This is a genomic window from Halobacillus dabanensis (genome assembly GCF_900114165.1).
Lineage (GTDB): Bacteria > Bacillota > Bacilli > Bacillales > Halobacillaceae > Halobacillus > Halobacillus dabanensis.
Map to the genome: position 1 here is coordinate 1 of NZ_FOSB01000016.1, position 56,346 is coordinate 56,346.

A 56,346-nucleotide genomic window follows, 5' to 3' on the forward strand; every position below is an offset into this window, starting at 1 on the left:
GATAGCGAGAAGCCATCTTTCAACTTTCCTTCATGCGAAGAAAAGTATTACCCGGCATTAGCCCCGGTTTCCCGGGGTTATTCCGGTCTTACAGGCAGGTTGCCCACGTGTTACTCACCCGTCCGCCGCTCGTTCCACGAGCTTCACCTCAGATGAGGATCCACTCGCTTCCCGCGCTCGACTTGCATGTATTAGGCACGCCGCCAGCGTTCGTCCTGAGCCAGGATCAAACTCTCCATAAAAGTTAAGTTTGACTTGCTCATTTGCACACCGAATGTGCTTGTTTTGATTCACTTCTATAATAGAAGGAATTTCTTGACGTACTGGTTGGTTCGTTCAGTTTTCAAAGATCAAATGTTTTGTTTGCCGCTTTGTTAGCGACTTAATTAATTTATCACTTTCCATCGTTTTTGTCAACAACTTCTTGTGATTAATTTTGATGCCGTCTTGGCGACAAATAATAATTTATCATGTCTGCCATTCAGTGTCAACAACTTTTTTAATAAGTTTCAGTTGACGACTGCTCTTTTCTGTTTTCCCGACAACGTTTAATAATATAGCATAGGACAAAAAGATATTGCAATGCTTTTTTTGAAATTCCTTAAAAATTATTTGAGAGAAGGAGAAAAAAGCCCTGATGAACCATAGGGCTTTTCTCATTTAAGTTAGTTTTGTTTCTTCTTACGAGGCATATATTGTAGGCATTCTTCTCTTGTCGCGAATCTACGGAAAATTTGAAATAAAACTTCATACCGATCTTCCATTGCCCTCTTGAGCCCCTGATCGATTCGGTGATCTCCTAGGTCAAATGTGATTTCTTCCATTTCTCGCTTTAATAAGTATTCGATCTCTCTACGTTCTTGTTCATCAATGATTAAACCATGCATCTATATGGACCTCCCTGTTGAACAACTCTCTTTATTTTTACCCTAATTTCTGTGTTTTTAGCATAGGTTGTCCTTTTTTTCATATGTATAGAACATATTGGAAGGAAGGTGAGTCGGGCAATGAGTTTCTATACTTGGAAGACCGAGCGTTTAAAACGATATGGAGTCGTTGTCGTCCTGGCATTATTTTGCGCTCTTTTACTTTGGGTCGGCCAGTGGAGTCAGCTCCCCGTATTCTCAAACAATGGAGAACCACGCGCTTTGACACAAGGGAGTGAAAAACATTCGCAAGTCGCTCTCACTTTTAATATAAGCTGGGGAACGGACAAGGTTCATGATATCTTAAAGCAATTAGAAGCGCATAATGCTCAGGCGACTTTCTTTGTAAGTGGGGAATGGGCGGAACGTCACCCGGATATTATAACTAAAATTCATGAAGGGAAGCATGAAATCGGAATGATGGGTTATAAATACGAGAGTTATCTCGAACAAGAGCCTCAGCAAGTGCGGGCAGATATGAACCAGGCGAAAGAAATATTTGAAAAGTTAGGACACGAAAACATAAAATGGATCAGGCCACCTCATGGTCATATGGATAAAGAGGTGTTGAAAATGATTGAAGACCAGGGGATGCAGGCTGTTCAATGGAGTCTCAATACAAGGGATTGGGAAAACCCCGGAACGAATACCATTATAGATGCAGTTTTGAACGAAGGTTCCAAAGGGGATATCATCCTTATGCATGCTTCTGACTCAGTCAAACAGACACCAAAAGCTTTAGAAGTCATTCTTCCCGGCCTTAAGCAAAAGGGGCTGAAATTTGTCAGCATCACGGAACTTGTCAGTGGTGGAGAATCAGAAACTACACAAGTCGACTAAATAAAGATTCCAGAAAATCCGTCCATATTCATCCATAAGAAAGCCGCTGCCAAGCAGCGGCTTTCTTATGTTATACGTTTTTTGTTGATGTATTCGTCAAACGATGCAATAGAAGCAATTGATAAGCATTACATATAAAGAGAGGGATGACCATCAACCATATATAATCACTATCTTGCGCCCTTAATGCTGGGACCCATTCAATTGCTGTTACAACGACCATGAAAAATAAGGCAGGGACAAACGCCCCCTTATTGGTTTCTTTCGCTTTTACATATGCAACAATCACGGAAAGAACGAACAATCCTAGTGTTGTCCAAAAAAACGGCCAAACAGAGCCATCATCAGCTGCTTGATACCTAAAATACACAAGATCGAATAAGGCAAAGGCGATCAGAAACACTTGAACTGGAACCCACAAGGAACGAAAAAGCCCTTTTCCGAATTGATTAAGAGTAAGATAAGCAAAAAAACCCATCTGACTGAGGATACTGAATATAAATCCTAACCCTGAGAAAAATAACAATAATCCGAAGAGCTCGAATAACTGAAAAGGTTGCAGCACTTCAGCATATGAGTCATATTTGATAACAAAACTGATGATCAACGTGATGAGGCCGCCGATCAATAAGGTCGTTAAAAACAACCTTACCCATTTACGACTATTCACAAAAGTTTCCCCCTATTAAACAAAAGACTATTCCATCGTATTTTACCATGAAGCGGCCCTTTTTTCCTCTAGTCGTATAAAATTTGTCGAAACGCAGATATTAATACTAAGGAGAACATAAGAAAGGGGACATGCGATAATGTCCAAACTCCGCTTATTGTGTCCCGTCCTTATCCTTGTTTTCCTAGCCGCTTGTAATGGAGCAACAGGAGCAAGTGAACAGGCGGATTATGATACAACAAAGAAAATGGTCGTTGACATTCTGAAGTCAGATGATGGAAAGAAAGCCATGACTGAAGTCCTTTCTGATGAAAAAATGCAACAATCGATGGCACTTGAGTCAGAAGTTGTTTCACAGGCTGTTCAAAAGACGCTTGTATCAGAAGAAGGAAAAGCATTTTGGAGCAAACTGTTTTCCGATCCTAAATTCGTCCAAGAGTTCAGCAAAGTCCTTGAAGAGCAACAAAAGAAATTGATGAAAGGGCTCATGAAGGATGCTGAGTATCAGAAGTTGATGATCGAATTATATAAAAACCCGGAAATGATGGATCAAATGGTAACCGTCATGGAGGGCCAAAAGTTTAGAGCACACTTAGAAAAGACCATTGAAGAAACATTGAATAGTCCCGTTTTCCAAGCCAAGATGAGCGAAACACTGCTTAAAGCCGCGGAAAAGATGCAAAGCGGTGGCGGAGGGTCTGAATCCTCCGGCGGCCAAAGCGAGCAAGGCAGTGGTGGAGAAAGTGGCGGCGGTGGCGGTGGCGGCGGAAATGGCCAAGGCGGATAAAAAGTTGCAATATCAGGCCTGTCCATGGAAGCCTCGAATTGTCAGAGCAAAACGGTTTGAAGAATGAGGGTACCTTGCCTCTTCTCAATGCCAATCGTTGGTAAGGTAATTGGTCGGGGCGGGGCGAGCCGAATGCCGCCATCCGTAGAGGTTTATTCATTGAAATTCTCTCTCCTTCCCTCAAAAAAATCACGCACTCCCTTAAAAGGAGTGCGTGATTTTTCAATACTTATCAATAACCTTAGCAGCCATGTTTCGATAAACCTTTCCTATTGGGTGATCACTCTGATAAACAGATGGAGCAAAGACATCTTCCTCCTCATATGGTTGCTGAAGCGGGATATGTCCTAATACTCCTGTTTTCAGTGTTTCTGCGAGTTTCACTCCACCGCCACGTCCAAAGATGAATTCTTTGTTTCCCGTTTCTTTACTTTCAAAATAAGCCATGTTTTCCACAACACCGAGAATCTCATGCTCTGTCTTCAATGCCATCTGTCCTGCCCGGGCAGCAACAAATGCAGCGGTCGGGTGTGGTGTAGTAACTATAATCTCTTTAGAAGATGGAAGCATGGAGTGGACATCCAGTGCTACATCCCCAGTTCCTGGCGGCAGGTCAAGAAGAAGATAATCTAAGTCTCCCCACTCCACCTCTTTAAAGAAACTTGTCAGCATTTTTCCAAGCATAGGTCCACGCCATATGATTGGAGAGTTATCTTCAACAAAGAAGCCCATAGACACTACTTTGACACCGAAACGCTCAACGGGGATAATTTTCTCCCCACGTACGACCGGTCGCTCTTCGACTCCCATCATATCTGGAACACTAAACCCATAAATATCAGCATCAATGATTCCTACCTTTTTACCAAGGCGGGTAAGAGCGACAGCCAGGTTAACGGTAACGGTAGATTTCCCTACACCGCCTTTGCCACTAGCAATCGAGATGAACTTGGTTCCTGTGTTCCCGCCAAGCAAAGAAGCTTCTGCCCCTTCCGCTTCTGGCTGGAATTGCTGTATGACCTCATCAGGAAGCTGATCGAATCGTAAGCCGACTGTTGCAGCTCCTCCACTTTTCAGTGCATTGACGATTTTTTGCTGTAATTCCATCTGCTCAGCAGTATTCGTCTTACCAATGAGAATCTTCACACTGACATGATTCTTCTCTTCTTTAATTTTTATTTCTTCCACTCCACCGGTTTCTTCCAACGTTTTATGTAAAAACGGATCTTCGATTGAATGAAGGATTCCTAGTACTTTCTCTTCTGTCAACAAGCGGTTCACCATCCTTAAAAAATGTTTCATTACAGCTAGTATAACATATATGAAACGCTTTCTAAGGGATTTGCTTGAATCAATCCTCAGAAGAAATTTCCCTCTCCGTTACATAGCGAAGTACACCCTGGTAAATGGAGGCTGACATCTTCCTTTGATAATCATCAGTTTTTAATAATTCCCGTTCTCTTGGGTTAGACAAAAACCCTGCCTCCACCAAGACACCAGGAGTTTTTGCATGCTTGAGGATATAAATATTAGAAAGTCCGAATGTATCCCGCTTCGTTCCCCCAACGTTTTCTTTGATTTCAGACTGTATGAATTTGGCTAAATTTTTACTTTCTGAATTCTTAGGATAGTAAAAGGTTTGGGCCCCGCTCCATTTCTCGGATGGAATCGCATTTAAATGAAGGCTGATATATAGATCCGCTTCTTTTTCCTGGATATACTGGACACGGTTGCGGACATCTTCTGCCTGTCTTCTCCTTGCTTTTTCGGCCTCGTCCGAAGCAAGATCGTTATCATCATCACGAGTTAAATAAACGAGGGCACCTGCTTGTTGCAAATAATCTCGTAAATACTCAGCCATCTGCAATGTAATATCTTTTTCTTCCGTCCCATCTTTACCTGATGCACCAGCATCCGGTCCTCCGTGTCCAGGATCAAGCACAATCACCTTGCCTGAAAGAGGGGATGACCACACCGTCCATGCGTCTTTCACTTCCTGAATTGGGTAAGAGACTACACAGACGAGCACAATGATACCTACAAGCCACAAAAATGTTTTCATTCTCCGGATTAACATGCCTCACACTCCCTTATACTCCTCCCATAATCACTATATGGAGTGGAGTGGACAAATATGTGAGACCTATTGTGCTGTTCTTAAGAATTAACTAAAAAGAGAGGACCTTAAGGGAAAAGTATCTTTCCCTGTCAGCCCTCTTTGCTTAAACTTATTCTAATGGAGTGTAGTCACTTTCGATACAGTACATAAATTTGCACCTGAGATACTTTTTCTAACAGTAGGGGTTTAGTAAGCCGCCACATAAGAAGTACTGGATTAAGGCCCCACCCTTTTTATACCTATTCACCGAGCACGGCTGTATCCATAACTTTATAAAAGCAATCGAATATTATTTTCTGATGGATCCAACGTGTAAATGATTCCTGCCTCTTCCCAAACACGGGACCCCATAGTTCGAATTCGTTGTACCGCTTCCTTCCTTGAATAGCTATCCGGAAAGTGAATGTCGTACCATTTTAAACCTGCTTCGCTTTCCTCAGGAGGAGGTGCACCCGCCCCTTTCCACGTATTGAGTCCGATATGGTGGTGATATCCTTCTGAAGAAATGAACAATGCTTGATTACCTAACCGACTGACAATTTCCAAACCGAGACCATCACAATAAAACTGTTTCGCTGCCTCAAGATCTGAAACATGGAGATGAATATGTCCCATGACCGTTCTTTCCGGCAAACCAACCCACCCGCTATTGGTTTCAAATCGAAATAATTCCTCAAAATCTAATGGATCGACAGCCATTTTAACCTCGCCATCTCTCCATTCCCACATAGATGAAGGACGATCAATATAAACCTCAATCCCGTTCCCATCAGGGTCTGAGAAGTAAACCGCTTCACTGACAAGGTGATCAGATGAACCTAATGGGATCCCCATCTTGATCAAACGTTTAACCAAGTCAGCAAGGTCTGTTTTCTCAGGGAGCAATAGAGCGAAATGATAAAGTCCAGTCGTTCTACGAGAAGAGGAAATGATCTCTCCCCCTTCTTCTAGAACTAATAACGGTCTTGAGTCCCCTGCACTGAGAGAGACGCTACCTGATGATTTCTTCCAGACCTGAAAACCGATGACATTGGTATAGAAATCAAGCGATACATCCATGTCCACCACTTTTAATGTGACCTGATTGACATGGATGTTTTCTTTCTCATGAAATATCATTGCTCCTCACCTCGTTATATCCTTTATTAATAGTATAGGGGACCAAGGAGAAGCCGCAAATCAAAACGCCTCCAAGGTTTTATCACGTAAGAAAGTTTACTCAATTGGGTTACACTCCGTACTATGAGTAATTCTTAATCAGTTATAAACGAAAAAAAGACTCCCAACCGAATCGGTTGGGAGTCTTTTTGATAATCCAAAGATTAACGCTTGGAGAATTGTGGAGCGCGACGAGCACCTTTAAGACCGTATTTCTTACGCTCTTTCATACGTGCGTCACGAGTCAATAGACCTGCGCGCTTCAATGGTGTACGGTATTCAGGATCCGCTTGTAACAAAGCACGAGCGATTCCGTGACGGATTGCACCAGCTTGTCCTGTGAATCCACCGCCATCTACGTTTACATATACATCATAGTTACCTTCTGTTTCTGTAACAGCTAGAGGCTGTTTCAGAATCATACGAAGAGTTTCATATGGGAAAAAGTCTTCAGCATCACGTTTGTTTACTACTACACGACCAGTTCCTGGTACAAGACGTACACGAGCAGTTGAGCTCTTACGACGACCAGTACCTGAGTATTGTACTTGTGCCACTAGATTACCTCCTTTAATTATCCGCGAAGTTCATAAACTTCTGGTTTTTGTGCTTCATGCTTGTGTTCCGCTCCAGCGTACACATGAAGTTTCTTGCCCATCTTACGTCCAAGACTTCCTTTTGGAAGCATACCTTTTACAGCAAGTTCCAGCATTTGCTCAGGGTATTTCGTACGCATTTCGTTAGCTGTACGGGATTTCAAACCACCAACGTGGTTGGAGTGACGATAATAGATCTTATCGTTGATTTTGTTCCCTGTAAGTTGGATCTCACCAGCGTTGATGATGATAACGTGATCACCTGTATCAACATGTGGCGTGTATGTTGGTTTATTTTTACCGCGAAGGATCGCAGCAACTTCGCTCGCTAAACGGCCAAGTGTTTGCCCTGCAGCATCCACAACATACCATTTACGTTCAACGTTGTTTTCATTTGCCATGAAAGTTGTGCGCATATCGGTTTCCCTCCTGAATTGTTTGATTTTCACATAGACGTCAAAACTGCTTTATCATTTATCTCAAATACGATTAGTTTTCCGGGGCTAACCGTGGTACAGAAATAAAATGCCATAGAATATAATATAACACTCCACAACCATATGTCAAGGGCATGCACACCTGGATTCGTTGTTTTTTAAAAAAGCTCTATTCCAAATCCATGGATTTTTGAATCACGGCTCCGACATTCTTAATAGAATACCTCCCATAAGAACAAACCTTGAGGAGGAGCTGTCTTTCCAGCTGCCCCCCGGTCTTTTGCCTCTATGATTGCCAATATATCTTCAGGCGTACGTTCATTACGCCCGACCTCCAGAAGGGTCCCTACCAAAATTCGCACCATATTATAAAGAAAGCCTGAGCCACGGAATGTGAAAATCACTTCATCCAATTGTTTCTTCACATCCGCTTCATAAATGGTACGAACTTTACTTCCTTTAATATCTGTCTTCGGAGAACAAAAAGAAGTAAAATCATTTTCTCCTTTTAAATAATGACAGGCTTTTACCATTGCATCCATATCAAGTGACGCTTTTACGTGATGGGTATAATGCCTGCGGAATAAATCCGGCTCCTTGTGGTTTCTTACAAAATAGCGATACTCTTTCCCTATGGTATCATAGCGAGCATGGAAATCTTCAGCTACTTGTTCGACCGACTTAATATGGATATCGTCTGGCAAAATGGAAGTGAGGGCACGCTTCCAATTGTCCGGAGGAATGGAAAGCGGTGTATCAAAATGAATTACCTGCCCCATTGCATGCACTCGAGCATCCGTTCGACCAGAAGCCGTCACTTTCACCGGTTCGCCTTTGTGTACTTTTTTTAGCGCCTTCTCTAACTCAGCTTGAATGGTATTGCCATTAGGTTGAACTTGGTATCCTACATAATTCGTGCCATCATAACGGACGACCATACGATATCTGCTCATTTCATTATCCTCCACATTAGCTTCTTGTCATGAATAAGGCGATCACTAATAGAACAAACACACCGTATACGAGCACATCTATTTTTGTAAGTTGCAGCTCCCTTAGTTTGGTTCTACCTTCCCCTCCTTGGTACCCACGTGCTTCCATCGCCATAGCAAGCTCCTCAGCCCGTTTGAAGGCACTCACGAACAAAGGGACCAATAGAGGGACTACAGCCCTCACACGGTCTTTAAATGAGCCTGTGCGAAAGTCTACTCCTCTTGAAGCTTGTGCTTTAGAAATCTTTTCCGTTTCCTGCATTAAAGTAGGAATGAAGCGGAGGGAAATGGACATCATTAGAGCCAATTCATGGACAGGGAACCTCAATTTTTTCAATGGACCTAATAACTCTTCAATCGCATCTGTGATTTCAATAGGAGTCGTCGTCAATGTTAAAAGGGAGGTTACGAGAATCAAGAGGAAAAACCTTAAAGAAATCGCTCCCCCTTGGATTAAACCTTCTCTATACACATCCCATCCAAATAAAGAAAAAGCGACATCGCCTTCCCTTGTGACAAACAGATGGAGCAAGAAGGTGAACAGAATCAAAAACCAGACCGGCTTGAGACCTTTCATGATGTATCGGAAAGGCACTTTGGAGAGCAAAGCACTTCCAATAGCGAAAAGAGTCAATACACCATAACTCATAACAGAGTTAGCAAAAAACACGATCACAACATAGAAAAAGATAATAGCGATTTTCGAGCGAGGGTCCAGGCGGTGGATCACGGAATCTGCTGGTATATATTGACCAATTATCATAGAACTACTCATGATCGCTGTCCCCTCTCACTTTAAGGGTTAATTCTTTTGCTAACTCGGCTATGTCCTGCCCTCTATATTCGATCTCCACTCCATATTCCTTCTTCGCTCTCCTTAAAAAGTCCATCACTTCAGGAACATCAAGTTGAACTTTCTCAAGCGCATCGTGTTGCTTGAAAATCTCTAAGGGTGTCCCTTCCCTATATATTTCTCCTTGGTTCAGGATGATGATATGATCCGCATATGCAAGCGCATCTTCCATGCTGTGAGTGACCAATATCGTCGTCAAACCTTTCTCCTTGTGAAGGTCTTTGAACATATCCATGATATCCTTTTGCCCTCTAGGATCAAGACCAGCGGTCGGCTCGTCTAAGACAAGGACCTCTGGGTTCATGGCAAGGACTCCAGATATCGCTACCCTGCGCATTTGACCACCACTCAAATCAAATGGGGAACGTTCAAGCAATTCATCTGGCAGCTTAGTCGCCTGGACTGCTTCTTTAATCCTTCGATCGATTTCCATTTTTTCAACACCAAAATTATGGGGCCCAAAAGCAATGTCTTTGGCTACGGTTTCCTCAAACAATTGGTGCTCTGGATATTGGAATACTACCCCGACCTGCTCCCTCAGGCCTCTCAGGTTTTTGGTTTTCTCCCCTGCCTGAAGCTTATATTTCCCGATTTGAATACTTCCTTCTGTCGGTTGCAGCAACCCGTTCAATTGTTGGATTAGCGTGGATTTCCCGGATCCCGTATGTCCAATCACAGCTACATAGGACCCTGATTTAATAGAAAAAGTAATATCATTCAGAGCTCTATGCTCAAACGGGCTATTCGGTTGGTAAATGTAACTTACATGTTCGAACGAGATGTCCATAAATCCTCCAATAACTCCTGGTGATTGAGTGGCTCACGTGCAAGGCTCACACCTTCTGCTTTCAAGTGGTCTGCCATTTTGCTTACAAACGGAGTATCCAAGCCAATTTCAGTCAAATGATCTTTACTAGAGAATACTTCTCTCGGTGATCCCTCCATCCATACCTCACCACTATTCATGACAAGAACCCTTGAGGCTTGTGTCACTTCTTGAAGGTCGTGAGTAATGGTGATTAGAGAAAGGTCTCTTTCTTGCTGTACCTCCCGGACGGTTTGCATAATCTCTTTTCTTCCTTTGGGGTCCAGCATAGCTGTCGCCTCATCTAAAATGATGAACTTAGGGGATACAGCTAAAACGCTGGCAATAGCAATACGTTGCTTTTGACCTCCTGATAAACGGTGGGGTTCGTATCGTTCAAAATCTTCCATCCGAACAGCTTTTAAACTTTCTTTAATGCGTTCCACCATCAGATCGCGCGGCATCCCGTGGTTTTCCATTCCAAATGCAACATCATCACGTACCGTTGTGCCAACAAATTGGTTATCTGGGTTTTGAAATACCATCCCTACTTCTTTTCGGATATCCCATACAGACTCTTGGGATACTTTCATGCCATCCACGAATATTTCCCCCTCTTGAGGAAATAAAAGCCCATTCATCAATTTAGCAATGGTCGACTTACCTGAACCATTATGACCAATGATGGCAACCCATTCATTGGGACCGATCGTGAAGCTCACATTTTTTAAAACCCAGGGCATATCCTCCTGATACCGAAAAGATACGTTGCGAAACTCGACTTGTCTCTCTCCCATCTGTGTTCCTCCTCTGCTCAACTGACTATTTCCTGGGAAATGCGACATCATATCCGATCAACCAATCGACATATGACAACAGCATTCATTATTTGGATATAAAAAAAGGGCTGGATGTAACCTCACGATGAGATTCAGTCCTGCCCTTTTACCCCGATGGTATTCATTAAACTAGTTCAATGATCGCAATTTTAGCTCCATCGCCTTTACGCTCGCCTAGCTTAAGTACACGAGTGTAGCCGCCTTGACGGTCTTCATAACGTGGGCCAATGTCAGAGAATAGCTTTTGCAAAGCTGTTTGTTCTCCTTCTTCATCAGCTTGAGCGTTATAAAGGAATGATTCAGCTTGACGACGGGCATGTAGATCGCCGCGTTTTCCTAGTGTAATCATTTTCTCTACAACAGGGCGAAGCTCTTTTGCTTTAGCTTCTGTTGTTTCTAAACGTTCATGAATGATCAGGTCAGTCGCTAAGTTACGAAGTAGCGCCATACGCTGATCTGTAGTACGTCCTAGTTTTCTAGCCATTGATAATCCCTCCCTTTTCTGGATCTCTTAGATGTGTTCTATCAAATCAATCTTCTTTTCTTAGACCTAAGCCCAATTCATCCAACTTGTGCTTCACTTCTTCAAGTGACTTGCGACCAAGGTTTCGAACCTTCATCATGTCTTCTTCAGACTTATTCGCAAGCTCTTGCACTGTGTTGATGCCAGCGCGCTTCAAGCAGTTGTAAGAACGGACAGAAAGGTCAAGTTCTTCGATTGTCATTTCCAGAACTTTTTCTTTTTGGTCCTCTTCTTTTTCAACCATGATTTCAGCCTTTTGGGCTTCATCTGTAAGGCCTACAAAGATGTTGAGGTGTTCCATATAGATTTTAGCCCCAAGAGAGATCGCTTCTTCTGGACGAATACTTCCGTCCGTCCATACATCCAACGTCAACTTATCGAAGTTAGATGTTTGACCGATTCTAGTGTTCTCTACTTGATACGTCACACGGGATACTGGCGTAAAGATAGAGTCAACTGGAATAACGCCGATTGGTAGATCCTCATGGTTATTTCCTTCTGCCGGACGATATCCTCGACCGCGTTCTGCTGTAATACGAGCACGGAAGCTGGAATTACTATCAAGTGTTGCAATATGAAGGTCTGGATTCAGAACTTCTACATCACTATCGTGCGTAATGTCAGCTGCTGTAACGTTACCTTCACCCTGTACATCGATCTCCAAAGTCTTCTCTTCGTCCGAATAAACTTTCAAAGCTAGTTTCTTTAGGTTCAGAATGACAGTTGTTACATCCTCGACGACACCTTCAATAGTAGAAAACTCATGAAGGACTCCATCAATTTGAACTGATGTGACAGCAGAGCCGGGAAGTGAGGATAACAGGATACGACGCAAGGAGTTCCCTAGAGTTGTACCATACCCACGTTCTAGCGGTTCTACGACGAACTTACCAAAAGTAGACTCATCGCTGATCTCGACCGTTTCAATCTTTGGCTTTTCAATTTCGATCATTTACACTAAACACTCCTTCAAAACGTCGAAACCCCGGTTAGACGATAGGTCTAACCGAAATTCCTCAGGTAGGCAGTCCCGATAAAAAGACAACTGCATATTTTCTCTGTCTATTGCGGTGCTGATTAAAAGCTATCATAACCCATTATAGACAGGGTGACAAATTCTATTCAGAACTATTATACGCGACGACGTTTTGGTGGGCGGCAACCATTGTGTGGTACTGGAGTTACGTCACGGATTGCCGTAATATCAAGACCTGCTGCTTGTAGAGAACGGATTGCTGCTTCACGACCAGCACCAGGGCCTTTTACTGTTACTTCTAGAGTTTTCATGCCGTTATCCATCGCATCTTTCGCTGCAGCTTCAGAAGCCATTTGAGCAGCGAATGGAGTGGACTTACGGGAACCTTTGAAACCAAGAGAACCAGCACTACTCCATGAGATTACGTTACCTTGGACATCGGTGATCGTTACGATTGTGTTGTTGAAAGTAGAACGGATGTGCGCGACACCTGTCTCTATATTCTTTTTCACGCGACGTTTACGACTACGAGTGTTTCCTTTACGTGCCATATAGTTAGCTTACCTCCTTTGTGTTGCTATTTATTTACGCTTGTTAGCCACTGTACGACGTGGGCCTTTACGTGTGCGAGAGTTGTTCTTCGTCTTCTGTCCACGAAGTGGAAGTCCGCGACGGTGACGGATACCGCGGTAAGAACCGATCTCAATCAAACGTTTGATGTTTAGAGAGTTCTCACGACGAAGATCACCTTCCGTGTTGTGTTGTTCAACAGCTTGACGGATCTTAGCTAGTTCATCTTCTGTAAGATCACGAACACGAGTATTTTCAGAGACACCAGCTTCAGCTAGGACGTCTTTGGCAAGGGATTTACCGATACCATAGACATAAGTTAGTGATACGACAACGCGCTTATCACGTGGAATATCTACACCTGCAATACGTGCCATAAGTTACGTGCACCTCCTTCAGTTTTAACCTTGTTTTTGTTTATGCTTAGGGTTTTCACAGATAACCATGACTTTACCTTTACGTTTGATGACTTTGCACTTTTCGCAAATTGGTTTTACAGAAGGCCTTACCTTCATCATCCATACCTCCTTTAATATCGGAGTTTTATTTATAACGGTACGTAATACGTCCTTTAGTTAAGTCATAAGGGGAAAGTTCTACCGTTACCTTGTCTCCAGGTAAGATTCGAATGAAGTGCATACGAATTTTACCAGAAACGTGTGCTAAAACGGAGTGACCGTTCTCGAGTTCAACCTTGAACTGCGCGTTCGGTAAGGTTTCAACGACGGTCCCTTCTACTTCAATTACATCGTCTTTCGCCATCGAGTTGATCTCCCTTCTTCAAATCAGTCACTGCTTCATTGACATATTTTGATACGGCAAATCGAAGCTTGCCATTTGTGACCCGACCAGTTTCCAGAAGGCTGTCCTGGACTTCCGGAGAGATGAAATCCATAAGCTCAACGTGTTGCAAATTCTTTTTCTTTGGTCGATCATACTTACGTTTCTCTCCGTCGGCAAGCAGCACAAAGCGGCCATCCAGCACATCGATTACTACCGCGTACTGTCCTGCCTCACGCCCCTGCACAATACGAACAATTTGACCTATTCGTGGACTCGACTCAGATTCGTTCAAAAACGATCACCTTCATTTAGGATTTAGTAAGGATTTCGTATCCTTCCTCCGTAATCGCGATGGTGTGCTCGAAATGGGCGCACATCTTTCCATCTTGAGTGACTACCGTCCAATGATCGCCGAGCGTCTTCACATAACGAGAGCCAGCATTCACCATTGGTTCAACCGCCAAAACCATTCCGGGTTTGAGACGTGGTCCTTTGTTGGGTGGTCCATAATGAGGGATCTGGGGATCCTCATGAAGTTCCTGCCCCACTCCGTGCCCTACGTATTCTCTAACAATCGAAAAACCCTCTGGTTCGACATAACTCTGAATAGCATGGGATATATTTGAAAGGCGTACACCTGGTTTCGCTTCATCAAGTCCTTTAAACAATGCTTGCTCAGTAACTTTCAGCAATTCCATGTCTTCATTATTCACAGTGCCAACTGGATACGTCCATGCTGAATCACCATGATAACCTTTATATTTGGCACCGATATCGATGCTAATAATATCACCGTCGTCCAGGACCCTGTCACCAGGGATACCATGGACTAATTCTTCGTTGACAGATGCACAGATACTGCCACGGAATCCATTATAACCTTTAAAAGATGGGATTGCATCCATACTGCGTATGAATTCATCAGCAATCTTATCCAATTCTCCGGTAGTTATACCTGGTCGGATGTTTTGTTTCAGTTTCTTGTGTGTCAAAGCGACAATTCGCCCTGCTTCACGCATAATATCCAATTCCCGTGGAGTCTTACAAATAATCATTCAGCTAGTTCCCCCAGCTTTTGATCGATGTCTTTGAATACTTCGTTGATATCTCTATCACCTTCGAATGATACCAAATAACCTTTGCCACGATAGAAATCAAGTAGAGGTTGTGTTTGCTCGACATTAACCTCAATACGCTTTCTTACGGTTTCCGGTTGATCATCTTCACGTTGAATCAATTCAGAACCATCATGGTCACATTTACCATCCACTTTCGGTGGGTTGAAGACTACATGATAGGTTGCCCCACAGGTCGGGCAGATGCGTCGTCCAGTCAGACGCTCGATGAGTTGCTCCTTAGGAACATCGATATGAAGTACATAGTCTAAAGACTCTTCCATATCTGACAAGAGATTCTCAAGTGCTTCTGCTTGGGCGATTGTCCTCGGGAAACCATCTAGTAGGAAACCTTTTTGACAATCAGGTTTGCTTAGACGCTCGCGAACGATTCCGATGGTTACTTCATCAGGAACCAACTCACCTTTGTCCATATAGGATTTGGCTTCTTTGCCAAGTGCTGTTCCTTCTTTGATAGCTAAACGGAACATATCTCCTGTTGAGATATGAGGGATGTTATATTTTTCGACTATCTTCTCAGCCTGTGTGCCTTTACCAGCACCAGGGAGACCCATCAGAATTAAATTCAACGTTTTCCCCTCGCTCTCGTTTATTCATTAGTTTTGACACTAATTATTTAATGAATCCTTCATAGTGACGTTTCACTAACTGGCTTTCGAGCTGTTTCATAACCTGTAAAGCAACACCAACTACGATGAGCAATCCAGTTCCTCCGATTTGAATACTTGGAGGCAGCTGCGCAGCAGAGCCCAAGATAATCGGTAAGATTGATACAGCTGCAAGAAAGATGGAACCTACGAATGTCAATCGGTACATCACCCGTGTTAAATACGTTTCCGTATTAGCACCAGGACGAATGCCTGGGATATACCCGCCTTGCTTCTTCAAGTTTTCGGCCATTTGTTCCGGGTTCACCTGAACAAATGTATAGAAGTAAGTGAAAGCGATGATCAATGCTACATAGATGATCATTCCAGGCCAGTTTTGATAGTCAAATATATATTGAATGACAGAAGCAACTTCGCTGTTCTCGAAAAGCCCAGCAACGGTTCTTGGTGCGATAATGAATGAAATCGCAAAAATGACCGGGATGACTCCTGCTGCATTCACTTTTAGTGGTAAATGAGTGGAATGCCCACCTACTGGTGAACGATTAACCAATCGTTTCGCATATTGAATAGGAATCTTACGAAGGGCTTGTTGGATGAATATTACACCGACAACGACCGCAACGATGACAAGCACAATCAAAGCAATGATTACTAAGTTGATGAACAATTCTTCTCCAGCACCGGAAATATACTGATCATACAACTGGTTCACCCCTGTTGGGATTGCTGCTACGATTCCTGCGAAAATCAGGATGGAAATACCATTTCCAACGCCATGTGAAGTGATTTGCTCACCAAGCCACATAAGAAACGCAGTTCCGCCCGTTAAAACAAGGGCAATAATCAAGAATGTTGTTACGCCCGGGTTTGCGATCAGCTGACCCCCTGCCAGAGCGTTAAAACCTATAGACATGCCGATTGCTTGAATAAAAGCGAGAACGATCGTTCCATAGCGGGTAAACTGAGCTAATTTTCGACGGCCAACCTCACCTTGCTTTTTCCATTCCGCAAACTTAGGAACAACGTCCATCTGCAACAATTGCATGATGATGGAGGCAGTGATATAGGGCATGATCCCCATAGCAAAGATGGAGAAGTTTTGCAATGCCCCGCCTCCAAATGTGTTCAGAAAGCCGAACGCATTTTGTTCATCCATGAAATTGATGGCTTCTCTGTTTGTAAAAGGAACCGGGATGAATGTTCCCAGGCGAAAAACAACGAGCATCAACAAAGTGAATATGATCTTCCGTCGAATGTCACCCACGCGCATAAAATTGGAGATTGTCCGGAACATTAAATCACCTCAGTTTGACCGCCCGCTGCTTCAATTGCTTCTTTAGCGGAAGCAGAGAACTTGTGAGCTTTCACTGTAAGTTTTTTCTCGATTGAACCTTTAGCTAGCACTTTGATTCCGGCTTTTTGATTACTCACCACACCAGACTCTAGCAATAGCTCAGGAGTAACCTCTGTGCCTTCTTCAAAACGATTCAGTGCATCAAGGTTGATAATCGCAAATTCCTTACGGTGAACGTTAGTGAAACCACGCTTAGGTAGACGTTGGAATAGTGGCATTTGACCACCTTCGAAACCTGGACGAGTTTTGCTGCCAGAACGTTGACCTTGACCTTTGTGTCCACGTCCGGAAGTCTTACCGTTACCAGAAGCCATTCCACGACCTACGCGGTTACGTTCTTTACGAGTGCCTTTAGCCGCTTTTAGTTCATGAAGTTTCATGCGTTGCACCTCCTTATAACTTTTGTAAGATTATACTTCTTTAACCGAAACTAGGTGAGACACCTTTTTAGCCATACCTCGGATCGCTGGGTTATCTTCAAGTACGACAGTTTGACGGATCTTATTCAGACCTAGCGCCTTGACAGTAGAGCGCTGATCTTGCGGTCTACCAATAACACTGCGCGTGAGGGTAATTTCTAACTGTTTAGCCATTTTATTTCCCTCCTTATCCTACAGTTCTTCTACAGACTTGCCACGAAGTTTTGCGACATCTTCTGCGCGCTTAAGCTCGCTAAGTCCAGTGATTGTAGCACGTACCATGTTGATCGGTGTGTTAGAACCAAGTGACTTAGATAGAATATCTTGAACACCTGCAAGCTCAAGTACCGCACGTACTGGTCCACCAGCGATAACTCCAGTACCTTCTGCTGCTGGTTTCATAAGAATGTTACCTGCACCAAAACGTCCGTTGATTTCGTGTGGAATCGTCGTGCCTTTAACAGATACTGTGATTAGATTTTTCTTCGCATCATCAATGGCTTTCTTGATCGCTTCCGGTACCTCTTGGGCTTTACCTGTACCGAATCCGACATGACCATTTTTATCTCCTACTACAACCAATGCAGCAAAACGGAAACGACGTCCACCTTTTACTACCTTAGCTACACGGTTGATGGTAACTACGCGTTCTTCAAGATCAAGTTTGTTAGGGTCGATGTTTGTAATCATTTATGTCCCTCCTTTAACTATTAAAATTCTAGGCCGGCTTCGCGAGCGGCTTCTGCTAGGGCTTTTACACGGCCATGGTACAAGTAACCTCCGCGGTCGAATACAACAACTTTAAAACCATTGTCGATCGCACGCTTCGCTACCATTTCACCGACTTTTTGAGCAGCCTCTACATTGCCTGTAGCATCAAGATTGAAGTCATTGTCAACAGTGGATGCACTTGCTACTGTTACTTGGCTTTCATCATTGATTAGTTGAGCATAAATGTGTTTGTTAGAGCGGTATACGTTCAAACGTGGGCGTTCCGCTGTGCCAAATACGTTTTTACGAACGCGCGCGTGACGCTTTTTACGTACGACATTTTTATCTGCCTTCGTGATCATCTGGGTCACTCCTTTCTATACATTACCTAAGAACCTTACTTAGCTGTTTTACCTTCTTTTCTGCGTACATGTTCGCCTTCGTAGCGAATTCCTTTACCTTTATAAGGCTCTGGAGGACGGATTGCACGAATCTTCGCTGCAACAGCGCCGACTAGTTCTTTGTCGATTCCTTTAACTGTAACCTTTGTGTTAGAAGGGACTTCGATTTCGATACCTTCACGGTTCTCGACTTCAACAGGGTGAGAGTAACCAGCGTTGATGACTACATTTTGACCCTGTTTCTGAGCACGGTAACCTACACCGATGATTTCAAGGCTCTTTTCAAAGCCTTTAGAAACACCTTCAACCATGTTAGCGATCAGGCTGCGTGTAGTACCGTGAAGAGCACGGTGATCTTTATGGTCGCTTGGACGTGCTACAGATAGAACGTTATCCTCGACCTTAACCGTAATATCCTTGTGGAAAGTACGAGTCAATTCACCTTTAGGCCCCTTAACCGTAATTGTGTTATTATCCTGAATGATTTCTACACCTTCAGGGATTTCAAGAGTTTTTAAACCTACGCGAGACATATTTTTGCACCTCCTGTCTGATCTGTTTTTTTACCAGACGTAAGCTAGAACTTCGCCACCGATGGCTTGTTCACGAGCTTCTTTGTCTGTCAATACACCTTTTGAAGTGGATACGACGGCTACACCTAAACCGTTAAGAACTTTAGGAAGTTCTTCAGCGTTAGCGTAAACACGTAGACCTGGTTTACTGATACGCTTCACACCAGAGATTACACGCTCGTTGTTTTGACCGTACTTAAGGAAGATGCGAAGGACACCTTGTTTGTTGTCTTCTACAAACTCATAGTCACGTACAAAACCTTCACGCTTAAGGATATCAGCGATTTCTTTCTTTACGTTGGAAGCTGGAAGTTCAAGCTTCTCGTGACGTACCATATTGGCGTTACGAATACGTGTCAGCATATCTGCAATTGGATCTGTCATTGTCATAACTCATTTACCTCCTTCCCTGTTTCGGGTTTACCAGCTGGCTTTTTTGACACCAGGGATTTGTCCTTTATATGCAAGTTCACGGAAACAAATACGGCAAAGCTTAAACTTACGAAGTACGGAATGCGGGCGTCCGCAGCGTTCACAACGAGTGTATTCGCGTACTTGGTATTTCTGTTTACGCTGTTGCTTCGCGACCATTGATTTTTTAGCCACTATTTTCCCTCCTTATAGTTAGCTCATTATTTTTGGAACGGCATACCGAATTGAGCTAATAGTTCACGTGCTTCTTCGTCAGAGTCAGCAGTTGTGACGATAACGATATCCATACCACGCACTTTATTTACTTTATCGTAGTCGATTTCTGGGAAAATCAATTGCTCTTTAACACCTAGCGTGTAGTTTCCACGACCATCAAAAGCTTTCTTAGAAATACCACGGAAGTCACGCACACGTGGTAGAGATACGGCGATCAGCTTTTGGAAGAATTCGTACATACGCTCTCCACGAAGAGTTACCTTCGCGCCGATTGGCATACCTTCACGTAGGCGGAATCCAGCAATTGATTTCTTAGCTTTAGTGATAACTGGTTTTTGACCAGTGATCGTTGTAAGTTCTTCTACTGCTGTATCAAGTGCTTTTGCGTTCTGAACAGCATCGCCAACACCCATGTTGATTACGATTTTCTCAATTTTAGGTGTTTGCATGATGGAATCATATTCAAACTTGTTCATCAGAGATGGAACAATTTCTTCTTGATATTGTTTCTTTAGTTCGTTCATCGTGTGCCCTCCTTTCATTTATGGCTTATTTATCTAGTGCTTCACCAGATTTTTTCGCGATACGAACTTTCTTACCGTCTTCGACTTTGTAACCAACACGTGTCGGCTCGCCAGTCTTAGGATCGATCGGCATTACGTTGGATACGTGAATCGCTGCTTCTTGTGTCAAGATACCACCCTGAGGATTCTCCTGAGAAGGTTTAGCGTGTTTTTTCACTTCGTTTACACCTTCCACAAGAACACGATCTTTTTTCGGATAAGCTTCAAGGACTGTTCCTTGTTTGCCTTTATCCTTACCAGTAATGACCATTACTTTGTCACCTTTTTTTACGTGCATTCTTCGCGCACCTCCTTAACAAGGCATTTCATTCAGACTTTTATAATACTTCTGGAGCTAGAGATACAATCTTCATGAATTTAGCATCACGAAGTTCACGAGCAACCGGTCCAAAGATACGAGTACCGCGTGGCCCTTTATCATCACGAACGATTACTGCTGCGTTTTCATCAAAACGGATGTAAGAACCATCTTTACGGCGTACCCCACTCTTAGAACGTACAATAACTGCTTTCACTACTTCACCTTTTTTAACAACGCCCCCTGGTGTTGCCTGTTTCACAGTAGCAGTGATGATATCACCAATGTTAGCTGTCTTACGGCCAGATCCACCCAAGACTTTAATCGTTTGGATTTCACGTGCACCAGAGTTATCTGCAACTTTCAGACGAGACTCCTGTTGAATCATACCATGTAACCTCCCTTCGGATTAACTCCGAGCGAATTTTATTTAGATAATGACAGACTCTTCAACAACTTCTAGCAAACGGAAACGCTTGGAAGCTGACAACGGACGAGTTTCCATGATGCTTACGATGTCGCCATTTTTTGCTTGGTTGTTTTCGTCATGTGCTTTGAACTTTTTAGAATACTTTACGCGCTTGCCGTAAAGCTTGTGGAACTTATAAGTTTCTACTAGTACAGTGATGGTTTTATCCATTTTGTCAGAAACAACACGGCCAGTATAAACTTTACGATTATTACGTTCAGTCATGTGAGGGTGACCTCCTCTCATCTATTAGTTATTTACGCCTAGCTCACGTTCACGAGCAACAGTCTTCATACGAGCGATGGACTTGCGAACTTCACGGATACGTGCAGTGTTCTCAAGTTGACCTGTTGCCAATTGGAAGCGTAGGTTGAAAAGTTCTTCTTTAAGAGACTTAACTTTTTGTTCAATTTCGGCAGTGGTTAATTCACGGATCTCATTAGCCTTCATTGATTTCACCACCAATTTCTTCACGTTTTACGAATTTTGTACGGATCGGCAGTTTATGTGAAGCAAGACGCAGCGCTTCGCGTGCAACCTCTTCTGATACACCTGCGATCTCGAACATGATTTTCCCTGGCTTCACGACAGCGACGAAACCTTCTGGAGCACCTTTACCGGAACCCATACGTACTTCTAGGGGCTTAGCAGTATAAGGCTTATCAGGGAAGATTTTAATCCAAACTTTACCGCCACGTTTCATGTAACGAGTCATCGCAATACGCGCTGCCTCGATTTGACGGGCTGTGATCCATGCTGGATCGATTGCTTGCAAACCATACTCACCGAACGCTACTTCCGTACCGCCTTTAGCGCGGCCTTTTAAGCTAGTGCGGTGTTGACGACGATATTTAACACGTTTAGGCATTAACATAATGCTTTTCCCCCTTCCTTACTTATCAGTTTTAGTTGGAAGGACTTCTCCACGATAGATCCACACTTTAACACCAAGCTTACCGTAAGTGGTGTCAGCTTCAGCAGTTCCGTAATCGATATCTGCACGAAGTGTGTGTAGTGGTACTGTTCCTTCACTGTAATATTCAGCACGAGCGATATCCGCGCCACCTAGACGACCAGATACTTGGGTACGAATACCTTTAGCTCCTGCACGCATTGCGCGTTGGATTGTTTGTTTTTGAGCACGACGGAAAGATACGCGGTTTTCCAATTGACGTGCGATATTGTCTGCTACAAGGGTAGCGTCTAGATCTGGCTTTTTCACTTCAATGATGTTGATGTGAACGCGTTTGCCAGTTAGTTGGTTTAGAGCTTTACGAAGTGCTTCTACTTCTGAACCGCCTTTACCGATAACCATTCCTGGCTTAGCTGTGTGCACAGTAATGTTTACACGGTTCGCTGCACGTTCGATTTCTACCGTAGAAAGAGCAGCATCTTTAAGACGATTTTCAACATATTCACGAATCTTAATGTCTTCATGTAACAAGTCTGCATAGTCTTTGCCAGCGTACCACTTGGATTCCCAATCGCGGATAACGCCGATACGAAGACCTACCGGATTAATTTTTTGACCCACTGATTATCCCTCCTTTTTTTCTGATACGACCACTGTAATGTGGCTTGTGCGTTTGTTGATTTGGCTTGCGCGGCCCATTGCACGAGGGCGGAAACGTTTAAGTGTTACACCTTCGTTTACAAACGCTTCGGAAACGTATAGGTTTTCCGGATCCATTTCATAGTTGTGTTCTGCGTTGGCGATCGCAGAGTTAAGAAGTTTCTCGACTACTGGAGATGCGCCACGTTGTGTCAGTCGTAGTGTAGCTAGAGCTTCACCTACATTTTTTCCTCGAATTAAATCAATTACCAAACGAGCTTTACGAGGAGCGATACGAACGGTTTTCGCAACTGCTTTAGCTTGCATTAGAGTGCCTCCTCTCTATATTAACGTTTTGTTTTCTTATCGTCGCCAGAGTGTCCCTTGAACGTACGGGTTGGCGCGAATTCACCTAGTTTATGACCTACCATGTCTTCAGTAACATAAACTGGTACGTGCTTGCGTCCGTCATAAACGGCAATTGTGTGTCCGACAAAGTTAGGGAAGATAGTGGAACGACGAGACCAAGTCTTTACGACCTGCTGTTTGTTATCTTCGTTCAACTTCTCGACTTTGTTCATTAAATGATCATCTACAAAAGGTCCTTTTTTCAGGCTGCGGCCCATGAATAAACCTCCCTTCGCGATTGAGAGACGGGTTTTATTGCCCGCCCGACAACCCCGTTATTTTTTACCGCGTCTACGTACGATATATTTATCAGACTGCTTGTTGCGTTTTCTCGTTTTGTATCCAAGAGTTGGTTTACCCCATGGAGATACAGGAGATGGCATACCGATTGGTGCACGTCCTTCACCACCACCGTGTGGGTGATCACTAGGGTTCATTACAGAACCACGCACTGTAGGGCGCTTACCTTTCCAACGAGAACGTCCGGCTTTACCAACACTGATAAGTTCGTGTTCTAGGTTACCGACTTGACCGATAGTAGCACGGCAAGCACTTAGTACCAGACGAACTTCACCAGATGCAAGGCGTACGAGCGTATATTTTTCTTCGCGACCCAGGATTTGTGCAGAAGCACCTGCAGAACGGACAAGCTGTCCTCCGCGACCTGGTTTTAATTCAACGTTGTGTACGATTGTACCAACTGGGATATCTTTAAGTTGAAGTGCGTTACCTGGTTTGATATCTGCACCTTCACCAGAAAGAATTTCCGTTCCAACCTTAACACCTTTAGGAGCCAGGATGTAACGTTTTTCACCATCAACATAGTTGATTAGTGCAATGTTAGCGGAGCGGTTCGGATCGTATTCAACTGTAGCAACGCGTCCAGGTATTCCATCTTTGTCACGCTTAAAGTCAATAATACGATACTGACGCTTATGACCTCCGCCCTGATGACGAACTGTCAGCTTACCTTGGTTGTTACGTCCACCTTTTTTGTGAAGTGGAGTGACAAGGGAGCGTTCAGGTTTGTCGGTTGTGATTTCAGCGAAATCAGAAACTGACATGTGTCGACGACCGTTTGTGATTGGTCTGAACTTTTTAATCGCCATCTTTATTTCCCTCCTTCATTAATCATTTAGTATATTAAACTTCGAAGAATTCTAGTTCTTCACTGTCCTGAGTCAAAGTGATGACTGCTTTCTTACGATCAGAGCGGTAACCGCCGTAACGACCCATACGCTTGAATTTACCTTTAAGGTTCATTGTGTTGACTGATGCAACATTTACACCAAAGATTTCTTCAACTGCTTTTTTAATCTCAGTTTTGTTAGCTTTCGGGCTAACTTCAAACGTATATTTCTTTTCTCCCATAAGATCAGCAGAATGTTCAGTAATGACAGGGCGCTTAATGATGTCGCGTGGTTCTTTCATTATGAGAGCACCTCCCCTGCTTTTTCAGCTGCTTCCTTAGTAAGGATCAGCTTGTCATGCGTTAGTAAGTCTAACACACTTACTTGTTCTACAGGAAGACTGTTCACTGTAGGGATATTGTTAGAAGAAAGAGTGATGTTTTCATCTTTCTCTGCTGTCACGATCAATGCCTTTTCATTGACGTCCAGCGCTTTAAGAATGTTAGCAACTTCTTTAGTCTTAGGAGCGTCTAGAGAAAGGCTCTCAAGAACAATGATATTGTCCTCTTTCACTTTAGAAGAGTAAGCAGACTGTAGTGCCAAACGACGTACTTTTTTAGGCACAGTGTAGCTGTAGCTGCGTGGTGTTGGACCGAATACAGTTCCACCGCCTACCCATTGTGGGGAACGGATGGATCCTTGACGCGCACGGCCTGTACCTTTTTGACGCCATGGTTTACGTCCACCGCCACTAACTTCAGAGCGTCCTTTTACTTTGTGTGTGCCCTGGCGAAGATTCGCGCGTTGCATCAACACAGTTTCATGTAATACGTGAGTATTAGGTTCGATACCGAAAACGGATTCGTTTAGTTCGATTTCACCAACGTTAGAACCGCTTTGGTTTAATAGTGCTACTTTAGGCATGACATATCCTCCCTTCGTTTATTATTTGCTAGCCTTATTTGCACTTGTGATTTTAACGTAAGACTTTTTCGCACCTGGTACATTACCTTTGATAAGTAGTAGGTTGCGCTCAGCGTCAACTTTAACAACTTCAAGGTTTTGCAGGGTTACTTGCTCGCTACCCATTTGTCCTGCAAGGCCTTTACCTTTGAAGACTTTTGATGGGTCAGCACCTTGCCCCATGGAACCAGAACGACGTTGGAAACGAGAACCGTGGGTTTTAGGACCAGTAGCTTGGTTATGGCGCTTGATTGCACCCTGGAAACCTTTACCTTTTGAAGTTCCTGTAACGTCGATTGCGTCACCAGCTTCGAAAATATCAACTTTAACCTCTTGACCAAGTTCATAGTCATTAAGGTTTGTATTACGGAATTCACGAATGTAGCGCTTAGGTGTTGTACTTGCTTTTTCAGCATGCCCTTGAGCAGCTTTCTTCAAGCGGTTTGACTTTTCATCAGCAAAACCTAGTTGAATCGCTTCATAGCCATCGTTTTCCATTGTTTTCATCTGAAGAACAACGTTTGGTTCAGCCTGAACAACTGTCACTGGGATCAACTCGCCATTTTCAGAGAAAATTTGAGTCATGCCGACTTTACGTCCTAAGATTCCTTTCGTCATCCGTTACACCTCCTATTATCTTAACGATTTATTTATAGTTTGATTTCGATATCCACACCAGATGGTAGATCCAAACGCATGAGTGAATCAACAGTTTGTGGTGTTGGATTAACAATGTCGATTAGACGTTTGTGCGTACGCATTTCGAACTGCTCACGAGCATCTTTATACTTGTGAGTCGCACGTAGTACTGTGTAAACAGAACGTTCAGTTGGAAGCGGGATCGGACCAGATACATTAGCTCCAGAACGCTTCGCAGTGTCAACGATCTTTTCTGCAGACTGATCAAGTACTCTGTGATCATACGCTTTTAAACGAATACGAATTTTCTCTTTTGCCATTATTTTCCCTCCTTCTTCGCCCATTTTAGAAATAGACATTCTCCGCGAAAAAAACTTGACCACCAGCCATGGCAAAGGGGCCGGGTGTGTCAACAACCTTTCGCTTCATCGCCTTTTATGACCAACATTATTCATTATATAGAAGAAATGCGGTCATTGCAAGGATAAATCCATATTTATTTTCAACACGGACACTTAAAATATTATACTAACGTTCTACATATTTTTCAAGTGCTAACCAAACTTTCACACATTTCTTCCTATATAGATGGAATGCTTCCTCAAAACCATTGTCCATTAAAACAAATATACGACTAAATATCAACCATCCATTCACTACGGTTACTGCACTCTAAACTCGTAAACACTTCCATTTATAAATATGAAACTTAAAATGGATCAAACGGTGAATTGAAGCGATTGATTGTGTTGTACATAGGCTCCACTTTAAATAGTAGAATTAGTCCATTTTTTTAACACCTTTAACCCAGCTTACTTTTCTATCAAGCTTTGATTCTTCCCATAAAAAAGAGCAACAGCGATGCGCTGTTGCTCTTTTTACTATATAGAACTGAAATTATTTAGTGATTTCAGAAACTACGCCAGAACCTACTGTGCGTCCACCTTCACGGATGGAGAAACGAGTACCGTCCTCGATCGCGATTGGAGAGATAAGTTCTACAGTCATTTCAACGTTATCCCCAGGCATAACCATTTCTACACCTTCAGGAAGTTGAATAACGCCTGTTACGTCCGTAGTACGGAAGTAGAACTGTGGGCGGTAGTTAGAGAAGAATGGAGTGTGACGTCCACCTTCATCTTTAGCTAGTACATAAACTTCAGATTTGAAGTTTGTGTGTGGAGTGATAGAACCAGGCTTAGCTAGTACTTGTCCACGGTTGATGTCTTCACGGTTAACACCACGAAGAAGTGCACCAATGTTATCGCCAGCTTCAGCGTAGTCAAGAAGCTTACGGAACATTTCAACACCAGTGATTGTAGTCTTACGAGCTTCTTCAGCCATACCGATGATTTCGATTTCGTCACCGACTTTAACTGTTCCACGCTCAACACGACCAGTTGCAACTGTACCACGACCAGTGATGGAGAATACGTCCTCAACTGGCATCATGAATGGCTTATCAGTGTCACGGTCTGGTGTTGGAACATACTCATCTACTGCATCCATAAGGTCGTAGATAGCTTGCTCGTACTTCTCTTCACCTTCAAGAGCTTTAAGAGCAGAACCGCTGATTACTGGTACATCATCGCCATCGAAGTCATACTCAGAAAGTAGATCGCGAACTTCCATTTCTACTAGTTCAAGAAGCTCTTCGTCGTCTACCATGTCAACTTTGTTCAAGAATACAACGATTGCTGGAACACCTACGTTTTTAGAAAGTAGGATGTGCTCACGAGTTTGTGGCATTGGACCGTCAGCTGCAGATACAACTAGGATCGCGCCGTCCATTTGAGCAGCACCAGTGATCATGTTCTTAACGTAGTCAGCGTGACCTGGGCAGTCAACGTGTGCATAGTGACGAGTTTCTGTTTCATACTCAACGTGTGCAGTGGAGATTGTGATTCCACGCTCGCGCTCTTCAGGAGCACCGTCGATCATGTCATATGCCATAGCTTCACCAGAACCAGATTTCTTATGAAGTACTGTAGTAATCGCTGCAGTTAGAGTAGTTTTACCGTGGTCAACGTGTCCGATAGTACCAATGTTAACGTGGGACTTGGACCGGTCGAATTTTTCTTTACCCATTGTATATTTCCTCCTTTAAATAAGTAACAAATTTATTGTTGATTTATTATTCAGCTCAGGAGTAAACAAAAGTTACTCCTAAGCTTACAATACAAGTTATACTTTAACTCGTCTAAAAAATCAATTATTCACCAGCATTTTTCTTGATGATTTCCTCAGAGATGCTCTTCGGAACTTCTTCATAGTGGTCGAAATGCATAGTATAAGTACCACGACCTTGTGTGTTGGAACGCAATGCTGTTGCGTAACCGAACATTTCGGAAAGTGGAACGAATGCTTTAACCACTTGTGCATTACCACGAGTTTCCATACCTTCAACACGTCCACGACGGGAAGTTACGTCACCCATGATATCGCCCATGTATTCCTCTGGAATAACAACTTCTACTTTCATCATAGGTTCAAGTAGAACAGGCTTACACTTGTTTTTGGCTTCTTTAAGTGCCATAGATGCGGCAACTTTAAAGGCCATTTCGTTAGAGTCGACGTCGTGGTAAGAACCATCATAAAGAGTCGCCTTGATGTCTACCATAGGGTATCCAGCTAATACACCGTTCTCCAAGGATTCTTTGATTCCTTGTTCTACAGATGGGATGTATTCGCGTGGTACAACACCACCAACGATCTTATTGACGAATTCGAATCCGGCGCCTTCTTCATTTGGTTCAAACTCAACCCACACGTGACCGAACTGTCCACGACCACCAGATTGGCGGACGAACTTACCTTCTACTTGTGCGCTAGCACGGAAAGTTTCACGGTAAGCTACTTGTGGAGCGCCAATGTTCGCTTCAACTTTAAACTCACGCTTCAGGCGGTCAACGATGATATCAAGGTGAAGTTCACCCATACCAGCGATGATTGTCTGGCCTGTTTCGATGTTAGTTTCTGTTTGGAACGTTGGGTCTTCTTCAGCAAGTTTACCAAGGGCGATAGCCATTTTATCTTGGTCAGCTTTAGATTTAGGTTCGATCGCAACAGAGATTACTGGCTCAGGGAATTCCATGGACTCAAGAATTACCAGACTCTTTTCGTCACAAATAGTATCACCTGTTCCTGTATCTTTAAGGCCTACTGCACCAGCGATATCACCAGCATACACAGTAGATATTTCTTCACGAGAGTTTGCGTGCATTTGCAGGATACGACCTACACGCTCACGCTTATCTTTCGTGGAGTTTTTCACGTATGAACCAGCACTCAATGTACCGGAGTACACACGGAAGAATGTCAATTTACCGACATAAGGGTCTGTAGCAACTTTAAATGCCAAAGCAGAGAATGGCTCATTGTCGTCAGCCTTACGTGTAACAGCTTCTTCTGTTTGTGGCACATAACCTTCAATTGGAGGTACATCTAAAGGAGATGGTAGATAATCAATAACGCCATCGATTAGAAGTTGAACACCTTTGTTCTTGAAAGCAGAACCGCAGAACACTGGGTAGAATTCAACACTTAGAGTAGCTGTACGGATAGCCGTTTTCAGCTGTTCATTAGTGATTTCTTCTCCCTCTAGGTACTGCATCATCAAGTCTTCATCAAGTTCCGCGACAGCTTCTACAAGCTTGCCACGATACTCTTCAGCCTGATCTTTGTACTCATCAGGAATTGGTCGTGCTTCTGCACGGGTTCCCAAGTCGTCCATGTAGTAGTAGGCTTCCATTGTTACTAGGTCGATGATTCCTTCAAACTCATCTTCCGCACCAATAGGAAGCTGAACAGCCGCAGCGTTAGCTCCAAGGCGTTCTTTCAATGTGCCTAGGGAGTAAATGAAATCTGCGCCGATTTTGTCCATTTTGTTAATGAATACAATACGCGGCACACCGTACGTTGTAGCTTGGCGCCATACAGTTTCTGTTTGGGGCTCAACGCCGGATTGTGCGTCAAGAACAGCTACGGAACCATCAAGAACACGCAGGGAACGTTCAACTTCAACTGTGAAGTCTACGTGTCCAGGTGTGTCGATGATATTAATACGGTGACCTTTCCACTGAGCGGTTGTAGCAGCGGAAGTGATTGTAATTCCGCGCTCTTGTTCCTGCTCCATCCAGTCCATTTGGGAAGCTCCTTCATGAGTTTCACCAATTTTGTGGATACGTCCTGTGTAGAAAAGAATACGCTCTGTCGCCGTTGTTTTACCAGCGTCGATGTGAGCCATGACCCCGATATTACGGGTCTTTTCCAAGGAGAATTCTCTAGCCATGCATCTTTCTCCTTCCTATTTAAACATTTATTTTTTTGGTAATTACCAACGATAGTGAGCGAATGCTTTGTTCGCTTCCGCCATTTTGTGCATTTCCTCACGACGTTTCACTGATGCACCAGTGTTGTTCGCTGCATCTAGAATTTCGTTAGCCAAGCGTTCTTCCATCGTTTTCTCTCCGCGAAGACGCGCATAGTTAACGATAAAACGCAAGCCTAGCGCCTGACGACGTTCTGGACGAACTTCAACAGGTACCTGGTAGTTGGAACCACCTACACGACGAGCGCGTACTTCCAATACAGGCATGACGTTCTTCATCGCTTGATCAAAAGTTTCCATAGCGTCATTACCGCTACGCTCCTGAACAAGTTCAAAAGATTTATAAAGGATTTTCTGAGCTTTACCGCGCTGACCGTTAACCATAATTTGGTTGATCAAGCGAGTGACAAGCTTAGAGTTGTACATCGGATCTGGTAACACATCACGTTTAGCTACTGGACCTTTACGTGGCATATGTTCCCCTCCCTTCCTTGAATGATTTATTTAAGCGATATATTCATATCGTTTATTTTTTAGCTTTAGGCTTCTTCGTACCGTATTTAGAACGGCCTTGCATACGGCCATCAACACTTGCTGTGTCAAGAGCACCGCGTACAACGTGGTAACGCACACCTGGCAAGTCTTTAACTTTACCGCCACGGATAAGAACAACACTGTGCTCTTGCAGATTGTGGCCGATTCCAGGAATGTACGCGTTAACCTCTAGCTGGTTAGTAAGACGAACACGTGCATACTTACGTAGGGCAGAGTTCGGTTTCTTAGGTGTCATTGTACCAACACGTGTGCAAACCCCACGTTTTTGTGGAGAAGAAAGGTCAGTCATACGCTTCTTATAGCTATTGTAACCTTTGTTCAATGCTGGAGAGTTAGACTGCTTCGTTTTGCTCACGCGTCCTTTGCGTACCAATTGGTTAATTGTTGGCATGTTTGTATCCTCCCTTCGTCTATTTAATACCACACATCCAGGTGGTTCATAAAAAGGCAAAAAACAAAGCTTTCGCGAAAAACGCCAAAACTTTATTGCTTTATCGCCACTGTAGCCGCACCAACATCAATACCACATGCATTCCCGAGCTCCTTCATAGAGGCTACCCGTGTGTGAGGAATGTTCAGTTGTCGGGCCATATCAGCTACTTTAAATGTCATTGACTGATCTGCATCGTCAGCCGTTATGACTTCATCCACTTCACCATTTTTCATGGCTTTTAGTGTTTGTTTGGTTCCAATGATTATATCGGATTTAGCCTGTGCTACTTTTTCATAAGACATCTTCATATCCTCCAAAGTAACAAGGATAAATGGAAGCACCTTGATAATATTATCACTCACCCAAATGCATGTCAACTGCATTTGGGTGAGTTTTTTAGTACTTCCGTTAACTTTACCCCTTGTTAACATCTACTTCTCTATTTATGAGTGTGTAACTTCTTCCGTTGCTTCTGGAACCTCTTGCTGTTGCTGTTCGGATTGAGCTTGGATTTTGCGATATCGAGTCATACCCGTACCAGCAGGAACAAGCTTACCGATAATAACATTCTCTTTCAATCCTAGCAACTCATCGCGCTTACCTTTAATGGCTGCATCCGTTAGGACACGTGTCGTCTCCTGGAAGGATGCTGCTGATAGGAAGCTATCCGTTTCAAGAGATGCTTTTGTAATACCGAGGATGACAGGGCGGCCGACTGCCGGTTGTCCACCCTCCATAAGTGCTTTTTGGTTCGCTTCTTTGAACTGGTGAATTTCAAGAAGTGATCCTGGAAGAACATCGGTATCACCAGAGTCAAGGACTCGCACTTTACGAAGCATTTGGCGAACCATTACTTCAACGTGCTTATCAGAGATTTCTACCCCTTGCATACGGTAAACTTTCTGAACTTCTTTAAGGAGATACTGTTGTACTCCGTCCAGACCTTTGACTGTAAGCAATTCTTTAGGATCAATGGAACCTTCTGTCAGTGGCTCCCCAGCCTTGACTTCGTCACCAACGCTCACTTTCATACGTGCCCCGTATGGAGCAGTATAGGATCGAGACTCTACAGCGCCCTGGACAACAATCTCCAGTTTTTCTTTCACTTCATTGACATCATGGACAGTTCCATCAATTTCAGTGATGACTGCTTGACCTTTCGGGTTACGTGCTTCAACGATCTCTTGGATACGCGGAAGACCCTGCGTGATGTCATCTCCTGCTACACCACCTGTGTGGAAGGTACGCATAGTAAGCTGTGTACCTGGTTCACCGATGGATTGCGCAGCGATAATTCCAACTGCTTCACCCACTTCAACTTCATCACCAGTTGCCAGGTTACGGCCATAACATTTCTTACATACGCCGTGTTTCGTGTTACATGTGAATGCTGTCCGAATCACGACTTGTTCTATTCCAGCATCGACAATAGCTCTAGCAACATCTTCGGAGATTACTTCATTTCTCTCTACTAAGACTGAATCAGTTTCAGGATGCTTCACTGTTTGGAAAGCAGTACGTCCGATCAAACGATCGATTAATGGTTCAACAACTTCCGCACCTTCTTTTAGTGCTGATACAGGAAGTCCTCGGTCTGTACCGCAATCATCCTCCCGTACAATGACATCTTGAGCTACGTCAACAAGTCGACGTGTCAAGTATCCTGAGTCGGCCGTTTTCAGTGCTGTATCGGCAAGACCTTTACGTGCACCGTGGGTAGAGATGAAGTATTCAAGTACTGTCAGACCCTCACGGAAACTGGACTTGATCGGTAGTTCAATAATTCGACCAGCCGGGTTGGCCATCAGACCACGCATACCTGCAAGTTGCGTGAAGTTAGAGGCGTTACCACGAGCTCCGGAATCACTCATCATGAAGATCGGGTTACGTGGGTTCAATGATTTCATCAGACGGTTCTGGATGTCATCCTTGGCCGCGGACCACACTTCAATGACACGATCATAACGTTCTTCTTCCGTGATTAAACCACGACGGAACTGCTTCAAGACTTTATCTACTTTCTCTTGAGCTTCATCTAGAATTTCTTGCTTCTCTGGTAGTACAACAACGTCAGATACACCGACAGTGATACCGGCTTTCGTTGAGTAAGAAAATCCGAGATCCTTCATGCGGTCAAGCATCTTGGACGTTTCACTGATAGAGAAACGTTTGAAGACTTCTGCGATGATATCACCCAAGATTCCTTTCTTGAACGGAGATACCTCTTCACGCTTGGAAATTTCCGCACGGATATCTGTTCCTTTTTCAACGAAATAATGGTCAGGAGTCTTCACTTCCAGGTTCTCTTTCGTTGGTTCGTTGATATACGGGAATGAATTTGGCAGCATTTCATTGAAAATCAATTTACCAACCGTAGTCAGTAATAGCTGCTGATTTTGTTTTTCAGTAAATGTTTCATTGTTCAATGAGCTTGCTTGGACAGCCACTCGTGTATGCAAGTGAGCGTATCCGTTCTGGTAAGCCATCAATGCTTCGTTCAAGTCTTTGAAGAACATACCTTCACCAATCGCTGCCTCACGTTCCAGTGTTAAATAATAGTTACCTAATACCATATCCTGTGAAGGTGTAACTACTGGCTTACCATCCTTAGGATTAAGGATGTTCTGTGCTGCAAGCATCAAGATACGAGCTTCTGCCTGTGCTTCTGAAGATAATGGTACGTGGACAGCCATCTGGTCACCATCAAAGTCGGCGTTGTATGCCGTACAAACAAGAGGGTGCAGACGAATAGCACGACCTTCTACAAGTGTCGGCTCAAAGGCCTGGATACCTAAACGGTGCAATGTTGGTGCACGGTTAAGAAGTACAGGGTGTTCTTTGATGACATCTTCCAGCACGTCCCAAACTTCATGGTGGACACGCTCAATCTTCCGTTTCGCTGACTTGATATTATGTGCAAGTCCACGAGATACGAGTTCTTTCATAACAAACGGTTTGAATAGTTCTAGTGCCATCTCTTTCGGAAGACCACATTGATACATCTTCAAGGATGGACCTACAACGATAACAGAACGGCCTGAATAGTCGACACGTTTACCTAATAGGTTCTGACGGAAACGTCCTTGTTTACCTTTCAGCATATGAGAAAGAGATTTAAGCGGACGGTTACCCGGTCCTGTTACAGGACGGCCACGACGACCATTGTCAATCAAAGCGTCGACAGCTTCCTGAAGCATACGCTTCTCATTTTGAACGATGATTGTAGGTGCACCAAGATCCAACAAACGCTTCAGGCGGTTGTTACGGTTAATGACACGTCGGTATAAGTCGTTCAAATCAGATGTGGCGAAACGCCCCCCATCAAGTTGAACCATTGGACGAAGCTCCGGTGGAATAACCGGAAGAACGTCTAGGATCATCCATGAAGGATCATTTCCAGAGTGGCGGAACGACTCTAGTACTTCAAGACGCTTGATTGCACGTGTACGACGCTGACCTTGAGCTGTTTTCAGCTCTTCTTTCAGTGTATCCACTTCACCATCAAGATCAATATCATACAAGAGTTTACGGATAGCTTCTGCACCCATAGCCGCCTGAAAACCTTGACCGAACTTTTCACGGTATGAACGATACTCTTTTTCAGATAGCAATTGCTTTTTCTCAAGAGCAGTCTCGCCAGGATCCGTGACGATATAGGCTGCAAAGTAGATGACTTCCTCTAATGCTCTTGGAGACATATCCAAGACTAGACCCATTCGGCTCGGGATTCCTTTGAAGTACCAAATGTGAGAGACGGGGGCAGCTAATTCAAGGTGCCCCATACGCTCACGACGTACTTTTGCTTTTGTTACTTCTACACCACAACGGTCACAAACGACACCTTTATAGCGGACACGCTTGTATTTTCCACAGTGACATTCCCAGTCTTTCTGCGGGCCGAAAATACGCTCACAGAAAAGACCGTCTTTTTCAGGTTTCAACGTACGATAGTTGATGGTTTCTGGCTTCTTGACCTCACCGTAGGACCAAGAACGAATCTTATCCGGTGAAGCGAGGCCTATTTTCATATACTCAAAGTTATTTACATCTAGCAAGGGGCCTACCTCCCTTTTAGTATCCAGGTTTTACCCTAAGCTTAGAACACGAGCTACAGCAGTGTTTCTATCTTAATCGTCTAAGTTCAAATTCTCGGATTCTTTGGTTTGTTCTTCTTCAATATCACGCATTTCAATCTCCTGCTCATCACCGGATAGAATCTTTACATCCATACCAAGACTTTGAAGTTCTTTGATTAGGACTTTAAAGGATTCCGGAACTCCAGGTTCTGGAACGTTGTCCCCTTTAACGATGGCTTCATACGTTTTCACGCGGCCAACGACATCATCGGATTTAACAGTCAAGATTTCTTGCAGAGTATAAGCAGCACCATACGCTTCCAGTGCCCATACTTCCATCTCACCGAAACGCTGACCACCAAACTGTGCCTTACCACCCAATGGTTGTTGCGTAACAAGTGAATATGGTCCCGTAGAACGTGCGTGAAGTTTATCATCAACCATGTGGGCTAGCTTAATCATATACATAACCCCAACAGAGACACGGTTGTCGAATGGTTCACCCGTACGTCCATCGTAAAGAATCGTCTTGGCGTCACGGGCCATGCCAGCTTCTTGTAATGTTTCCCATACGTCTTCCTCACGAGCACCATCAAATACTGGTGTAGCTATTCTTTCGCCCATCAAGCGAGCAGCCATACCCATGTGCAATTCTAGCACCTGACCAATGTTCATACGTGACGGAACACCTAGAGGGTTCAACATGATATCTACCGGTGTACCATCTGGTAAGAAAGGCATGTCTTCTTCTGGGAGAATCTTAGAAATTACACCTTTGTTACCGTGACGTCCGGCCATTTTGTCACCTTCGGAAATTTTACGCTTCTGTACGATATAAACACGGATCAACTGGTTAACTCCCGGTGGAAGTTCATCACCGTCTTCACGATTGAAGATTTTAACATCCAGGACAATCCCACCTGCACCATGCGGTACACGCAAGGAAGTGTCACGGACTTCCCGAGCTTTTTCACCGAAAATCGCATGCAATAAGCGCTCTTCAGCGGATAACTCCGTTACACCTTTAGGGGTAACTTTACCGACTAGAAGGTCTCCATCGCTGACCTCAGCACCAACGCGGATAATTCCACGGTCGTCCAAGTCACGAAGAGCATCTTCACCCACGTTTGGAATATCGCGAGTAATTTCTTCTGGTCCAAGTTTCGTATCACGAGCTTCTGATTCATACTCTTCAATATGAATAGATGTATACACATCATCTTTCACAAGACGTTCGCTCATGATGATGGCATCCTCATAGTTATAACCGTCCCAAGTCATGAAGGCAACTAGTGGGTTTTGACCCAGAGCAAGTTCACCCATATCCATGGATGGTCCGTCTGCAAGGATTTCCCCTTGCTTCACACGGTCTCCTTTAGAAACGATTGGTCGCTGATTATAGCAGCTTCCCTGGTTAGAGCGGATAAACTTCTGTAGGCGATAGCGATCAAGATCACCTTCAACCTCTTTCCCATCCACTTCAGAAATACGGCGAACGCGAACTTCTTTCGCTTCTACACGTTCTACAATTCCTTCATGCTTACATATCACAGCAGCACCTGAGTCCTTACCAGATACATATTCCATGCCTGTACCAACAAGAGGTGCATCCGGTTTAAGCAATGGTACAGCTTGACGTTGCATGTTCGCACCCATCAAAGAACGGTTAGAGTCATCGTTCTCAAGGAACGGAATACATGCCGTTGCAGCAGATACAACCTGCTTCGGAGATACGTCCATGTAATCCAGACGATCACGGCTTACAACCGTGTTTTCCCCACGGAAACGTGCGATAACTTCTTCATCAGTGAAAGCACCGTCATCGTCAAGCTTCGCGTTCGCCTGTGCAACCACATAGTTATCTTCTTCATCTGCTGTCAAATAATCGATTTGAGCCGTCACTTTATTCGTATCCGGGTCGACACGACGATATGGTGTTTCAATAAACCCAAACTCATTGACCTTCGCATACGAAGAGAGGGAGTTGATCAAACCGATGTTTGGCCCCTCAGGAGTTTCGATCGGACACATACGTCCGTAGTGAGAGTAGTGTACGTCTCGCACTTCAAATCCTGCACGTTCACGTGTTAGTCCGCCAGGCCCCAGGGCAGAAAGTCGGCGTTTGTGTGTTAACTCTGCCAACGGGTTCGTCTGGTCCATGAACTGAGACAATTGCGAACTACCAAAGAATTCTTTGATGGACGCAATAACCGGGCGGATGTTAATCAACTGTTGCGGCGTAATGGATGATGTGTCTTGAATGGACATACGTTCACGAACTACACGTTCCATACGGGAAAGACCGATACGGAATTGGTTCTGAAGCAATTCACCTACAGAACGCAAACGACGGTTACCCAGGTGATCGATGTCATCAGTGCCACCTACATCATGCAACAAATTGAAGAAATAACTGATAGAAGAAAGGATATCCGCAGGTGTGATGTTCTTAACGTCACGGTCAATATTAGCATTGCCGATAACATTGATAGAACGTTCACCTTCCGGATCAGTTGGATCTACGATTTTAACAGATTGTACCTGGATTGGATCTTCTAGCACACCCTCCACAGGTTCCAATGTTTCTTCACTCAATGTACCTTCTTCGTCGTCAAAGTGAGGAATCAGCTTATTCAATAAACGACGATCGATTTTGTCGCCTTTCTCCGCGATCACTTCGCCTGTTTCCTCATCCACTAACGTTTCAGCCAGTGTCTGATTAAACAAACGGTCTTTGATGTGAAGCTTTTTATTCATCTTATAACGGCCTACTCGCGCCAGGTCGTAGCGTTTCGGGTCGAAGAAACGGGAAACAAGCAAGCTCTTCGCATTTTCTACTGTTGGTGGTTCACCAGGGCGTAGACGCTCGTAAATTTCAAGCAATGCTTTTTCTGTGTTTTCCGTATTATCTTTCTCGAGCGTATTCTTCAAGTATTCGTTGTCACCAATTAGATCAATGATCTCCTGGTCTGTTCCGAATCCTAAAGCACGCAATAGGACTGTGATCGGTAACTTACGTGTACGATCGATACGGACGTGCACCACGTCTTTTGCATCGGTTTCGAACTCTAGCCAAGCTCCGCGGTTAGGGATTACAGTAGCTGTGTATCCCCTCTTACCGTTCTTGTCTATCTTTTTATTGAAATACACACTAGGAGAGCGAACAAGCTGAGAAACGATAACACGCTCAGCACCATTGATAACAAAGGTACCTGTGTCTGTCATAAGCGGGAAATCACCCATGAACACTTCTTGTTCCTTCACTTCACCTGTCTCATTATTCAAGAGACGTACTTTCACACGAAGTGGTGCGTTATATGTTACATCGCGATCCTTTGACTCATCGACTGGATACTTTGGTTCGCCGAGGCTGTAGTCTACAAACTCCAGTGACAAATTACCCGTGAAATCCTCAATCGGAGAAATGTCTTGGAACATTTCCTTCAAACCCTCTTCTAAGAACCAATCGTAAGAAGCTGTTTGAATTTCTATCAAGTTCGGTAATTCTAAAACTTCACTGATACGTGCATAACTTCTGCGCTGGCGGTGTCGTCCATACTGAACTAGTTGACCTGTCAACTGATTCACCCCTCAAATCAAGCATTTTAATAACGAAAAAAGGGTTCGGCAAGACATGCCGAACAGGCTTGCGGTTGATCTTGCCACAAGCACTATTTGAACATTCGCCTTACAACGAATGGTGATTCTTCATTTCTCTCTAACGTTAGACAAAAAAGAAAAAGGCTTTTCATACATAAAAACCTCATTTATTTTCAGTGTTCGATTTTACCATTCTGACCATCTATCAACTTTTTATACATATTCATCAAAAAAAGCTTGACACCGATCATATATATTGGCATTTTTCAATACTAGCACAACTAAAAGGGCTAGTCAAACTTCTTAGCCTTCAGGATGTAATACCCTTTTTGTTTCTCTACAATCTCTGTATGTCCAAACAATTCTTCTAGTTTCTTTTTTGCAGATGGTGCCCCTTGCTTCTTTTGAATGACAACCCAAAGCTCCCCTTCGTCAAGTAAAGCTTCTTCCGCCTCTTCAAACATAGAATGGACGACTTGTTTTCCCGCACGAATCGGTGGATTAGTAAGAATAGAAGCGAACTTATGACCTTCTATTCCATCCAAACGATCACTTTCTTTAATAGTCACGTTCTTCACATGATTAGCAGCTGCATTCTGTTTAGCCAAACCTAAAGCACGGCTATTAACATCTACCATGAATACGTGACGATTTTCAAAACTCTTCGCCAATGACAAACCGATCGGTCCATAACCACAACCGAGGTCCAGAAAGTCCCCACCAATCCCTGGCTCATTAAAAACTTCAATCATCAGCCGTGAGCCAAAGTCCACTTCGCGCTTGGAAAATACTGCATTGTCCGTCGTAAACGTGAAATCATGACCCAGCAATTCGAAGTTCCAAGTTCTCTCTTCACTACTTGTCTTTGTTTCCTTCGAATAATAATGCTCTGACATAATTCGAACACCTTCTTTTCATCTACTGAAATGAATTGACTACCAACATTCTTTATTCACAAGTATTGAAATAGATTCCAATCTACCAAAATAAAGAGCTAGTACAAAAATGCCATGAAGAAAAAGAAAGCCCGCCGATAAATCAGCGAGCTTTACTTTAAAAATTCTCTTACTTAACTTCGACAGTAGCGCCTGCTTCTTCAAGCTGAGACTTGATTTCTTCAGCTTCTTCTTTAGAAACGCCTTCTTTGATTGCAGTTGGAGCACCGTCAACCATTTCTTTAGCGTCTTTAAGACCAGCACCAGTGATTTCACGTACTGCTTTAACTACTTTGATCTTAGAAGATCCAGCAGATTCTAGTACTACATCAAATTCAGTTTGCTCTTCAGCAGCTTCGCCACCTGCAGCAGGCGCGCCAGCAGCAACTGGAGCTGCAGCAGATACACCAAATTCTTCTTCAATCGCTTTAACTAGGTCGTTAAGCTCAAGAACAGACATTTCTTTAATCGCTTCGATAATTTGTTCGTTAGACATGAGAAATTTCCTCCTTAGTTTTTGTTGTTACAGGTTTAAATGAACGCTAACTTACGCGCTTTCTTCTTCTTTTTGATCCGCGATCGCTTTTGTTGCGTATGCGAAGTTGCGGACAGGGGCTTGTAGTACGCTTAGGAACATAGATACAAGACCTTCGTAATTTGGAAGGTTTGCAAGTTCTTTGATTTGCTCAAGAGTTGCAACTTGTCCTTCTACTACTCCACCTTTGATCTCAAGATCGTCGTGATCTTTAGCGAAGTTATTCAATACTTTAGCCGGGGCTACAGCATCGTCTTCATGGAAAGCTACTGCTGTCGGTCCTTGAAGTACTTCGTTCAGATCAGATAGTTCAACTTCATCTGCAGCACGGCGTACCATTGTGTTTTTATACACTTTGAAATCAACGCCTGCTTCACGAAGTTGAGCACGAAGTTCAGTAACTTCTGCTACATCAAGTCCGCGGTAGTCTACAACGACTGCAGATTTACTGTTGCGGAACTTGTCAGCCAAGTCAGATACAATCTGTTTCTTCTGTTCGATAATACTGCTCATTGTTCCACCTCCTATTGACTTTTCATCATACCGTTCGAAGGTTTTACTCATAATAAAAGCACCACCATGCAGACATGGAGGTGCTAGATAGAACAGGGCAGAAAGCGCTGCTCTATTTATATCACACACCTCGGCAGGACATTAAGCGGAGTTCCGCACCTACTGTCTACGGTATAACGTATTTATTTATACAACGCTACCTAGTATATATCACTAGTAACGGAAAGTCAACACTTTTTATTACTTCGTGTAACTAGAAACGTCTACTTTGATTCCAGGCCCCATCGTAGATGAAACAGCTGCATTACGCATATAAGTTCCCTTAGCTGCCTGTGGCTTAGCTTTGACAAGCGTTTCAGTGATTGCTGCGAAGTTTTCAGCCAACTTCTCTTCATCGAAAGATGCTTTCCCGATTGGAACGTGGATGTTTGCTGCTTTATCAACGCGGTACTCTACTTTACCAGCTTTGATTTCATTTACAGCTTTTTCTACTTCGAATGTCACTGTGCCTGTTTTAGGGTTCGGCATAAGACCTTTTGGTCCTAGTACACGACCTAATTTACCTACTTCAGCCATCATGTCAGGAGTAGCTACCACTACGTCAAACTCGAACCAACCTTGGTTGATCTTGTTGATCAGATCTTGTTCACCTACGTAGTCAGCACCTGCTGCTTCTGCTTCTTTCGCTTTATCACCTTTAGCGAAAACAAGCACACGCTGAGATTTACCTGTACCGTGCGGAAGCACCATTGCGCCACGGATTTGCTGGTCCGCTTTCTTAGGATCTACACCCAGACGGAATGCCGCTTCAACAGTTTCGTCAAAGTTAGCTTTTGCAGTTTCTTTTACAAGCTTAATCGCTTCTTGTACTTCATAAGCTTTTGTACGGTCAACAAGTTTTTGAAGTTCTTGTTGCTTTTTCGTTTTCTTAGCCATTATTAATTTCCTCCTCGTTGTGGTTTTAACGGATTTTCCTCCCACGAATAAAGGTTGCGAAAGAGTCACAAGCTCCATTTCCGCAACCTTCTCCCATCTCCATGTGACGCGTTTGTGGGTTAGTCTTCGATCGTGATACCCATGCTGCGTGCAGTACCTTCAACCATACGCATTGCAGCCTCAACGTCAGTAGCGTTCAAATCAGGCATTTTCGTTTCTGCGATTTCGCGAACCTGGTCGCGTTTAACAGAAGCTACTTTGTTACGGTTTGGTTCACCGGAACCTGATTCAACACCAGCCGCTTTCTTAAGAAGAACAGCAGCAGGTGGAGTTTTCGTAACGAATGTAAAGGAACGGTCCTCATAAACCGTGATTTCTACCGGAATAATCGTACCAGCTTGTTCTTGGGTACGCGCATTAAATTCCTTACAGAATCCCATGATGTTAATACCTGCTTGACCTAGTGCCGGTCCTACTGGTGGCGCTGGGTTAGCTTTACCTGCAGGAATCTGAAGCTTTACAACATTAATAACTTTTTTAGCCACGAGACACACCTCCTTAAAGTCCGTGATGTGGTAATAGGGTTCAACCCCTCCCACTCATTGCGATATGCAACCGCCCTCTTTGGGGCGCATATAGAACATAAAAATTCTAGCATCTTTATATTTATTATGCAAGGGGGAGAGTTGAATTTTATAATTTTTCTATCTGGGTGAAGTCTAACTCTACCGGAGTTTCACGACCGAACATATTGACGTGAACTTTCACTTTTTGCTTATCAGTGTCAATATACTCGATAGAACCTGTAAAGTTCGCGAAAGGTCCGTCTGTTACTTTAACACTTTCCTTAACCTCAAAGTCAACCTCCGCTTTCGGTTGTTCGTTCATGCCCATACGTTCTAGGACAGTCTCTACTTCTTCAGGCAGGAGGGGGATCGGCTTGGATCCAGAACCAGTAGATCCTACGAAACCAGTCACACCCGGCGTGTTCCTTACGACATACCAAGAGTCGTCTGTCATAACCATTTCAGCCAGGACATATCCTGGGAAAACCTTCTTCTTTGCAATTTTCCGTTTGCCGTTCTTAATTTCTGCTTCTTCGTCCTCCGGGACAAGGACACGGAAGATCTTGTCTTCCATCCCCATTGATTCAACACGCTTTTCAAGGTTCGTCTTCACTTTGTTCTCATAACCTGAATAGGTGTGCACAACATACCATCTTTTTTCCATAATCACAGGACAAGTGCTTGCCCTTCCCTCCCTTATATTAGAGTTGATGAATATTATTCCAACATGAAAAAACCCGCAAAACGGGTTTTTGTAAGTCTATCTCCTATTATAGCATAAAATCCGCTCTACTATTCTTGAGCAATGAGTTCTAGCACTTGGGATATCCCAAGATCTACAATAGCAAAGAATACAGCTACGAAGGCGACAGTAAGAATTACGGTAATCGTATAACGAGTCAATTCCTGACCTTTGGGCCAACTTACCTTCTTCATCTCGCGCGCTACATTCTTGAAGAACTTAAACATGCTGTAATACCCCCAAACTTGCGCCAACTGGCTTCCTTCTCTATTTCGTCTCGCGATGTAAAGTATGCGTTCCGCATTTTTTACAAAACTTGCGGACTTCAAGACGTTCAGATTGGTTGGATCGATTTATATATGAACTGTAATTCCGACTTAAACACTCTGTACAAGCTAATATGACTTTTTTACGCATTACCAGTCACCTCATTCTGCGAGGTTTACACATACTCACTAAATGTAGCACTCTTACCGTTTACTGTCAATGTAACTTTCATAGAGTGATTTCATTGATTTCAAGGTATTTCTCCAGCTTTCTCTTCACACGCTGTAAAGCGTTATCAATAGATTTCACGTGTCGATCCAGCTCGACGGAAATTTCTTGGTAGGAACGTCCATCCAAGTACAGGGTCAGCACCTTCTTCTCAAGGTTACTTAACAACTCTGACATCTTCTCTTCCATGTCTGCGAACTTCTCTTTATTCACAATCAGTTCTTGTGGATCAATTGCTTTAGATCCTGCTATGACATCTAACAAAGTGCGATCCGATTCTTCATCGTAAATAGGCTTGTCCAAAGAAACGTAGGAATTCAAAGGGATATGCTTCTGTCTAGTGGCGGTTTTAATTGCGGTGATAATTTGACGGGTGACACATAATTCTGCAAAAGCTTTGAAAGATGAAAGTTTTCCTTCTCTGTAATCGCGAATAGCTTTGTAAAGACCAATCATGCCTTCCTGAACAATATCTTCCCTATCTGCGCCAATCAGAAAGTAGGTCCGAGCTTTCGCACGAACAAAGTTCTTATACTTATTAATTAAATAATCAAGCGCTTGAACTTGTCCTTGATTGATCCGTTCAACCACTTCCTCATCATCTAGCTTACTAAGATCCAAATCATTGATGCTTTTCTCCGTTTGTAAGATGCTCACACAGGATCCCTCCGACCGTGCTACCTCAATATAGCAATATTATACAGTACAAAATTGAAAAGCGTCAACAAGTTGTCAGAATTATTTATCACCTCGGCGCCATTTTTCAAAAAGCTCCCGCACTTCTTTGTTGATTGGTATCTTGGATTGATAGGAGTATTGATTCTGACTTTCTACATCTTTTTCTATTTGATTTTCTATATTTTTCACTTCGATATAAAGCTCTCTTGCAGACTTTCGAAAGGCCCCTTGTCCGAAGATCGTCCGTTGCTCAGCGTAATCCGATGTTGCTACATACACTTGAGTACGGACATCGTTCAATTCACCAGCGAGCTTTTCAATACGCTCGTCTGCTGTTTCATTCTCTTTTGTGAAAATGACTTCAACCTTGTAATTGTTTTGTTTCTTCTCCAACCCCCGAACATGGTAAGCATCAAAAACAATCATAATTCTATCCCCGGTATAAGATTGATACTCAGCCATCATTTCTATAAGGAGATCCCGGGCTTGACCGAGATCTTTCTCCTTTAAGTTTTTCAATTCCGGCCAAGCACCGATCATATTGTATCCATCGACAATTAAGACTATCATGTCTTACTCCCCTAACGGGTGTCGCTTCCTGAAAACTTCATACATCAACAAAGAAGCAGCGACCGAAGCATTCAATGAGGTCACCTTACCTGCCATTGGCAAGCTGACTGTCCAATCACACTTTTCTTTCGTCAAGCGACTCATCCCACGACCTTCACTTCCAATGACGAGCGCAATCGGCATCTTTCCATCAAGCTGTCGATAATCTTCCGTACCATCTGCATCGGTACCGACCACCCAGACGAACCTTTCTTTCAACTCTTCAATGGTGCGAGCCAAGTTCGTTACACGAGCAACAGGGATGTATTCTATGGCCCCCGTTGATGTTTTTGCTACAGTAGCGGTGAGCGCAACGGAACGTCTTTTGGGTATGATCACACCGTGAGCACCACTTGCATCTGCGGTTCTAAGAATGGACCCAAGGTTATGAGGATCTTCGATTTCATCACAAATGATGAAAAATGGCGGCTCGTCCTTTTCTTCTGCTCTCTCAAACAAATCTTCGATGTCACTATATTCATAAGCAGCGACTGAGGCGATTACTCCCTGGTGACTCCCATCCACTAGTTGGTCAATTTTCTTCTTCGGCACTTTCTGGACGAGCAGCCCTTGCTCCTTCGCTAGTTGGTCAATTTTTTTATATGCCTGGTATTGAAGTTGGTCCGACACCATTACTTTATTTATCGGCCGACCAGACCTTATAGCCTCTTGTACAGGGTTCTTTCCGATAATCCATTCTCCACTCATTTCACATCACTCCTTTCTTCAACATTATTTATTGCATGTTTAATAAGTGTTTCGAGACGCTCTGTCTGGTCAGATAGATACAAATAACCTAATACCGCTTCGAATGCGGTCGAATACCGGTATGTTTGAACATTCGTACTCTTTGGTACCGACCCTGACTTTGCGTTTCGCCCCCGTCTCAATACCCCTTCTTCTTCTTCTGTTAGAAGATTTTCCTCTTGCCAGGCTTTTACGACACCCGCCTGAGATACAGCAGAAACGAATTGTATAGCTTTCTTATGAAGATGTTGGGGTTGGATATCCCCCTTTTCAAGCAAATGGTGACGAACATACAACTCATAGACGGAGTCGCCCATGTATGCAAGGGCAAGACTTTTCATTTGTTTGACATCTGCCTTCGTCATATTCTTACCCCCGCTTCCAACGCGTTCCTTGCGATGTATCCTCTAATATAATATTCCTGTCCTTCAATTCATCGCGAATTTGATCTGCTCGTTCAAAGTCACGGTTTTTCCGCGCTTGTTTCCGCTCTTCAATCAAAGCATCGATTTCTTCATCCAGCAATTCGTCCTGAACTTTCAATTCGATACCTAAAACGCTCGTCAATTCTTCAAACAGTTTCTCGAAAGCACTCAATACTTCTTCATGCGTTTGATCTTCCTGCAAGTACAAGTTCGCTGTCTTCGTCAGATCAAACAGAACAGAAATAGCATTTGCCGTATTAAAGTCGTCATCCATCTCTTTGATGAATTGCTCTTTATAATCGGAGATTTTATCTAACCATTCGTCCTGATTTTCTTGAAGACTGACTGTTGTCGTCTTGCGGTACTGAATGTTTTCATAAGCATTCTTAATGCGGTCGAAACTGCTTTTCGCCCCCTTCAATAACTCATCACTGAAGTTGATCGGGTGACGATACTGAACACTCAGCATAAAGAAGCGGATCACCTGCGGGTCATGCTTTTTCACAAGGTCATGGGCCAAGATAAAGTTGCCCAGCGATTTCGACATTTTTTCATTATCAATATTGATGTATCCATTGTGCATCCAATAACGTGCGAAAGATTCACCATTGTGGGCTTCCGACTGAGCAATTTCATTTTCATGGTGAGGAAAAGTTAAGTCTTGGCCTCCGGCGTGGATATCAATTGTATCGCCGAGATATTTCTTAGCCATTGCCGAACATTCAATATGCCACCCAGGCCGACCGCTGCCCCAGGGGCTTTCCCATGTAATTTCTCCTTCTTTTGCACCTTTCCATAAGGTGAAGTCCAGCGGGTCTTCTTTCTTGTCCCCTACTTCAATTCTGGACCCTGACTGCAACTCATCGACAGACTGATGCGAAAGCTTGCCGTATTGATCAAAGGACCTTGTTCGGAAATAGACATCTCCTTCCGCTTCATATGCAAACCCTTTGTCGATCAGTCCCCGGATGAAGTTTATGATTTCATCCATGTTTTCGGTTACACGAGGGTGATCCACCGCTTCTTTCACACCAAGAGCCCCGACATCTTCTTTGTAAGCCTTGATAAAGCGGTTCGCAATTTCGGTCACACCTTCGCCCATTTCGTTTGATGCTTTGATCAGTTTGTCATCCACATCTGTGAAGTTCAACACATAATGAACATCATAGCCACGGTATTCGAAATATCTTCTTACAGTATCGAAGACGATCGCTGGGCGTGCATTCCCGATATGGATATAGTTATATACCGTTGGACCACAGACGTACATTTTCACTTTTCCTTCTTCCAGCGGATGAAACGGCTCTTTCTTTCTTGTCAGTGTGTTATATATGTTGATCGCCATTTTGATTCACTCCTTTTACTTGTTCAGCTGATGCCTTAGCTTTTCAATTTCGCTTTCTAACTCGTTCAACCGATCATAAACAGGGTCGGGCAGCTTATGATGATCCAAGTCCTTCTTCTGAACTTTCTTTCCATCTTGGATAACCACATGTCCAGGAATCCCGACAACAGTAGAATTGTTTGGTACATCATGGAGAACCACTGATCCTGCTCCCACTTTAGAGTTTTCCCCAATTGTGATGGACCCAAGCACTTTTGCACCTGTCGCTACCAGTGAATTGTCTAGTAAGGTCGGATGCCTTTTCCCTTTTTCCTTTCCTGTACCGCCGAGAGTAACCCCCTGGAAAATCGTCACATTATCCCCGATTTCACATGTTTCCCCAATGACCACCCCCATGCCGTGATCAATGAAAAAACGACGGCCGATTTTCGCTCCAGGGTGAATTTCAATACCTGTCAAAAAACGGCTCCATTGGGAGATGAGACGGGCCAGGAAAAAGAATTTCCTTTTGTGGCAAGCATGGGCTACCCTGTGAGCCCATATCGCATGCAAACCTGAATAAGTCAAAATCACCTCGATATACGAACGAGCAGCAGGATCCTGGTCGAAAACAACATCAACATCTTCTTTGAACATTTTAAATAGCCCCATACTTGCTCCCCTCCTTGTATTGAACCATTTGCTTTCCTATCAAATAAATAAAAAACGCGCCTCTGTGCCAATGGCACAGAGACGCGTTGTACGTGGTTCCACTCTGTTTGGGATAGGAGTTCTCCTCTCCCCGCTTCACCCTTTATAACGGAAGGTAGCCGCTTCAGCATACTTTATTCAACTGAAGACTCCGAGGTGCATTTCAAAGGTTACTCTCCGAATCACTTCCAGCCCTGGCGATTCTCTCTGTAGAAGAGTGGCCCCTTTTACTTCTCCTCATCAACGTTTCGTATTTGTATCTTTACTATATGATATTCTCCCCAGCTTGTGAAAGAATTACGCTTGTAATTTATTCAACACATCATCTAAGCGGACTGTTACAGTCTCAACTCCCAACAAATGAATCGCGTTCGGAAGTTCAGGACCGTGGGTTTGGCCGGTTGTCGCTACACGTACAGGCATGAATAGCTTTTTACCTTTATGGCCCGTTTCTTTTTGCACGGCTTTGATTTGTTTTTTAATATTTTCAGGGGTGAATTCCTCAAGCTCCTGCAAGTTCTTTTTGAACGTTTCAAGGACTTCTGGAACTTGCTCTCCTTCCAACACTTCCATAGCGGACTCGTCGTACTGAATTTCCTTTTTGAAGAATAAATCAGTCAACTCTACAATTTCAGCTCCATAGCTCAATTGTTCTTGGTAGAGGCTAATAAGCTCACGAGACCATTGTGCGTCTTCTTCCGTCATATCTTCAGATAGGCGCCCTGCTTCAATCAGGTAAGGAAGTGCCAGTTCAACGACGCGATCTAAATCCGCAGCTTTTATATACTGGTTGTTCATCCACTTCAGTTTTGCAGCATCAAAGACGGCTGGTGAAGTAGATAAACGTTCGGCGTCAAAAATTTCGACGAGTTCCTCTTGAGTGAAGATCTCTTCTTCGCCCACCGGAGACCATCCAAGCAATGTAATAAAGTTGAAAAGCGCTTCTGGCAAGTAACCGAGGTTTTTATATTGTTCGATAAATTGCAGAATGTGCTCATCCCGCTTACTTAGCTTTTTACGATCCTCGTTCAGAATTAATGTCATGTGACCAAACTTAGGCGGTTCCCATCCGAACGCTTCGTACACCATCATTTGTTTAGGGGTATTGGAAATATGCTCTTCTCCACGAAGGACATGGGTGATTTTCATCAGGTAGTCATCAACAGCAACAGCAAAGTTGTACGTCGGAGTACCATTTTTCTTTACGATGACCCAATCACCGAAATCACTAGATTCAAAAGTGATATCTCCACGAACAATATCATTGAACGTATACGTATGGTTTTCCGGAACACGGATACGAATGCTCGGCTCACGGCCTTCCGATTCAAATCCTGCTATTTGTTCTTCTGTCAGGTCACGATGCGCTCCTGAATATTTCGGTGCTTCGCCACGAGCCATTTGTGCTTCACGCTCAGCTTCTAGTTCTTCGGCTGTCATGTAACACTTATAAGCAAGACCGCGCTCAAGAAGTTCGTCGACGTATTTGTTATAAATATCGAGACGTTCCATTTGGCGATATGGTCCAAACTCTCCGCCCTGGTCCGCACTTTCATCCCATTCGATGCCTAACCACTTCAAATAGTTGAGCTGGCTTTGTTCTCCACCTTCTACGTTTCGTTTTTCATCCGTATCCTCAATACGAATGACTACTTTTCCACCTGCATTTTTTGCATAAAGATAGTTGAAGAGGGCAGTTCTCGCATTACCAATGTGAAGATGGCCCGTCGGACTCGGTGCATAACGCACCCGTACTTCATTTGACATAATTGTTCTCCTTTCGTATTCCGGTCTATATCCTTGACTTATTTTATCATTTTTTGTTTAGGAATGCTGATTATTTTGCAAAAGGACAGACGCTTGTGCGGCAATTCCTTCCTTCCGACCTGTAAAACCGAGCTTTTCTGTCGTCGTCGCCTTAATATTAATACGCCCTGCCTCCACCCGGAGAAGGGATGCTATATTATCGCGGATTTGTTCTATATAAGGGGCCATTTTCGGTGCCTGTGCAATGACTGTACAATCCATATTCCCGAGTTCATATCCATGATCTTTCACCATTTGCCAAACATGTTGAAGGAGTTTCCCCGAATCAGCATCTTTAAAAGCTGGATCCGTGTCAGGGAAATGCTTGCCGATATCCCCCTCTCCAACGGCTCCTAAACAGGCGTCTGCAATCGTATGAAGCAAAACATCCGCATCAGAATGGCCCAGTAACCCTTTTTCATAAGGGATTTCTACTCCGCCGATGATACACGGCCGTCCATCTGTCAATTGGTGGACATCAAATCCTTGACCGACACGAAACATAGGTACATCCCCCACCTTTCCTTTTCTCTGGTTACTTAAATAAGCTTCCGCTTTATGTAGATCTTCCGGAGTCGTCAATTTAATATTGTCATAGCTTCCTTCCACGATAGCAACTTCATGATCCAAGCGCTCGACAAGGGAGGCATCATCTGTGCCGTAGTATCCACGTTTTTTTGCTTCTTCATGCGCTAGTTTAATCAAGTCGTAAGAAAAAGCTTGTGGTGTCTGTGCCGCCCATAATGTACTGCGAGCAAGCGTCTCTAACCTTGTCGCTGCCTTTCGTTTAATTGTATCTGTAACACGGGTAGCCAACAAAGCGGCCTTTTTCCCTCTTGCAGTCTCCGCCAACTCATGTAAAAGCTTTCGAGAAACAAACGGACGCGCGCCATCATGAATAAAGACAGGGACATTTCTATTCTCGACAGCCGTCAGCCCTGCATAGACACTATCCTGACGCTCTGCCCCTCCATCAACCAATCTGACCTCTTTCTGAATCGGAAAATCAGCCAAAAGCTGCTCCATTTGAAATCGTTCCTTTTCATTGGTCACGAGAATGATTTCTTCACACCAATCATCCTGATCGAAAACGGAGAGAGTATGGATGATCAAAGGTTTGTCATCCACTATTAAAAACTGTTTATTACGACCAGTAAGCATACGCTTTCCTTGTCCAGCCGCAAGTACAATCGCTGTATATTTAGTCATCATATCCACCCTAAGCTAATTTAGGCTTTTTTATATAAAATAACAAAAGCGATAACACGCATGTTATCACTTTTGTCATTCTCTATTTGTTTATACCGTTTTTATAACGCTTTTTCAAGTGATTTTGGCTTGGCAAAAATCATCCGGCCGGCAGACGTTTGTAAGACACTGGTGACCACGACCTCAATCGTCTTGCCAATATAATCTTTCCCTTCTTCAACAACGATCATCGTACCGTCGTCCAAGTAGGCAACGCCTTGATTTTGTTCTTTCCCGTCTTTGATCACTTGGATTGTCATTTCTTCCCCCGGAAGCACGACAGGCTTCACAGCATTCGCCAGATCATTAATGTTCAAAACTTGTACATTTTGAAACTCACAAACTTTATTCAAATTGAAGTCATTCGTAACGACGATACCATTCATAACTTTCGCAAGCTTTACAAGTTTACTGTCGACTTCCTGGATCTCTTCAAAGTCGCCTTCATAAATCTCAACATTGACAGGGAGATCCTTCTGTAATCGATTAAGGATATCAAGACCCCGGCGTCCCCGGTTTCTTTTCAATCCATCGGAAGAATCAGCAATATGCTGGAGTTCCTCTAGGACAAATTGTGGTATGACAATCGTACCTTCAAGGAAGTGTGTCTCACAGATATCTGCAATCCTGCCATCAATAATTACACTTGTATCGAGTATCTTTCGCTTTGGAATCAAGGCAGGGTCCACTTTTGCGTTTTCTGGTGCATCGCCCTCTTCCAACTTCTTCTCTTTCTTCGAAACTAGATTCAAAAATTCATCTTTCCTCTTGAATCCTACCCGAAAGCCAAGATAGCCAAGCAACACCGTCAAAGCAATCGGTACAACTTGATTAATAACCTGAATTTGGATATCTTGTACGAAAACATTAACCAGATAGGCGATAAGCAAACCTACAATTAAACCTAAACTACCAAACAGCAAGTCTGCGACAGGAGCCTTTACTAACGAGTCCTCTACCCATCTGATAACATCGACAATATAATCCACGATCCAAAAAGTTAATAAAAATAAAATAAGTGCTCCTAGTACGGCTCCTAAAACAGATTGAATCCAAGTCTGCCAAGTAAGCCCCATGGTTGTAAATAGCTCAGGGAAATAGAGGTAACCGATCGTTCCACCGGTTATGACAATAAACAACTGTACAATACGCTTAAGCACTTGTATTCACCTCCTCAAACACAGTATGACCAAACCTTACAACCATTAACCATATAAAAAAGGAATGATGGTTTTTAACTTAGCACAATTTCCATTTTAAGTCAACGAGTAAAAAAACTATCATATCATACTGTTCACAAATAAGTCAATTTTCTTATATATGTCGATCTACAAACAATTGTTCCTGTATGCGATCCAACCCATCCCGAATCTTCGTAGCCCTGATTTCTCCGACACCGTCGACTTCAACAAGTTCCTTAGGTGAAGCCTGAATCAATCCATCCAATGTCCCGAATCTCCCTACAAGGTGTTCAATGATCAATACAGGGAGTCGGGGGATTCTACTTAAAATTCGATAACCTCTCGGAACGATGGGGTCGGATAATTTAGTGTTAGGTGAGTAACCAAGCAACTTAAGAACCTGTTCATCAGATAAGAGTTCCGTATTTGTAACCTCTTGCATCTTTCTCAAAATGTAATAAGGTTCGTAATCTGGCCGCTTACTGTAGTCCTTCAATAACAAGGATGCTTCATCTTCAATGTTTGATACCAACTCTGTAAGCTGAAGCTGGATCAACCGGCCTTCTGTACCTAACTCATTTACATAGTTCAGAATTTCGGTTTTTGTACGAAGGACCATCTCAATCCTGTGCACCACCTGGACGACCTCAGAAAAGGAGACCATGTTTTCAAATTCCAACGCTCCTAGATTAGTCACGCTCTGATCAAGGACATTCTTATATTTCTCCAATGTCTGGATCGCCTGGTTCGCCTTAGTCAAAATGACACCGATATCTTTCAAAGAGTAACGAAGCGATCCCTGGTAAAGGGTGATAACATTCCTCCGTTGAGAGATGGCAATCACCAGTGAACCAGTCTGCTTTGCTACCCGCTCCGCTGTCCGGTGCCGCATCCCCGTTTCCGTAGAGACGATATCCGGATCAGGCATCAACTGGGCATTAGCAAAAAGAATCCTTGTACCTTCCTTATTCAAAATCAACGCGCCATCCATTTTGGCGAGTTCATAAAGGTGGGCAGGAGTGAAGTCGGACTGGATGTAAAAACCGCCATCGACCAGGTCCCGCATCTCTTCCCCATAACCGAGGACAATCAAGCCTCCTGTTTTGGCTCGCAGTACATTATCGATTCCATCCCTCAGTGGAGTCCCAGGGGCAACCAACTGCAGGATATCTCCAATTCCTTTCTCCTTGATTTCATGCCATTCCATTTATGTTTCCCCCAATGTGACCTTCATCGCTTCCTGAACTGTACTCACACCAATGACTTCTATTTGCGAAGGTGGTGTCCATCCATCCATATTCTTCTTCGGAATGATTACCCGTTTGAACCCCAATTTAGCCGCTTCCTGCACCCGTTGCTCAATCCTGGCAACTCTTCTGATTTCACCAGTTAACCCGACCTCTCCTACAACTACATCATCACCATTCGATGATTGGTTACGGAAGCTCGAGGCGATACTGATGGCGACAGCTAAGTCGATAGCCGGCTCATCTAGTTTGACACCACCAGCGACCTTCACGTAAGCATCCTGGTTTTGCAGTAACAGCCCGGCTCTTTTTTCAAGCACCGCCATAAGCAATGGAACACGGCTAGTATCCAATCCTGTAGCCATCCTTCTTGGGTTTCCGTAAGCAGTCGGGGAAATCAATGCCTGTATTTCAACAAGCACAGGCCTTGTCCCTTCCATAGAGGCTACCACAATCGATCCTGCTGCCCCTTGTGAGCGTTCCTCCAGGAAGATCTCTGACGGGTTCAGAACCTCTTCCAGTCCCTTTTCCTTCATTTCAAAAATACCCATTTCATGCGTACTACCGAAGCGGTTTTTTACACTTCTCAATATCCGAAAAGTGTGATGTCTTTCCCCTTCAAAATAAAGAACAGCATCTACCATATGTTCAAGTAGGCGTGGCCCAGCAATTGAACCCTCTTTAGTAACATGCCCCACTATGAAAATAGGGATACCTTTATTTTTAGCGATTCTCATCAGGTGACTTGTACACTCTCTAACCTGTGATACACTGCCGGGTGCAGACGTCACGTCTTCTTTAAAAATCGTTTGAATCGAGTCGACCACAACGAATTTTGGATCGATCGTTTCTATTTGGTTTATCACATCTTGTAAATTCGTCTCCGACAATACATAGAGTTCATCAGAAGTGATATCAAGTCTTTCTGCCCTCAACTTCGTTTGCCTGGAAGATTCCTCACCTGATATGTAAAGCACAGGATAATCTTTCTTTGCTATTTGCGCAGACACTTGAAGGAGTAGGGTAGATTTCCCAATACCCGGATCCCCACCTATCAAAACTAAAGAACCTGCAACTATACCTCCCCCTAACACACGGTTGAACTCAGGCATATCTGTTGGTAAACGCGGCTCTTTTTGTGATTTAATTTGTGTAATTCTTTCTGGTTTCGTAGTTGCGGAAGTGGAACTAGTTTGGAATACATGGCGCGAATTGGCTGCTGGTGCAGACATTTCTTCAACCAGAGTATTCCATTGACTACACCCAGGACATTTCCCCATCCATTTAGGTGTTTCATACCCACATTCCTGGCAAACGAATTTTGTTTTTCTCTTTGCCAAGACAAAATCGCTCCTCATCTTTCATTTTATACGAAAAAAGTTGTAAACAAGTTTCACAGTCTTATCAATTGTATTAAATCATCTCTATTAAAATCATATCGGAAGAAGAAAAAAATCGGAAGGCAAACCCTTCCGATTTTAAAATAAAGTCAAATTCTCTCTCCGTTATTCAGCTTGTAGACTCTTGTTGAGTGTGAACGACAAAGTTCTTATCATCATCCAGATCGATTTTAACTTTCTGCCCTTTGGCAATGCTTTCTTTCAAGAGCTCTTCCGAAAGTAAGTCCTCTACGTTTTTCTGAATGGCTCGGCGAAGCGGACGGGCTCCGTATTCAGGGTCAAACCCTGACTCTGCGATGTGCTCAATCGCTGCGTCAGACAACGTAAAGTCGATTTCCTGTTCTTGCAGTCGTTTTCTCAATTCTTCCGCCATGAGGACAACGATATCCTTCATGTGTTTTCTCTCCAGAGAGTGGAAAACAATTGTTTCATCGATACGGTTCAAGAATTCTGGGCGGAAGGCTTTTTTCAACGCATCCGTCACTTTAGACTTCATGTCTTTGTAGTCCTGATCCGCTTCTCCCATGGAGAATCCTACATATTTATTTTGTTTCAATTCTTCGGCACCGACGTTCGATGTCATAATCAGTACAGTGTTACGGAAATCGACAACACGACCTTTAGAGTCGGTCAGTCGTCCATCTTCCAGGACCTGAAGTAAGATGTTGAAAACTTCAGGGTGGGCTTTTTCAATTTCGTCAAGGAGGACTACAGAATAAGGCTTGTTACGAACCTTTTCCGTCAGCTGACCTCCTTCATCATATCCCACATAACCTGGAGGGGAACCAACAAGACGTGATGTGCTATGTTTTTCCATATACTCGGACATGTCAATCCGAATCATTGCATCCTCTTCGCCAAACATGCTTTCAGCTAGTGCACGTGCTAGTTCGGTTTTCCCGACACCTGTTGGTCCTAGGAAAATAAATGAACCGATCGGGCGTTTTGGATCCTTAAGGCCCGCCCGAGCACGACGTATAGCTTTAGAAATCGCCTTGACAGCTTCTTCTTGGCCGATCACACGGTTATGAAGAGTGTCTTCCAGATGAAGAAGTCGCTCACTTTCATCTTTAGTCATTTTGGACACTGGGACCCCAGTCCATGTCGATACGACAGAAGCGATATCTTCCACCGTAACCTCTGAATCTTCCTGCCCTTGTTTCTCTTTCCATTCATCTTTCGTCTGTTCCAATTCATCTCTCAATCGCTGTTCGCTATCTCTAAGGGAAGCAGCTTTTTCAAATTCCTGACTCTGAACAGCTGCATCTTTCTCTTTGCGTACTTCTTCAAGCTTTTGTTCAAGCTCTTTCAAGTTCGGCGGTGCTGTATATGAACGCAGGCGAACTTTCGATGCTGCTTCGTCAATCAAGTCGATCGCTTTATCTGGTAAGAATCGGTCTGTAATATACCGATCGGAAAAACGTACAGCAGAATCAATGGAATCATCCGTAATCGTTACTCTGTGGTGTGCTTCGTAACGATCAC

71 protein-coding genes, 1 rRNA gene and 2 other annotated features (1 of these 74 only partly in view) are annotated in these 56,346 nt (G+C 43.6%); of the genes, 2 read left to right on the forward strand and 70 right to left on the reverse strand.

Features of this window, described 5'->3' with window-relative positions:
- Positions 1–242 (reverse strand): 16S ribosomal RNA (locus BMZ58_RS19175); the annotation flags it as partial.
- A gap of 423 nt (positions 243–665) precedes the next feature.
- Positions 666–887: a hypothetical protein gene (locus BMZ58_RS19180; RefSeq protein WP_075038149.1), complete on the reverse strand. Its 222-nt coding sequence runs from the start codon at positions 885–887 to the stop codon at positions 666–668.
- A 120-nt stretch (positions 888–1,007) separates the two neighbouring features.
- Here BMZ58_RS19180 and pdaB point away from each other — a divergent pair, with 120 nt between their 5' ends.
- A complete protein-coding gene (gene pdaB, locus BMZ58_RS19185; RefSeq protein WP_075038150.1) occupies positions 1,008–1,766 on the forward strand; it encodes a polysaccharide deacetylase family sporulation protein PdaB in 759 nt (252 codons plus the stop codon).
- 70 nt (positions 1,767–1,836) lie between these two features.
- Here pdaB and BMZ58_RS19190 read toward each other — a convergent pair whose 3' ends face one another.
- Complete coding sequence (locus BMZ58_RS19190; RefSeq protein ID WP_075038151.1) at positions 1,837–2,436, reverse strand: KinB-signaling pathway activation protein; 600 nt, start codon at positions 2,434–2,436, stop codon at positions 1,837–1,839.
- 139 nt (positions 2,437–2,575) lie between these two features.
- On the opposite strand from BMZ58_RS19190, the gene gerD reads away from it, so the two are divergent.
- Entirely contained in the window at positions 2,576–3,223 is a 648-nt protein-coding gene (gene gerD / locus BMZ58_RS19195; RefSeq protein WP_075038152.1) for a spore germination lipoprotein GerD, read from the forward strand.
- Positions 3,224–3,445: 222 nt separating this feature from the next.
- On the opposite strand, the gene BMZ58_RS19200 is transcribed toward gerD, so the two are convergent.
- The 67 genes from BMZ58_RS19200 to clpC form a co-directional block, all read right to left on the reverse strand.
- On the reverse strand, positions 3,446–4,495 hold the full coding sequence (locus BMZ58_RS19200) for an Mrp/NBP35 family ATP-binding protein (protein WP_075038153.1): 1,050 nt from the start codon (positions 4,493–4,495) through the stop codon (positions 3,446–3,448).
- Positions 4,496–4,574: 79 nt separating this feature from the next.
- Positions 4,575–5,285: an N-acetylmuramoyl-L-alanine amidase CwlD gene (gene cwlD / locus BMZ58_RS19205; RefSeq protein WP_075038210.1), complete on the reverse strand. Its 711-nt coding sequence runs from the start codon at positions 5,283–5,285 to the stop codon at positions 4,575–4,577.
- A 327-nt stretch (positions 5,286–5,612) separates the two neighbouring features.
- Complete coding sequence (locus tag BMZ58_RS19210) at positions 5,613–6,461, reverse strand: VOC family protein (RefSeq protein ID WP_075038154.1); 849 nt, start codon at positions 6,459–6,461, stop codon at positions 5,613–5,615.
- A 203-nt stretch (positions 6,462–6,664) separates the two neighbouring features.
- Entirely contained in the window at positions 6,665–7,057 is a 393-nt protein-coding gene (rpsI, locus tag BMZ58_RS19215) for a 30S ribosomal protein S9 (RefSeq protein WP_075038155.1), read from the reverse strand.
- 17 nt (positions 7,058–7,074) lie between these two features.
- Positions 7,075–7,512 (reverse strand): 50S ribosomal protein L13, encoded by a 438-nt coding sequence (gene rplM / locus BMZ58_RS19220; protein WP_075038156.1) that lies wholly within the window; start codon positions 7,510–7,512, stop codon positions 7,075–7,077.
- Between the two features lie 233 nt (positions 7,513–7,745).
- Positions 7,746–8,486, reverse strand: a complete 741-nt coding sequence (truA, locus tag BMZ58_RS19225) for a tRNA pseudouridine(38-40) synthase TruA (RefSeq protein ID WP_075038157.1) — start codon at positions 8,484–8,486, stop codon at positions 7,746–7,748.
- A gap of 16 nt (positions 8,487–8,502) precedes the next feature.
- Positions 8,503–9,300 carry an energy-coupling factor transporter transmembrane component T family protein gene (locus tag BMZ58_RS19230; RefSeq protein WP_075038158.1) on the reverse strand — a complete coding sequence of 266 codons (798 nt, stop codon included), beginning with the start codon at positions 9,298–9,300 and terminating at the stop codon, positions 8,503–8,505.
- Complete coding sequence (locus BMZ58_RS19235; RefSeq protein ID WP_075038159.1) at positions 9,293–10,165, reverse strand: energy-coupling factor ABC transporter ATP-binding protein; 873 nt, start codon at positions 10,163–10,165, stop codon at positions 9,293–9,295. Before BMZ58_RS19235 ends, BMZ58_RS19230 begins: the two co-directional genes overlap by 8 nt.
- The gene (locus tag BMZ58_RS19240; protein ID WP_075038160.1) at positions 10,141–10,980 is read right to left on the reverse strand and encodes an energy-coupling factor ABC transporter ATP-binding protein; all 840 of its coding nucleotides are present in this window, start codon (positions 10,978–10,980) and stop codon (positions 10,141–10,143) included. Before BMZ58_RS19240 ends, BMZ58_RS19235 begins: the two co-directional genes overlap by 25 nt.
- 166 nt (positions 10,981–11,146) lie before the next feature.
- Positions 11,147–11,506: a 50S ribosomal protein L17 gene (gene rplQ, locus BMZ58_RS19245; protein WP_075038161.1), complete on the reverse strand. Its 360-nt coding sequence runs from the start codon at positions 11,504–11,506 to the stop codon at positions 11,147–11,149.
- Positions 11,507–11,552: 46 nt separating this feature from the next.
- Positions 11,553–12,497 carry a DNA-directed RNA polymerase subunit alpha gene (locus tag BMZ58_RS19250; protein ID WP_075038162.1) on the reverse strand — a complete coding sequence of 315 codons (945 nt, stop codon included), beginning with the start codon at positions 12,495–12,497 and terminating at the stop codon, positions 11,553–11,555.
- A 179-nt stretch (positions 12,498–12,676) separates the two neighbouring features.
- Positions 12,677–13,072 (reverse strand): 30S ribosomal protein S11, encoded by a 396-nt coding sequence (rpsK, locus tag BMZ58_RS19255; protein ID WP_075038163.1) that lies wholly within the window; start codon positions 13,070–13,072, stop codon positions 12,677–12,679.
- A 30-nt stretch (positions 13,073–13,102) separates the two neighbouring features.
- On the reverse strand, positions 13,103–13,468 hold the full coding sequence (rpsM, locus tag BMZ58_RS19260) for a 30S ribosomal protein S13 (RefSeq protein WP_075038164.1): 366 nt from the start codon (positions 13,466–13,468) through the stop codon (positions 13,103–13,105).
- Positions 13,469–13,492: 24 nt separating this feature from the next.
- Positions 13,493–13,606: a 50S ribosomal protein L36 gene (gene rpmJ, locus BMZ58_RS19265; RefSeq protein WP_002509257.1), complete on the reverse strand. Its 114-nt coding sequence runs from the start codon at positions 13,604–13,606 to the stop codon at positions 13,493–13,495.
- 28 nt (positions 13,607–13,634) lie between these two features.
- Positions 13,635–13,853 carry a translation initiation factor IF-1 gene (gene infA, locus BMZ58_RS19270; RefSeq protein ID WP_008636026.1) on the reverse strand — a complete coding sequence of 73 codons (219 nt, stop codon included), beginning with the start codon at positions 13,851–13,853 and terminating at the stop codon, positions 13,635–13,637.
- Entirely contained in the window at positions 13,831–14,166 is a 336-nt protein-coding gene (locus BMZ58_RS19275) for a KOW domain-containing RNA-binding protein (RefSeq protein WP_035511657.1), read from the reverse strand. The genes infA and BMZ58_RS19275 overlap by 23 nt, the downstream gene beginning before the upstream one ends.
- Before the next feature lie 16 nt (positions 14,167–14,182).
- A complete protein-coding gene (gene map, locus BMZ58_RS19280) occupies positions 14,183–14,929 on the reverse strand; it encodes a type I methionyl aminopeptidase (RefSeq protein ID WP_075038165.1) in 747 nt (248 codons plus the stop codon).
- A complete protein-coding gene (locus BMZ58_RS19285) occupies positions 14,926–15,579 on the reverse strand; it encodes an adenylate kinase (RefSeq protein ID WP_075038166.1) in 654 nt (217 codons plus the stop codon). The genes map and BMZ58_RS19285 overlap by 4 nt, the downstream gene beginning before the upstream one ends.
- A 43-nt stretch (positions 15,580–15,622) precedes the next feature.
- Positions 15,623–16,915, reverse strand: coding sequence for a preprotein translocase subunit SecY (secY, locus tag BMZ58_RS19290; protein WP_075038167.1), 1,293 nt, complete (start codon positions 16,913–16,915; stop codon positions 15,623–15,625).
- On the reverse strand, positions 16,915–17,355 hold the full coding sequence (rplO, locus tag BMZ58_RS19295; protein WP_075038168.1) for a 50S ribosomal protein L15: 441 nt from the start codon (positions 17,353–17,355) through the stop codon (positions 16,915–16,917). Before rplO ends, secY begins: the two co-directional genes overlap by 1 nt.
- 30 nt (positions 17,356–17,385) lie before the next feature.
- Positions 17,386–17,568, reverse strand: a complete 183-nt coding sequence (rpmD, locus tag BMZ58_RS19300) for a 50S ribosomal protein L30 (protein WP_075038169.1) — start codon at positions 17,566–17,568, stop codon at positions 17,386–17,388.
- Between the two features lie 18 nt (positions 17,569–17,586).
- A complete protein-coding gene (gene rpsE, locus BMZ58_RS19305; RefSeq protein ID WP_341864794.1) occupies positions 17,587–18,081 on the reverse strand; it encodes a 30S ribosomal protein S5 in 495 nt (164 codons plus the stop codon).
- A 23-nt stretch (positions 18,082–18,104) separates the two neighbouring features.
- On the reverse strand, positions 18,105–18,467 hold the full coding sequence (gene rplR / locus BMZ58_RS19310; protein WP_075038171.1) for a 50S ribosomal protein L18: 363 nt from the start codon (positions 18,465–18,467) through the stop codon (positions 18,105–18,107).
- 35 nt (positions 18,468–18,502) lie between these two features.
- Positions 18,503–19,039: a 50S ribosomal protein L6 gene (gene rplF / locus BMZ58_RS19315; protein WP_075038172.1), complete on the reverse strand. Its 537-nt coding sequence runs from the start codon at positions 19,037–19,039 to the stop codon at positions 18,503–18,505.
- A 30-nt stretch (positions 19,040–19,069) separates the two neighbouring features.
- Positions 19,070–19,468, reverse strand: a complete 399-nt coding sequence (gene rpsH / locus BMZ58_RS19320; protein ID WP_075038173.1) for a 30S ribosomal protein S8 — start codon at positions 19,466–19,468, stop codon at positions 19,070–19,072.
- Positions 19,469–19,498: 30 nt separating this feature from the next.
- Entirely contained in the window at positions 19,499–19,684 is a 186-nt protein-coding gene (locus BMZ58_RS19325) for a type Z 30S ribosomal protein S14 (protein WP_035511674.1), read from the reverse strand.
- Positions 19,685–19,710: 26 nt separating this feature from the next.
- Positions 19,711–20,250, reverse strand: a complete 540-nt coding sequence (rplE, locus tag BMZ58_RS19330; protein ID WP_075038174.1) for a 50S ribosomal protein L5 — start codon at positions 20,248–20,250, stop codon at positions 19,711–19,713.
- A gap of 25 nt (positions 20,251–20,275) precedes the next feature.
- Positions 20,276–20,587 carry a 50S ribosomal protein L24 gene (gene rplX, locus BMZ58_RS19335; protein WP_075038175.1) on the reverse strand — a complete coding sequence of 104 codons (312 nt, stop codon included), beginning with the start codon at positions 20,585–20,587 and terminating at the stop codon, positions 20,276–20,278.
- Between the two features lie 40 nt (positions 20,588–20,627).
- Complete coding sequence (gene rplN, locus BMZ58_RS19340) at positions 20,628–20,996, reverse strand: 50S ribosomal protein L14 (RefSeq protein WP_035511677.1); 369 nt, start codon at positions 20,994–20,996, stop codon at positions 20,628–20,630.
- Positions 20,997–21,038: 42 nt separating this feature from the next.
- The gene (gene rpsQ, locus BMZ58_RS19345; RefSeq protein WP_035511679.1) at positions 21,039–21,302 is read right to left on the reverse strand and encodes a 30S ribosomal protein S17; all 264 of its coding nucleotides are present in this window, start codon (positions 21,300–21,302) and stop codon (positions 21,039–21,041) included.
- Positions 21,303–21,326: 24 nt separating this feature from the next.
- Positions 21,327–21,527, reverse strand: a complete 201-nt coding sequence (rpmC, locus tag BMZ58_RS19350; RefSeq protein WP_008636054.1) for a 50S ribosomal protein L29 — start codon at positions 21,525–21,527, stop codon at positions 21,327–21,329.
- A complete protein-coding gene (rplP, locus tag BMZ58_RS19355) occupies positions 21,517–21,951 on the reverse strand; it encodes a 50S ribosomal protein L16 (RefSeq protein WP_027953416.1) in 435 nt (144 codons plus the stop codon). Before rplP ends, rpmC begins: the two co-directional genes overlap by 11 nt.
- A gap of 18 nt (positions 21,952–21,969) precedes the next feature.
- Positions 21,970–22,611 (reverse strand): 30S ribosomal protein S3, encoded by a 642-nt coding sequence (gene rpsC, locus BMZ58_RS19360; RefSeq protein ID WP_075038176.1) that lies wholly within the window; start codon positions 22,609–22,611, stop codon positions 21,970–21,972.
- 3 nt (positions 22,612–22,614) lie between these two features.
- A complete protein-coding gene (gene rplV, locus BMZ58_RS19365) occupies positions 22,615–22,956 on the reverse strand; it encodes a 50S ribosomal protein L22 (protein WP_035511684.1) in 342 nt (113 codons plus the stop codon).
- A gap of 20 nt (positions 22,957–22,976) precedes the next feature.
- Entirely contained in the window at positions 22,977–23,255 is a 279-nt protein-coding gene (rpsS, locus tag BMZ58_RS19370; RefSeq protein ID WP_075038177.1) for a 30S ribosomal protein S19, read from the reverse strand.
- A gap of 57 nt (positions 23,256–23,312) precedes the next feature.
- Complete coding sequence (gene rplB, locus BMZ58_RS19375; protein ID WP_075038178.1) at positions 23,313–24,146, reverse strand: 50S ribosomal protein L2; 834 nt, start codon at positions 24,144–24,146, stop codon at positions 23,313–23,315.
- Positions 24,147–24,180: 34 nt separating this feature from the next.
- Positions 24,181–24,468 carry a 50S ribosomal protein L23 gene (gene rplW, locus BMZ58_RS19380; protein WP_035511690.1) on the reverse strand — a complete coding sequence of 96 codons (288 nt, stop codon included), beginning with the start codon at positions 24,466–24,468 and terminating at the stop codon, positions 24,181–24,183.
- Positions 24,468–25,091: a 50S ribosomal protein L4 gene (gene rplD, locus BMZ58_RS19385; RefSeq protein WP_075038179.1), complete on the reverse strand. Its 624-nt coding sequence runs from the start codon at positions 25,089–25,091 to the stop codon at positions 24,468–24,470. Before rplD ends, rplW begins: the two co-directional genes overlap by 1 nt.
- A 21-nt stretch (positions 25,092–25,112) precedes the next feature.
- Positions 25,113–25,748 (reverse strand): 50S ribosomal protein L3, encoded by a 636-nt coding sequence (gene rplC, locus BMZ58_RS19390; RefSeq protein ID WP_075038180.1) that lies wholly within the window; start codon positions 25,746–25,748, stop codon positions 25,113–25,115.
- Between the two features lie 32 nt (positions 25,749–25,780).
- Positions 25,781–26,089: a 30S ribosomal protein S10 gene (gene rpsJ, locus BMZ58_RS19395; protein ID WP_035511694.1), complete on the reverse strand. Its 309-nt coding sequence runs from the start codon at positions 26,087–26,089 to the stop codon at positions 25,781–25,783.
- A 577-nt stretch (positions 26,090–26,666) separates the two neighbouring features.
- Positions 26,667–27,857 carry an elongation factor Tu gene (tuf, locus tag BMZ58_RS19400; protein WP_075038182.1) on the reverse strand — a complete coding sequence of 397 codons (1,191 nt, stop codon included), beginning with the start codon at positions 27,855–27,857 and terminating at the stop codon, positions 26,667–26,669.
- A 124-nt stretch (positions 27,858–27,981) separates the two neighbouring features.
- A complete protein-coding gene (fusA, locus tag BMZ58_RS19405; RefSeq protein ID WP_075038183.1) occupies positions 27,982–30,060 on the reverse strand; it encodes an elongation factor G in 2,079 nt (692 codons plus the stop codon).
- 42 nt (positions 30,061–30,102) lie between these two features.
- The gene (gene rpsG / locus BMZ58_RS19410; RefSeq protein ID WP_075038184.1) at positions 30,103–30,573 is read right to left on the reverse strand and encodes a 30S ribosomal protein S7; all 471 of its coding nucleotides are present in this window, start codon (positions 30,571–30,573) and stop codon (positions 30,103–30,105) included.
- 52 nt (positions 30,574–30,625) lie between these two features.
- A complete protein-coding gene (rpsL, locus tag BMZ58_RS19415; protein WP_035511702.1) occupies positions 30,626–31,045 on the reverse strand; it encodes a 30S ribosomal protein S12 in 420 nt (139 codons plus the stop codon).
- Positions 31,046–31,137: 92 nt separating this feature from the next.
- Complete coding sequence (locus BMZ58_RS19420; protein WP_075038211.1) at positions 31,138–31,389, reverse strand: 50S ribosomal protein L7ae-like protein; 252 nt, start codon at positions 31,387–31,389, stop codon at positions 31,138–31,140.
- A gap of 141 nt (positions 31,390–31,530) precedes the next feature.
- Positions 31,531–35,142, reverse strand: coding sequence for a DNA-directed RNA polymerase subunit beta' (rpoC, locus tag BMZ58_RS19425; protein WP_075038185.1), 3,612 nt, complete (start codon positions 35,140–35,142; stop codon positions 31,531–31,533).
- A gap of 72 nt (positions 35,143–35,214) precedes the next feature.
- The gene (rpoB, locus tag BMZ58_RS19430) at positions 35,215–38,742 is read right to left on the reverse strand and encodes a DNA-directed RNA polymerase subunit beta (protein ID WP_075038186.1); all 3,528 of its coding nucleotides are present in this window, start codon (positions 38,740–38,742) and stop codon (positions 35,215–35,217) included.
- Between the two features lie 311 nt (positions 38,743–39,053).
- A complete protein-coding gene (locus BMZ58_RS19435) occupies positions 39,054–39,659 on the reverse strand; it encodes a class I SAM-dependent methyltransferase (RefSeq protein ID WP_075038187.1) in 606 nt (201 codons plus the stop codon).
- Positions 39,660–39,828: 169 nt separating this feature from the next.
- Positions 39,829–40,194 (reverse strand): 50S ribosomal protein L7/L12, encoded by a 366-nt coding sequence (rplL, locus tag BMZ58_RS19440; RefSeq protein WP_075038188.1) that lies wholly within the window; start codon positions 40,192–40,194, stop codon positions 39,829–39,831.
- A gap of 51 nt (positions 40,195–40,245) precedes the next feature.
- Complete coding sequence (gene rplJ / locus BMZ58_RS19445; RefSeq protein WP_075038189.1) at positions 40,246–40,746, reverse strand: 50S ribosomal protein L10; 501 nt, start codon at positions 40,744–40,746, stop codon at positions 40,246–40,248.
- 43 nt (positions 40,747–40,789) lie between these two features.
- Positions 40,790–40,936: a sequence feature (ribosomal protein L10 leader region), on the reverse strand.
- A 50-nt stretch (positions 40,937–40,986) separates the two neighbouring features.
- A complete protein-coding gene (rplA, locus tag BMZ58_RS19450) occupies positions 40,987–41,682 on the reverse strand; it encodes a 50S ribosomal protein L1 (protein WP_075038190.1) in 696 nt (231 codons plus the stop codon).
- 119 nt (positions 41,683–41,801) lie between these two features.
- Positions 41,802–42,227, reverse strand: coding sequence for a 50S ribosomal protein L11 (rplK, locus tag BMZ58_RS19455; RefSeq protein WP_075038191.1), 426 nt, complete (start codon positions 42,225–42,227; stop codon positions 41,802–41,804).
- Between the two features lie 148 nt (positions 42,228–42,375).
- Positions 42,376–42,912: a transcription termination/antitermination protein NusG gene (gene nusG, locus BMZ58_RS19460; protein ID WP_075038192.1), complete on the reverse strand. Its 537-nt coding sequence runs from the start codon at positions 42,910–42,912 to the stop codon at positions 42,376–42,378.
- Between the two features lie 128 nt (positions 42,913–43,040).
- On the reverse strand, positions 43,041–43,217 hold the full coding sequence (secE, locus tag BMZ58_RS19465; protein WP_075038193.1) for a preprotein translocase subunit SecE: 177 nt from the start codon (positions 43,215–43,217) through the stop codon (positions 43,041–43,043).
- Positions 43,218–43,257: 40 nt separating this feature from the next.
- Positions 43,258–43,407, reverse strand: a complete 150-nt coding sequence (rpmG, locus tag BMZ58_RS19470; RefSeq protein WP_074736204.1) for a 50S ribosomal protein L33 — start codon at positions 43,405–43,407, stop codon at positions 43,258–43,260.
- Between the two features lie 78 nt (positions 43,408–43,485).
- Positions 43,486–44,142: an RNA polymerase sporulation sigma factor SigH gene (sigH, locus tag BMZ58_RS19475; RefSeq protein ID WP_075038194.1), complete on the reverse strand. Its 657-nt coding sequence runs from the start codon at positions 44,140–44,142 to the stop codon at positions 43,486–43,488.
- Between the two features lie 81 nt (positions 44,143–44,223).
- Positions 44,224–44,733: an NYN domain-containing protein gene (locus BMZ58_RS19480; RefSeq protein WP_075038195.1), complete on the reverse strand. Its 510-nt coding sequence runs from the start codon at positions 44,731–44,733 to the stop codon at positions 44,224–44,226.
- A 3-nt stretch (positions 44,734–44,736) separates the two neighbouring features.
- Positions 44,737–45,480: a 23S rRNA (guanosine(2251)-2'-O)-methyltransferase RlmB gene (gene rlmB, locus BMZ58_RS19485; protein ID WP_075038196.1), complete on the reverse strand. Its 744-nt coding sequence runs from the start codon at positions 45,478–45,480 to the stop codon at positions 44,737–44,739.
- Positions 45,477–45,884: a Mini-ribonuclease 3 gene (locus BMZ58_RS19490; RefSeq protein WP_075038197.1), complete on the reverse strand. Its 408-nt coding sequence runs from the start codon at positions 45,882–45,884 to the stop codon at positions 45,477–45,479. Before BMZ58_RS19490 ends, rlmB begins: the two co-directional genes overlap by 4 nt.
- Positions 45,885–45,888: 4 nt before the next feature.
- Positions 45,889–47,289, reverse strand: coding sequence for a cysteine--tRNA ligase (cysS, locus tag BMZ58_RS19495; RefSeq protein ID WP_075038198.1), 1,401 nt, complete (start codon positions 47,287–47,289; stop codon positions 45,889–45,891).
- Between the two features lie 15 nt (positions 47,290–47,304).
- Positions 47,305–47,940 (reverse strand): serine O-acetyltransferase, encoded by a 636-nt coding sequence (cysE, locus tag BMZ58_RS19500; protein ID WP_075038199.1) that lies wholly within the window; start codon positions 47,938–47,940, stop codon positions 47,305–47,307.
- 74 nt (positions 47,941–48,014) lie between these two features.
- Positions 48,015–48,232 (reverse strand) — a binding site (T-box leader).
- Positions 48,233–48,276: 44 nt separating this feature from the next.
- On the reverse strand, positions 48,277–49,746 hold the full coding sequence (gltX, locus tag BMZ58_RS19505; protein WP_075038200.1) for a glutamate--tRNA ligase: 1,470 nt from the start codon (positions 49,744–49,746) through the stop codon (positions 48,277–48,279).
- Between the two features lie 57 nt (positions 49,747–49,803).
- Positions 49,804–50,997 carry a bifunctional 2-C-methyl-D-erythritol 4-phosphate cytidylyltransferase/2-C-methyl-D-erythritol 2,4-cyclodiphosphate synthase gene (locus tag BMZ58_RS19510; RefSeq protein WP_341864793.1) on the reverse strand — a complete coding sequence of 398 codons (1,194 nt, stop codon included), beginning with the start codon at positions 50,995–50,997 and terminating at the stop codon, positions 49,804–49,806.
- A gap of 98 nt (positions 50,998–51,095) precedes the next feature.
- Entirely contained in the window at positions 51,096–52,193 is a 1,098-nt protein-coding gene (locus BMZ58_RS19515) for a PIN/TRAM domain-containing protein (protein ID WP_075038202.1), read from the reverse strand.
- Between the two features lie 154 nt (positions 52,194–52,347).
- Positions 52,348–53,421, reverse strand: coding sequence for a DNA integrity scanning diadenylate cyclase DisA (disA, locus tag BMZ58_RS19520; protein ID WP_075038203.1), 1,074 nt, complete (start codon positions 53,419–53,421; stop codon positions 52,348–52,350).
- Positions 53,422–54,801 (reverse strand): DNA repair protein RadA, encoded by a 1,380-nt coding sequence (radA, locus tag BMZ58_RS19525; protein ID WP_075038204.1) that lies wholly within the window; start codon positions 54,799–54,801, stop codon positions 53,422–53,424.
- A gap of 169 nt (positions 54,802–54,970) precedes the next feature.
- On the reverse strand, positions 54,971–56,346 hold the 3' portion of the coding sequence (clpC, locus tag BMZ58_RS19530; RefSeq protein WP_075038205.1) for an ATP-dependent protease ATP-binding subunit ClpC. 1,084 nt of this gene lie beyond the right edge of the window; only the last 1,376 of its 2,460 coding nucleotides appear in the window; its start codon lies beyond the right edge, outside the window; the stop codon is at positions 54,971–54,973.

Bases quoted from the DNA above. Each gene is read 5' to 3' on its own strand.
- BMZ58_RS19180 (WP_075038149.1), bottom strand. From the start codon at position 887: ATGCATGGTTTAATCATTGATGAACAAGAACGTAGAGAGATCGAATAC.
- pdaB (WP_075038150.1), top strand. From the start codon at position 1,008: ATGAGTTTCTATACTTGGAAGACCGAGCGTTTAAAACGATATGGAGTC.
- gerD (WP_075038152.1), top strand. From the start codon at position 2,576: ATGTCCAAACTCCGCTTATTGTGTCCCGTCCTTATCCTTGTTTTCCTA.
- cwlD (WP_075038210.1), bottom strand. From the start codon at position 5,285: ATGAAAACATTTTTGTGGCTTGTAGGTATCATTGTGCTCGTCTGTGTA.
- BMZ58_RS19210 (WP_075038154.1), bottom strand. From the start codon at position 6,461: ATGATATTTCATGAGAAAGAAAACATCCATGTCAATCAGGTCACATTA.
- rplM (WP_075038156.1), bottom strand. From the start codon at position 7,512: ATGCGCACAACTTTCATGGCAAATGAAAACAACGTTGAACGTAAATGG.
- truA (WP_075038157.1), bottom strand. From the start codon at position 8,486: ATGAGCAGATATCGTATGGTCGTCCGTTATGATGGCACGAATTATGTA.
- BMZ58_RS19230 (WP_075038158.1), bottom strand. From the start codon at position 9,300: ATGAGTAGTTCTATGATAATTGGTCAATATATACCAGCAGATTCCGTG.
- BMZ58_RS19235 (WP_075038159.1), bottom strand. From the start codon at position 10,165: ATGGACATCTCGTTCGAACATGTAAGTTACATTTACCAACCGAATAGC.
- BMZ58_RS19240 (WP_075038160.1), bottom strand. From the start codon at position 10,980: ATGGGAGAGAGACAAGTCGAGTTTCGCAACGTATCTTTTCGGTATCAG.
- rplQ (WP_075038161.1), bottom strand. From the start codon at position 11,506: ATGGCTAGAAAACTAGGACGTACTACAGATCAGCGTATGGCGCTACTT.
- BMZ58_RS19250 (WP_075038162.1), bottom strand. From the start codon at position 12,497: ATGATCGAAATTGAAAAGCCAAAGATTGAAACGGTCGAGATCAGCGAT.
- rpsK (WP_075038163.1), bottom strand. From the start codon at position 13,072: ATGGCACGTAAAGGAAACACTCGTAGTCGTAAACGTCGCGTGAAAAAG.
- rpsM (WP_075038164.1), bottom strand. From the start codon at position 13,468: ATGGCACGTATTGCAGGTGTAGATATTCCACGTGATAAGCGCGTTGTC.
- rpmJ (WP_002509257.1), bottom strand. From the start codon at position 13,606: ATGAAGGTAAGGCCTTCTGTAAAACCAATTTGCGAAAAGTGCAAAGTC.
- infA (WP_008636026.1), bottom strand. From the start codon at position 13,853: ATGGCGAAAGACGATGTAATTGAAGTAGAAGGGACCGTCGTTGAAACC.
- map (WP_075038165.1), bottom strand. From the start codon at position 14,929: ATGATTATTTGTAAGACTCCACGGGAATTGGATATTATGCGTGAAGCA.
- secY (WP_075038167.1), bottom strand. From the start codon at position 16,915: ATGTTCCGGACAATCTCCAATTTTATGCGCGTGGGTGACATTCGACGG.
- rplO (WP_075038168.1), bottom strand. From the start codon at position 17,355: ATGAAACTTCATGAACTAAAAGCGGCTAAAGGCACTCGTAAAGAACGT.
- rpmD (WP_075038169.1), bottom strand. From the start codon at position 17,568: ATGGCTAAACAGTTAGAAATTACCCTCACGCGCAGTGTTATTGGTAGA.
- rplR (WP_075038171.1), bottom strand. From the start codon at position 18,467: ATGATCACGAAGGCAGATAAAAATGTCGTACGTAAAAAGCGTCACGCG.
- rplF (WP_075038172.1), bottom strand. From the start codon at position 19,039: ATGTCTCGCGTAGGTTTAAAAACTCTTGAAATCCCTGAAGGTGTAGAA.
- rpsH (WP_075038173.1), bottom strand. From the start codon at position 19,468: ATGACAATGACAGATCCAATTGCAGATATGCTGACACGTATTCGTAAC.
- rplE (WP_075038174.1), bottom strand. From the start codon at position 20,250: ATGAACGAACTAAAGAAACAATATCAAGAAGAAATTGTTCCATCTCTG.
- rplX (WP_075038175.1), bottom strand. From the start codon at position 20,587: ATGCACGTAAAAAAAGGTGACAAAGTAATGGTCATTACTGGTAAGGAT.
- rplN (WP_035511677.1), bottom strand. From the start codon at position 20,996: ATGATTCAACAGGAGTCTCGTCTGAAAGTTGCAGATAACTCTGGTGCA.
- rpsQ (WP_035511679.1), bottom strand. From the start codon at position 21,302: ATGACTGAACGTAATAATCGTAAAGTTTATACTGGCCGTGTTGTTTCT.
- rpmC (WP_008636054.1), bottom strand. From the start codon at position 21,527: ATGAAGGCTAATGAGATCCGTGAATTAACCACTGCCGAAATTGAACAA.
- rplP (WP_027953416.1), bottom strand. From the start codon at position 21,951: ATGTTAATGCCTAAACGTGTTAAATATCGTCGTCAACACCGCACTAGC.
- rplV (WP_035511684.1), bottom strand. From the start codon at position 22,956: ATGCAAGCTAAAGCAGTTGCGAAAACCGTTCGTATCGCTCCTCGTAAA.
- rpsS (WP_075038177.1), bottom strand. From the start codon at position 23,255: ATGGGCCGCAGCCTGAAAAAAGGACCTTTTGTAGATGATCATTTAATG.
- rplB (WP_075038178.1), bottom strand. From the start codon at position 24,146: ATGGCGATTAAAAAGTTCAGACCAATCACAAACGGTCGTCGACACATG.
- rplW (WP_035511690.1), bottom strand. From the start codon at position 24,468: ATGAAAGAACCACGCGACATCATTAAGCGCCCTGTCATTACTGAACAT.
- rplD (WP_075038179.1), bottom strand. From the start codon at position 25,091: ATGCCTAAAGTAGCACTATTAAACCAAAGCGGTTCTAACGTTGGTGAA.
- rplC (WP_075038180.1), bottom strand. From the start codon at position 25,748: ATGACGAAAGGAATCTTAGGACGTAAAGTCGGCATGACTCAAATTTTC.
- rpsJ (WP_035511694.1), bottom strand. From the start codon at position 26,089: ATGGCAAAAGAGAAAATTCGTATTCGTTTAAAAGCGTATGATCACAGA.
- tuf (WP_075038182.1), bottom strand. From the start codon at position 27,857: ATGGGTAAAGAAAAATTCGACCGGTCCAAGTCCCACGTTAACATTGGT.
- fusA (WP_075038183.1), bottom strand. From the start codon at position 30,060: ATGGCTAGAGAATTCTCCTTGGAAAAGACCCGTAATATCGGGGTCATG.
- rpsG (WP_075038184.1), bottom strand. From the start codon at position 30,573: ATGCCACGTAAAGGTCCAGTAGCTAAACGTGATGTGTTACCAGATCCG.
- rpsL (WP_035511702.1), bottom strand. From the start codon at position 31,045: ATGCCAACAATTAACCAATTGGTACGCAAAGGACGCGTGAGCAAAACG.
- BMZ58_RS19420 (WP_075038211.1), bottom strand. From the start codon at position 31,389: ATGTCTTATGAAAAAGTAGCACAGGCTAAATCCGATATAATCATTGGA.
- BMZ58_RS19435 (WP_075038187.1), bottom strand. From the start codon at position 39,659: ATGTCAGAGCATTATTATTCGAAGGAAACAAAGACAAGTAGTGAAGAG.
- rplL (WP_075038188.1), bottom strand. From the start codon at position 40,194: ATGTCTAACGAACAAATTATCGAAGCGATTAAAGAAATGTCTGTTCTT.
- rplJ (WP_075038189.1), bottom strand. From the start codon at position 40,746: ATGAGCAGTATTATCGAACAGAAGAAACAGATTGTATCTGACTTGGCT.
- rplA (WP_075038190.1), bottom strand. From the start codon at position 41,682: ATGGCTAAGAAAACGAAAAAGCAACAAGAACTTCAAAAACTTGTTGAC.
- nusG (WP_075038192.1), bottom strand. From the start codon at position 42,912: ATGGAAAAAAGATGGTATGTTGTGCACACCTATTCAGGTTATGAGAAC.
- secE (WP_075038193.1), bottom strand. From the start codon at position 43,217: ATGTTTAAGTTCTTCAAGAATGTAGCGCGCGAGATGAAGAAGGTAAGT.
- rpmG (WP_074736204.1), bottom strand. From the start codon at position 43,407: ATGCGTAAAAAAGTCATATTAGCTTGTACAGAGTGTTTAAGTCGGAAT.
- BMZ58_RS19480 (WP_075038195.1), bottom strand. From the start codon at position 44,733: ATGATAGTCTTAATTGTCGATGGATACAATATGATCGGTGCTTGGCCG.
- rlmB (WP_075038196.1), bottom strand. From the start codon at position 45,480: ATGAGTGGAGAATGGATTATCGGAAAGAACCCTGTACAAGAGGCTATA.
- BMZ58_RS19490 (WP_075038197.1), bottom strand. From the start codon at position 45,884: ATGACGAAGGCAGATGTCAAACAAATGAAAAGTCTTGCCCTTGCATAC.
- cysS (WP_075038198.1), bottom strand. From the start codon at position 47,289: ATGGCGATCAACATATATAACACACTGACAAGAAAGAAAGAGCCGTTT.
- cysE (WP_075038199.1), bottom strand. From the start codon at position 47,940: ATGGGGCTATTTAAAATGTTCAAAGAAGATGTTGATGTTGTTTTCGAC.
- gltX (WP_075038200.1), bottom strand. From the start codon at position 49,746: ATGTCAAATGAAGTACGGGTGCGTTATGCACCGAGTCCGACGGGCCAT.
- BMZ58_RS19510 (WP_341864793.1), bottom strand. From the start codon at position 50,997: ATGATGACTAAATATACAGCGATTGTACTTGCGGCTGGACAAGGAAAG.
- disA (WP_075038203.1), bottom strand. From the start codon at position 53,421: ATGGAATGGCATGAAATCAAGGAGAAAGGAATTGGAGATATCCTGCAG.